Genomic DNA, 55,414 nt, shown 5'->3' with positions numbered 1-55,414 from the left:
CGGTGGGGTAGAACTTGGCAGAACCCACGATCTCAATCCAGCTGGCGGCGTCGGGGTCGGCAGCGGCCATAATCTCGCCGCCGGTCTTGGTGGCGGGCAGGAAGTCCTCCATGATGACCCAGTCGGAGTAGCGGGTATCCTCATAGAAGAAATCGAAGAACGCCTTGATAGCTTCGACCTTGCTGTCGGTGTCCTCATTCTCAAACACCATGAACCGGTCCATAACGCCCACGGAAGAGGTGCTCTTGCCCTCGTTGGCGGGGATGGAGGCGATGCCGAAGTTGATGGGATTCTCAGAGCCGGCAACATAGGAGGAGATCTGGTTGGGGCCGATCATCATAGCCAGCTTGCCGGCAGCGAACAGCTCCTGCAGGTCATAGCGCTTCTGGGTGGCGGGGTCGGAGTTGGTCAGGCCGTCCTTGACTAGACCGATAATGTACTCAACGGCTTCCACGTTCTCGGCGCTGTTCAGGGTCCAGTTGCCGGAGGCGTCGGTGAAGTCGCCGCCGTTAGTCCAGGAGTAGTAGGCGAAGCAGGCCTGGCCCTCATCAGTGGTCATATCCACGCCCCAGGGGTAGAGGCTGGCGTCGTAGGCCTTGATCTTCTCGCAGGCCGTCCGCAGCTCAGCCCAGGTGGTGGGGATGGTGTCCACGCCGGCGGCCTCAAGGATGTCCTTGTTGTAGTACATGGCGCGGGCGGAAGCCAGGTCGGGGATGGCCCAGATGGTGCCGTCGATGTTGGACTGCTCCAGGAAGGCGTCGTAGAACTTGGCGTAGGTCTCGTCGGAGACGCACTCTTGAATGGGCCGGAGCAGGTCGTCGGACACATAGTCGGCGAAGACGTCGATGTTCAGGATGTCGGGGGCGTCGTTGTTAGCGATACGGGTGTTGACCACGGTGTAGATGTCATCCCAGGAGACCACCTCCACGTTCAGGTCAATGTCCTCGTTGGCGGCGTTGAAGTCGCTCTGGAACTTGGCCCACCAGTCCTTGGTCTGCTTGCCGTACTGGGCGGCGATAACCTTGATGGCGACCTTGTCGCCGGAGGGGGCGGGATCGGGAGTGCCGGAGCCGCTGGAGGGGCTGCCGCTGGTCGCGGGAGTATTGGCCTTGCCGCCGCAGGCGGCAAGACTCAGCGCCATGGCGCTGAGAAGCAGGCTCGCAAGAAATTTTTTCATTTTTATTCTCCTTCTTTTGATAGTTTTTGCTCGAGAAAATAAGACGTATAGAGATATTTCACAAATACGCCCTATTAAAGATTATTATACTTGGCTATTGTGCAAATTATAGTATGAAAAGTACAGAATATAGAAAAATCGTACGAACCCATGAAAGGTCGTACGATTTTTTACCCCCGGACTTTTTTTCGATAGGCGCTGGGGGTGGTGCCGGTGATGGACCGAAATACCTTGGAGAAGTAATTGTAGTCGCTGATGCCCACTTCCTCCGCCACGGCGGAGATGGGCATGTTGCTCTGGAGCAGCAGCCGCTTGGCGGCCTCAATGCGCCGCCGGGCGATGAGCCAGGACAGGGTCTCGCCCTCGGACAGCTCTTTTGCGATGGCGCACAGCTTGGTGCGGCCAATGTGCATCTCCTTGGAGATGGAGGCCAGCGACAGCTTCTCCATATAGTGCTCGTCCAAATATCTCTCCAGCCGCTGGGTGTCGGTCTGCTCGGTGCTGAGGATCATCCCCTTCAGGCGGATATAGGCGGACAGGGCCTCCAGGGTCTCGGTGTAGGCCTGAATCTCCTCTGAAGAGCACTGGCGGAACCGGAAAAAGTCGTCCTTTAGGGCGTCCGGGCCGTCGGGCCACCAGTTCAGGAGGGAGCGGGTGCGCTCCCACTGCTCCTGGATGGGGGAGTCGTCCAGATAGCAGCCCACGGCCAGGTAGGCCAGGGGGTTTTTGCTGTCGTAGAGGGGCATGACCGCCTCGCAGATGCCAAGATGGCAGCGGTAGAACTGAAAGCCCTTCTCTGCGGTGTAGCTGCGGATTTTCCACATATCGCAGTTGACGCAGCGCTCATGTCCCTCGGGCAGGTCGTTGATGGCCCGGCAGAAGGGCGGGTGCCCCCGGAACAGGTTGATGTCCCGGCCCTCCGGGTCCAGAATGTTGGCGGGCAGCCCGGTGAGAATTTTCAGGTTGGCGATCAGTCTGCGCAGCTGTTTCTCATCAAAAAGAATGTTCATTTCAGATATTGCTTAACGATACGCTCCAGCTCGCTCCAGTGGGTCTCCATGTCCGCCACCAGCTTAAACTGGGTGCGGCAGCGGTCCAGATTGTGCCGCTCCCGGGCGATGTGGAAGTACTCATCCCCCACCAGGTAGTCGGTGAGGAAGCGAATCCCGCACTCCAGGGTCATCAGCTTGGCCCCCCAGGGCAGATAGGCAATCTCCTCGTTGGTAAGGGAGCCGTCCACCCCCTCCAGGAAGGCGGCGGTGTAGGTTGCGAAGAGCTCCACATCCAGATTGACCTTGCTCAGGTCGGTCTCGTCTTCGGCGCAGTGGTTGGCGCCGAAGCGGATGGAGTCACCGAAGTCGTAGAGCACCAGGCCGGGCATCACAGTGTCCAGGTCGATGATGCACATGCCCTCGCCGGTTTTGTCGTCCATAAGCACGTTGTTCAGCTTGGTGTCGTTGTGAGTGACCCGCAGGGGCAGCCTGCCTTCCCGCTGAGCGTTCAGGGCCACAGAGCAGTCGGCCTCCCGGGCCAGCACGAAGTCGATCTCAGGCTGGCAGTCCTTAACCCGGCCCAGCTTGTCCGCTTCCACAGCGGCCTTGAGCTTGACAAGCCGGTCCTCCGTGTTGTGGAAATTGGGAATGGTCTCATACAGGGTGTCAGCGGGGTAGTCCCGGAGCAGCTGCTGGAACCGCCCGAAGGCCCGGCCGGAGGCAGCGAAGAGCTCCGGGCTGTCCGCCGCCTGGTGGCAGACGGTGCCCTCCACAAAGGGGTACAGCCGCCAGGCCCCGCCCTGGCTGTCGGTGTAGTAGTCGGCGCCGTTTTTGGGCCGGATGACCTCCATGGCCTCCCGGCTCCGGTCGCCGTGGTGCTTCTCAATTTCCCGGCCCAGGAACTCGGTGACGCCGATGATGTTTTCCATCAGCTGGTCCGGGTGCTTGAAGGCGGCGGAGCTCATCCGCTGGAGGATGAATCGGCGGCAGCAGCGGTCCTCGGGCTGGGTGTGGACCACAAAGGTGTCGTTGATGTGGCCGCAGCCGTAGCGGATGGCCCCCACCACAGGGGCGCCGAAGTCGAATGCCTCCAGCACCTCCTGGAGGGTCTGTTCAGCCTGGACCATAGCTCACACCTCCCACAGCCGGTCGGGGTAGAGCCCGGCGGCCGTCTTTTCGGCGATGGCGGCGGTGACGGTGGGCTTGTCCTCCCGATAGGTGACGCCGTACCACTTGTCCTCGCTGCGCAGCACCTTCACCCGGGCCTTGCCCTCGTCGATGAGCTGGCTGACCACGGTGGGCAGGAAGTACTCCCCCTTCTCGGGATTCTCGGCCAGGGCCTTGTCCAAAAAGGCGGGGAACCGGGCCAGGGCCTCGTCCAAAAAGCTGCGGGTGAAGCCCCACATGTTCATGGACACGATGGTGTCGCCGGGCAGCTCGGTCCAGGTCTTGCCGTCGTCCTCGGTGTAGCGGGGGGGCTCGCCCTTCTCAATCTTGGTGCGCTCGGTCACCTGGGTCAGGTAGTGGTCGGCCGTCTCCTGGCACACACCCCGGGCCACGGTGCCGTTCTCGGTGACGGTGTTTTTCAGCAGGTAGCCCACCATGACGTACTCGTACACATCCCCGTCCTGGTGAGAGGACAGATAGCTGTAAATCTCCTGGAAGGCCTCGGGGCCGTAGTAGTCGTCGGCGTTGATGATGGCGAAGGGACCGTCTACCAGCTTCCGGACGGACAGGGCGGCGTGGGCGGTGCCCCAGGGCTTGGTGCGGCCGGCGGGGACGGAGTAGCCCTCGGGCAGGTCCTCCTTCAGCTGATAGGCGTATTTTACGTCCATCACCTTGGACACCCGGTTGCCGATGGCGGCCTTGAAGTCGGCCTCGATCTCCGGCTTGATGACGAAAACAACCGTCTCAAAGCCCGCCCGGCGGGCGTCGTAGATGGAGTAGTCGATGATGAGCTGGCCGTGGTTCCCCACCGGGTCCAGCTGCTTCAATCCGCCGTACCGGCTGCCCATGCCGGCGGCCATAATCACTAAAACAGGCTTGTTCACTGTTATCCTCCTCAACACATAAAAACGTTATGTAGGGGCGGGTATTACCCGCCCGTTAAAATTTTCCGGGGGAACGGGGGAAAGCATTGAGAACCGCGCGTAGGGCGGGACGACTCGGCCCGCCGTATTTGATATCAGCGGCGCGCCGGGGTCGTCGCGCCCTACAGATTACCCCTTATACCCGTTGGGATTCTGGGACTGCCACTTCCAGGAGGAGGCGCACATCTCCTCGATGCCCAGCTCAGCCACCCAGCCCAGCTCCTCTCTGGCCTTGGCGGGGTCGGCGTAGCAGGAGGCGATGTCGCCGGGGCGGCGGGGGTCGATGACGTAGGGCAGCGCGTGGCCGCAGGCCTTCTCATAGGCGTGGACAACGTCCAGCACGGAGTAGCCGTTGCCGGTGCCCAGGTTGCACACGAACAGGCCGCAGTTCTGGGCCAGCTTCTTCAGGGCGGCCACATGGCCGCGGGCCAGGTCCACCACATGGATATAGTCCCGCACGCCGGTGCCGTCGGGGGTGTCGTAGTCGTTGCCAAAGACGTGGACCTTCTCCAGCTGGCCCACCGCTACCTTGGCGATATAGGGCACCAGGTTGTTGGGGATGCCGTTGGGGTCCTCGCCGATCATGCCCGACTCGTGGGCGCCGATGGGGTTGAAGTACCGCAGCAGAGCCACGTTCAGCTCGGGATCGGCGGCGCAGATGTCCATAAGGATCTTCTCCTGGAACAGCTTGGAGGTGCCGTAGGGATTGGTAGTGCCGCCGGTGGGGAAGTCCTCCCGGATGGGCACGGTGGCCGGGTCGCCGTAGACCGTGGCGGAGGAGGAGAACACAAAGTTCTTCACCCCGTGGCGGCGCATGGCCTGGAGCAGGTACAGGGTGCTGATGAGGTTGTTGGAGTAGTACTCCAGGGGCTTGGCCACGCTCTCACCCACCGCCTTCAGCCCGGCGAAGTGGATGACCGAGTCGATGCCAGGATACTTGGCGAAGAGGGCCTCCACCTCGTCGTCATTGCACAGCTCCGCCTTGACGAAGGGGATGGACTTGCCCACGATCTTCTCCACCCGGCGCAGGGACTCCTCGCTGGAGTTGTACAGGTTGTCGGCCACAACAATGTCATAGCCCGCCTGGATGAGCTCCACACAGGTATGGCTGCCGATGTAGCCGGCGCCGCCGCAGACCAGAATAGACATAATAACCGCTCCTTTTATAAATAATATAGGTTGTTTCGTTTTTTCTATTGTATTCCTTTTGCAGGAAAAAGTGAAGAGACTATTTCACCAACAATCTGGAAAATCGTCCGCATTTTTGAAAATTTTTATAGTTACACCCTTCGACAGAATTTAGGCGCCGTTTGAAAAATGTCAATACGCCCCAGGCTCCGCTCTGATTTATCCGTTGTTTTTTATACATTGCCATGTTAAAATAAAATGCCATAAGCTGGCCGGCGGTATCCCGGTCCTGTAAGGTCATCCAATTTTTGGGAGGTATCATCATGGAGAAAACCCTGACCATTGGCAGTGTAGGCACCAGCGCCATTATGAAGCTGATGCAGCAGGCGATCGCCGCCGTGCCGGGTCTGACCAGCCAGGTGGTCTGTTCCCGGGACGAGGTCCGGGGGAGGGAATTTGCCCGGGCCGCCGGCGTTCCGGAGTCCTGCACCGACTACAAGGCCATGCTGGAGCGGGAGGACATCAGCATTGTCTACATCGCCTCCCCCAACCGCTTCCACCTGGAGCAGACAGTCCAGGCCCTGGAGCACAGAAAGCATGTGATCCTGGAGAAGCCTGCCGCCGTCCGGAGAGGGGACGCGGAGCGGCTCTTTCAGACTGCCCAGGACAATGGGGTGTTCCTGTTTGAGGCCATCTCCACCCTGTTTATGCCCAACTATCTGGCCTGTAAGGGGGCGCTGTCCCGGCTGGGCCCTGTCCGCCGGGCGGAGATCACCTACGGCCAGTACTCCTCCAAATACGACGCCTACCTCCGTGGGGAGAACCCCAACATCTTCAACCCGGAGATGGAGGCCGGCGCCCTGAACGACATGGGAATCTACTGTGTCCACACAGCGGTGGACCTGTTCGGCCCGCCGGAGACAGTGGACTGGCAGGGAGAATACGGTCCCAACGGTATTGATCTGGCCGGACAGCTGTCTCTGGGCTATCCAGGCTTCACCTGTCTGCTCCGGACGGCCAAGAACCGGGACCTGGACAGCGGCTGCTATGTGGAGGGGGAGCGGGGCTGGTTCCGGTCCCGGGGGCCGCTGAACGAGTTCCCCGCCGCCCAGCTGGCGCTGGACGGGGCTGTGGAGGACCTTCGGCTCCAGGAGGGCGTCCAAAACCGCCTGATTTTTGAGCTGACCCGATTCCGGGACGGGATTTTAGAGCGGGATCAGGCCCTTTTCCGGGCCATGGCCAGGCAGAGCACCACCGCCGCCGCCATCCTGGAGGCAGCCCACGCCGGCCGCCGCAGGCTGGAGCTTTCATGAGGGGTGGTACGCCCATACCGCCCCTCTGCGGACCTGTTTTTTGTGCGATTTTCCCCTTGCGCAGCCAGACATGTCATGCTATACTGCAACTCTAACCGGCTAGGGCTTGTTTGAAAATGTCAATTCGCCCAAGGGGCGGGTCTTTTCCGCCATACTATCCCAATTTTTCTTGAAATACATCGTTTCAAACGGCGCCTAATCAGTCTGCATGTTCGCGGAGGTGATCCAAAATGTACCTGGAAGAATACCGTAAGGCAAGGCAGCTGGGACTGAAGGAATCCAAGGTCTCTCAGGCCCGGGGCGGCTCGCCCTATCTGCCTGTGCTGGACAATATCCTGTCAGAGGAGGAGACCTGCGGCGAGTTCAACCTGGGGCTGGTGGATATCCCCCTGGAGCTCATCGTGGGCACACGGACAGCCGGACGCAGCCAGGCCTTTTCCCACAGCTTTCTGCCGCTGATGCCTGAGGACTCCGAGTTCGCCCACAAGTGGATGGCCCTGTGCAAGGCCCACATGGAGGAGGGCATCACCGACCCCATCAAGGTCTACGAGTATATGCACACCTTCTATGTGGCGGAGGGCAACAAGCGGGTAAGCGTGCTGCGCTACTTCGGCGCGGTGAACATTCCCGCCGAGGTCACCCGCATTCTGCCCGCCAGAAACGACTCCAAGGCCAGCCGTATTTACTATGAGTATGTGGATTTTTACCGGCTGTCCGGGGTAAACTACCTCTGGTTCAGCGCTCCGGGCCGCTTTCCCCGCCTCCAGGAGGCGGTGGGCAAGGCCCCGGATGAGAAGTGGTCTGAGGCGGAGCGCCGCAAATTTTTCTCTGTCTACACCAGCTTCTCCGCTCTGTACGGCGACAAAAGCGCCAAGGAATTGGCCGGCCGGATGACCACCGGCGACGCCCTTCTGCTCTATCTGGACATCTTTGGCTACGACACGGTGAAGCAGTACAGCCAGACCCAGCTGAAGGAGGGCTTCCTTCAGCTTCATCAAGCGTTCTCTCTTAAGAAGAAGGGACTGCAAGACCTGAATCCGCTGAAAGGACTGCTGGGCCGATGAAAATTTTGGCGTTGGCTGACCATGAGTGCCCCTTCCTGTGGGATTATCTGGACCGCCGCCGGCTGGAGGGGGTTGACCTGATCCTCTCCTGCGGCGACCTGGACCCCAGATATCTGTCCTTTATCGTCACCTTTGCCCACGCCCCGGTGCTCTATGTCCACGGCAACCACGACGACCGCTATCGGACTGTGCCGCCGGAGGGCTGCATCTGCGTAGAGGACCAAATCTACACCTACAACGGGGTCCGCGTGCTGGGACTGGGGGGCTCGGTGCGCTACAAGTCCCAGGGGGCACACCAGTATACCCAGCGGCAGATGGACCGCCGGGTCTGGCGGCGGAAGCTGCAGCTGATGCGCCAGGGGGGCTTCGACATTCTGCTTACCCACGCCCCCGCCCTGGGCCTCAACGACGGTGAGGACTTTGCGCACACCGGCTTCAACGCCTTCAACACCCTGATGGACCGCTATCAGCCCCGCTACTTTGTCCATGGACACATCCACATCAACTATGGCGCTGACATCCCCCGCCGCTGTGTCTACGGACAGACCCAGGTCATCAACGCCTACGAGAGCTACACCTTTGAGTATTGACCCGCCCGGACAAATTCTCTGTCCGGGTGCTTTTTTATCTTGCAGCCCGGCTTCGGCTGTGTTATGATGAGAGAAGAATCTGTCGAAATCACATGGGGGGATGTCTCTATGTCAGAGGAAAACGGTTGTCTGCCGGAGAGCGGCGGACTGAGTCCCGAACTGCTGGCGGAGGTCTACCGGGCGCTGAACTTCGACCCGGACGAGTTCGCCAAACGCCACGCCGAGGAGTTCACCCACCAATACCTCCGTTTGGACGGAATGCTCAGCTATGTGGGCGAGGAGATCGTGGGCTACTTGTCCAAACGGATCAACGAGTGCCTGTCAAAAGGGGAGTACGCCCTGCTGTCCTATATTGAATACGCCGGCCGCGGTCCTCTTCCCTCCCCAAACTTCAACGAGGCGGTGGCCGGTTATCTGAAGGTCCGCCGCCAGGCGGGGGGCGGCTGGGTCTATGCCTTCGAGCGGGAAAACGCCAAATCTGTATGTCTGGCTGCCTACCCCCAGATGCACGCCATCGCCAGAGCCATGTATGCCTTCGCCGGGGAGACGGGAATTTTCAAGGAGATCTCCAGGACTGACGGACCGGATGCCTGGCCCGACCCCAAAAAAGTACAGCGTTAGGGCTTTTGCGGCACGGATTTCTCCGTGCCGCCTTATTTTGGCAAAAAAATGCATCATTTCCTGCAAATTCGTCTTGTCTAACCCCGGTGCAATATGGTAGAATTGCAGGAAGTGAACTTTAGTTTATCCAACAGTCTATCTATTTTTAACAAGAAGAGAGAGGAGAGAACATCAGCCATGTCCAATGGAATATCCATGGAGCGGGTGGAGGAGATCATCGACAGCTACGACAGTCAGTTCCACCACATGATCGCCATCATGCAGGACATTCAGGCGGAGTACAAGTATCTCAGCCCGGCGGTGCTGGAGCGCATTGCCCAGAAGCTGGGGGTGGGGGTGGCCAAGGTATACAGCGTGGCCACCTTCTATGAAAATTTCTCCCTGGAGGCCAAGGGGAAATACATCATCAAGGTGTGCGACGGCACGGCCTGCCATGTCCGCAAGTCCCAGCCCATCTTTAACGCCATCAAGGAGTATCTGGAGCTGGAGGGCAAGCAGAAGACCTCCGCCGACGGGCTGTTCACCCTGGAGACGGTGGCCTGTCTGGGGGCCTGCGGCCTGGCCCCGGTGGTGACAGTAAACGATCAGGTCCACTCCAAGATGAGCCCGGAGCTGGCCATCGAGCTGCTGGAGACTCTGAGGAAGGAGGACGCCGCGAATGCCTGAGATGAATCGTGAACGTTTAGAGGTCCGCCGGGTGAAGGCCAAACGGGCTCTCTCCTATCAGAAGAAGCAGATTTTGCTGTGTGCCGGCACCGGCTGCATCGCCGGCGGCTCGCTGAAGCTGTATGACTATTTTAAAGAGGAATGCGCCCGCCGGGGGCTGGACGTCTACGTGGGCCTCACCCAGGAGGGGGAGACCGAGGACGTCACCGAGCCCAAGGGGGACGGCGTCTACCTGAAGAAGAGCGGCTGTCACGGCTTTTGCGAGATGGGCCCCCTGGTTCAGATCGAGCCGGAGGGTATCCTCTATACCCATGTCCAGTTGGAGGACTGTGACGAGATCATTGAGAAAACCATCCTCAAGGGAGAGGTGGTGGAGCGCCTGCTCTACGAGCTGGACGGCGTGAAATACTCCAAGCACAGTGATATCCCCTTCTACCACCGCCAGCACCGCATCGTGCTGGAGAACTGCGGCACCACCGACGCGGAGGACATCGACGAGTATCTGGCGAAGGACGGCTACGCGGCCTTCGAGAAGGCCCTCTTCGAGATGACCGACGAGGCCATCTGCCAGGAGATCATGGACTCCGGCCTCCGGGGCCGCGGGGGCGGCGGCTTCCCCGCCGGCCGGAAGTGGGACAGCGTGCGCAAGCAGCCCAAGGGCAAGAAGTATGTGGTCTGCAACGGCGACGAGGGCGACCCCGGCGCCTTTATGGACCGCTCCATCATGGAGGGCAACCCCCACTCCATCATTGAGGGAATGCTCATCGCCGCCGTCGCCGCCGGCAGCGACGAGGGCTATATTTACGTCCGGGCCGAGTACCCCCTGGCGGTGGCCCGGCTCAAGACCGCCATTGCCAGGGCGGAGGAGATGGGCCTGCTGGGAGACAACATCCTGGGCACCCAGTTCTCCTTCCGCCTCCACGTGAACCGGGGCGCGGGGGCCTTTGTCTGCGGCGAGGGCTCCGCCCTTACCGCCTCCATCGAGGGCAACCGGGGCATGCCCCGGGTAAAGCCCCCCCGGACGGTGGAGCACGGCCTGTGGGCCCAGCCCACCATACTGAACAATGTGGAGACCTTCTCCGCCGTCCCCCTCATCATCCGGAAGGGATCGGCCTGGTTTAAATCCATTGGCACCGAGAAGTCCCCCGGCACCAAGGCCTTCGCCCTGACGGGCAACGTGGTGAACACCGGCCTTATCGAGGTGCCCATGGGCACCACCCTGCGGGAGATTATCTTCGACATCGGCGGCGGCATCAAGGACGGCAAGCAGTTCAAGGCTGTCCAGATCGGCGGCCCCTCCGGCGGCTGCCTCACCGAGGAGCACCTGGACATGCCCGTGGACTTCGACTCCCTGAAAAAGCTGGGGGCCATGATCGGCTCGGGCGGTCTGGTGGTCATGGACGAGGACACCTGCATGGTGGAGGTGGCCCGGTTCTTCATGAACTTCACCCAGAATGAGTCCTGCGGCAAGTGCGTCCCCTGCCGGGAGGGCACCCGGAGGATGCTGGAAATTCTGACCCGCATCGTCAACAACGAGGGCTCTCTGGAGGACCTGGACCTGCTGGAGGAGCTGGCCGCCACCATCAGCGAGACCGCCCTGTGCGGCCTGGGCCAGTCCGCCTGCAAGCCGGTGCAGAGCACCCTGAAGTACTTCCGGGACGAGTACCTGGCCCACGTGGTGGACAAGCACTGCCCCCACTGCAACGGCCGAAAGAAGGTCCTTCAGATCGACGCTGAGCTGTGTAAGGGCTGCGGCAAGTGCATGAAGCAGTGCCCCATGGAGGCCATCACCGGCCAGATCCGGATGCCCCATGTCATCGACACAGACAAGTGTATCAAGTGCGGCGCATGCTGGGGCTGCTGTCCCTTCGGCGCCATTCGGGAGGAGTGAGCGGTATGGCAAAGGGAATTATGTACATCAACGGCGAGCGGGTCGCTTTCGACGGGGAGCCCAATGTGCTGGCCGTCATCCGGAAGGCCGGCATCGAGATGCCAACCTTCTGCTACTACTCCGACCTGTCGGTCTACGGCGCCTGCCGCATGTGCGTGGTGGAGGACGAGCGGGGGAAGATCGAGACCTCCTGCTCCATGCAGCCCCGGGACGGGCTGTCCATCAAGACCAACACCGCCCGGCTGCTCAAGCACCGGCGGATGATCCTGGAGCTGATGCTGGCCTCCCACAACTGCTCCTGCACCACCTGTCAGAAGAGCGGCAGCTGCCACCTCCAGGACCTGGCGGTACAGTTCGGCATCAATTCGGTCCGCTTCGGGGACAACCGGGAGTGCGGTGAGTTTGACGACTCCAGCCCCGCCATCGTCCGGGACCCCACCAAGTGCATCCTGTGCGGCGACTGCGTCCGGGTATGCGGCGAGAACATCGGCATGAACATCATCGACTTTGCCCACCGGGGGTACAACATGCAGGTGATGCCCGCCTTCGGCCGGAAGATGTCCGAGACCAAGTGCATCAGCTGCGGACAGTGCTCCTCCGTCTGCCCCACCGGCGCGATCACGGTATACAACCAGATCGGCCCCGCCTGGCGGGCCATCCACGACCCCAAGAAGCGCGTCGTGGTCCAGATCGCCCCCGCCGTCCGGGTGGCGGTGGGGGAGGCCTTCGGCCTGGCCCCCGGTCAGAACGCCCTGGACCAGCTGGTGTCCGCCCTGAAGCTGATGGGGGTGGACGAGGTCTACGACACCACCTTCGGCGCCGACTTCACCACCATCGAGGAGGGCACCGAGTTCCTCCAGCGGCTGGAGAGGGGCGGGCCCTTCCCCATGTTCACCTCCTGCTGCCCTGCCTGGGTGAAGTATCTGGAGAACGAGAATCCCAAATATTTGAAGCATATCTCCACCTGCAAGTCCCCCATGGAGATGTTCGCCGCCGTCCTGCGGGAGAAATACCAGAAGCAGGACCAGGAGGACGGCCGCACCACCTTCCACATCGCCATCATGCCCTGCACTGCCAAGAAGATGGAGGCCGCCCGGCCTGAGTTCCGCCTGCCTGACGGCTCCCCGGCGGTGGATCTGGTGCTGACCACCAAGGAGATTGTGAAGATGGTCCAGGAGTCGGGCATCCACCTCACCGAGCTGGAGTATGAGTCCCCCGACCTGCCCTTCGGCCTGGGCTCGGGCTCGGGCACCATCTACGGCACCACCGGCGGCGTGGCCGAGGCGGTGGTCCGGTTCTGCCTGCCCGACAAATCCAAGAACGTGCTCCGGGAGCTGAAGTTCTCCCCCCTCCGGGGCGACCGCTCGATCCGGGTGGCCGTCGTCCGGGTGGGCGACCGGGATGTGCATCTGGCCATCGTTCACGGCCTGGCCAATGCCCAGCGGCTGCTTAAGGAGATCGAGGCGGGCAACGCCTATTTCGACCTGGTGGAGGTCATGACCTGCCAGGGCGGCTGTGTGGGCGGCGCGGGCCAGCCCCGGGGCATGCGGCAGGACAAGGCCGACCGGGCCGAGGGCCTGTACAACATCGACCGCTCGGCCCCCTTCAAGCGGGCTGAGCGCAACCCGGTGGTGGCCTCTATCCTCCAGGACATGGAGGAGGAGCACCGACATGAGCTGTTCCATGTGAACTATGTGAAGGAATAAGGAGAAGGACCGGCCTGGGCCGGTCCTTTCCTTTTTCATTTCGATATATCTGGCAGGTTTACCGCTCCGGCATCTTGAACCCCGCAAGCGCCTTGTTCAAATAATCATTGAAGGGCTTCATCCGGCGGAATATGTCCGCGGCTTTGGACAGGAACAGCCCGCCGTCCGCAAGCTCCTCATCCTGAATGGGGTATTCCAGATACCAGCTCTTAAACTTCAAGTATTCCGCCTGGGGATGCTCCTTGTCGTATCCAGCCGGGACGTTTTTCAGTGCTGACCCGCCCACCGTAAAATGCTCCCGGAAGGACGGGGCGGCTATGACTGCCTCCCACTCGCCGCCGTGCTCCGAGATATAGTCCCGCACCATTCGGGTGGCGTCCTTGAACATGTCAGCGAACAGGCCGCCGCCCAGGAAGGATTGTCCGCCCGGCTTGAGCATCAAATAGTAGCCCACCGGGACAGGCAGCTTTCCCATGGACGAGATGTGCGCCCGAAATGCAGGGTTGTAGGGGGACTTGTCATGGCTGAATCTGGTGTCCCGCACCAGCTTGAAGGTCAGCTCCTTGGGGGCGTGGCCGAGAACGCTGCCGTCAAATTCTCCGATTTGGAGGATCAGCGCCTGGATCAGCTCCTCGAATTGCCCGTTAGCCGCCTGGTACTCGGCCTTGTGGGCGTGATACCACTCCCGATTGTTGTTGGCGCTCAGCTCGGTCAGATAGTCCAAAATCACCTGTGTATTCATCTCTCCACCCCCTTACGCTTCCGCAACTGTGGAAAAGGCCGGACCGTTTAAAAAGTCACGGATCATCTGCTTGAGCCGCTCCGGGGACTGGTACGTCCGGCAGAACGAGAACTGCTGGGAGTATCCGTCGATCTCCTCCATGGCCGCCGTCACCTCCACAGCGGTGTCGCTGGGCCTGGCGGCGGTAAAGTCCAGCCGGTTGGGGGCAATCCGATGATTCTGGATGGCATAGTTGACCCGATTCGCGCAGCGGCAGGTTCCCTTCCCGTACTCGCCGCAGTATTCCGAAAGGAAGTCTGCCATCTTTTTCCGCACCCGGGAGAGACGCTGGCGGTAGGTCTCCGGAGAGATGCCCAGAATGTCTCCGGCAATCCGGCTGTCTACCCGGAACATTGTGCCCAGAATGAAGATGCACCGGCTCTCCGGGTCCAAACATTGCAGCATGACGTTCGTGCAGGACAGCTTCAGCTCCTCGGCCAGGATGGTCTTCTCTACATTCTGGGTCAGGTCGGGCACGTCCTGAATTTTCCCGCTACGGATGTCGTCTCCGTAGAACTCAAAGCTCAACGGGAATTGGGCGAACATGTGCTTCTTGTAGTCCTTGAGGTGGTTCACCGCAATGCGGAACACCCAGGTGGTGAAGGCGCTGTCCCCCCTGAAGGAGGAGAGGTGAGTCATTACCTTGAGCAGAATGTCCTGGGACGCGTCCTCCGCGTCGTGGAAGGTGCCCAGCATCCGCAGAGACAGGTTGAATACCAGATCCTGCACACCGGCCAGCACCGTCTCCAGCGCGGCCTTATCCCCCGCGGTGGCCTGCTCAAGCAGAGCAGACAGTTCTTGATTTTCTTTTGTGTTCATAAAAACACCTCCTGTAGGATTAGACTGGTGTGAACCGAATCTGTGACAGAGTAGCTGAATTATTTGCTGATAGTTTTTCAAACTATACCAACCGGGCCAGACAGCGCGTTCCGCCCCTCGCTGTAGCATACGCTGAGATTTTGCAGCTCCGATATCCGATATACCTGCGTCATATCAGAAAACCGGGCTCTGTGCGGGAATGTCCGTAGACGGCAGGTTTTTGACCGCGAAAGGTCAGCTTAATTTCCAGCCTGTCTCCCGTGATCTGCGCGGACACCTGTCCGTCCATCTTCTCCATCAGCTCCCGCACAATGGACAGACCCAGACCGGCCCCGCCCTTTGCCCGGGCGGGGCTGCTCTGGTAAAAGCGGTCAAACAGGTGCTCCGGGTCGGGCCTGGGGCCGGGAGGCAGCTCGTTGGAGAAGCAGATCACCTCGTCCCCGCCGGAGACCGTCAGCCCCCCGCCGCCGTGGCGCAGGGCGTTGACAATCAGGTTCCGGTATACCCGGCCCAGAGCCTCCCGACTGGCCCAGACCGCCATATCCTCCCGGTCAAACCGCAGCTCCGGCTCCACCCCCGCCGCCTCCAGCTGGGGGTAAAGCTCCGCCAGGGCGTCCCACAGGGGCGGCAGAGCCGCCATGCTTTCACATTCCAGCGGCAGGGAGCCGCCTTGAAGGCGGGTATAGAGGAACAGCTCCTCCAACAGCTCCCCCAGCTCCTCCAGCCGCTTGCCCACGATGTCCAGATACTCCGCCTGACGCTCCGGCTCCCCCTCCAGCAGCTGCAAGTAGCCCATGGCCCCGGCCAGCGGGGTGCGGATGTCGTGGGAGATGCAGGCCATGGTGTATTTCAGCTCCTGCTCCCGCTTCTGGGTCTCCAGACGGAGCTGCCGCCCCTCCTCCAGCCGGGCATTCATCGCCTGACACAGCCGCCGGGGCGGGGCGCCGGACATCCCCACAGTCAGGCGCAGATTGCTCTCCGCCGGGGTCTCCTCCAGCACCCGGGCCATCTCCAGCATTTGAGTACGGTAGGCCCACAGGCGGGTTGCCGCGAGTCCAAGGGCGGCAAGGGCTAAAATCAGGGCAGGCAGCACGAAAATTCCTCCTTAAATATCCCGCTTCTCCATGGCCAGCAGGCTTCCGATTCCGTAAATGGCCGCCCATGCAAAGGTACAGGCCAGAACCACCCACACTTGGGTGATGCCGCTCTGAGGTGCGTAGCCGCCCTTTACCACAGAGGAGAGGAAAAATTGCTCCAGGGGAGGCCAGTGCAGCAGCTTGCCCAGCGCCCCCACAAAGGCGACCGTCAGCCCGCTCCCGGCTACCAGAGACAGAATGATTCCCAGGGTGGTGCTTCTGGTCAGCAGGACCAGGGCCAGGGCCATCAGGGCAAACGCCCAGTGGGGCAGCCACATCCAAAGGGTATACCGCCAAATCTGTGAGATGGAATCCGGCGCCGGGTACATGTGGATCAGCACTGGGGACAACAGCATCAGCAGGACGGATAAAACGGTAATGATCCCACTGTAAATGCCTGCCAAAGTAACTTTTGAAAGGACATAATCCCGGCGGCGAGGATTGACACAACAGGTATTTTTGATAAATCCGCTGGAAAAATCGCCGTTTACAAACAATGTCATTCCAATCCCGGTCATGACCAGCAAAAAGCCGCTGCCCAAGCTTTCATGCATAAAGTCCAGCTGTGACATATTTTGGATGTACTCGCTCATCATGCGGTCGGACTCGTCGATTTCTGCCCCCTGTTCCTCCATAGCGGCCAGGGTCTCCGGGTCGGAAAGGGAGCGGGCCATAACGGTCACCAGAATCAGCAGCAGCGCCGTAATGCCCAGTACAATGTAAAAGCTCCGGCTTTTGAACAGCCGCCGCAGGTCCATACGCAGCATATTAAACATGATCCGTTCCTCCCATCCGCTCCAGAAAATAGCCCTCCAGGTCCTGCCGGTGCAGGCCCATCTCCTCCACTGCGATGCCCGCTTGGGCGAGAATCTGCCCCACCGCCCTGGTGTCCGCGGCTTCGTAGATGCGAATCTCACCCTCCGGCCGCATCTCCCAGCGCTTCAGATGGAGCTCACGCTCCAGCAGAGCTGCCGCCATCTCGGGCTGGCTCGGGCGCAGGTGCAGATAGTCGGTGCACTTCTGCGCAAGCTCCCCGGCGGTGATCTGCTCCACCATCCGTCCCTGCTGGATGATTCCATACCGGGTGGCAATTTTGCTCAGCTCCCCCAGAATGTGAGAACTGACCAGAATGGTCAGGCCCCGCTCCCGGTTCAGCCCCAGGAGGAGCTCCCGCATCTCCCGGATGCCCTCCGGGTCCAGGCCGTTGATGGGCTCGTCCAGCAGGAGCAGGTCCGGTCCGCCCAGCAGGGCCAGAGCCACCCCCAGCCGCTGCTTCATGCCCATGGAGTAGTGGCGCACCGGCTTTTTTTCCTTCGGGGACAGGCCAACGGTCTTCAAGATTTCCCCCACCTGCCGCTCCGGATTGTCCAGCCCCAGCAGGGCGGCGTAGAGCCGCAGATTTTCCCGGCCGCTCAGGTCGGGGTAGAGCCCCGGCTGTTCAATGAGGGCCCCGACCCGGCGGCGGGCCACCGAGTCCCGGACCGGCTTGCCGAAGATCAGCGCCTCCCCCTGGGTGGGCCGGGCCAGGCCGCACAGGAGCTTTAGCGTGGTGGACTTGCCCGCGCCGTTCTGGCCGATGAAGCCGTAGATGTCCCCCTGCTCCACCACCAGCTCCAGGCGGTCCACCGCCCATCTGTCTTTGTAGCGCTTGGACAGGCCCCTTGTCTGTATCACTGACATGTAAAAACCTCCTTTTGCTTGAAAACTCTGTAGGGACGGCGGTCAGCCGCCTGCGGGCGCTGTGCGGCCCCACAGGATTTCTTGTTTGCAGGGACAGGATAACAGGCAAGTGCCCAAACATCGCAAAGAAAAGGTAAAGAAAGTATAAAGTTTACATGTTGTCACCCTTCTGCCAGTTTAAAGCCGATGCCCCACACGGTCTGGATGTAGCTGTCCGTACCGCTGGGCCGCAGCTTGGCCCGGATGTTGCTGATGTGGACGGTGATGGTCTTGTCCTCCACGGCGCAGTCCTCCTGCCAGACCGCCTCATAGATTTGCTGCTTGGTGAACACCCGCTTGGGCCGGCCCGCCAGCAGCTCCACAATCCTGAACTCGTGGGCGGTGAGGCTGACCGGCTGGCCGGCGGCGGTGAGGGTCATCTCCTCCGGGTTCAGCACCCAGTCCCGGTAACGCAGAAGGGTCTGGGCAGGAGCGGCGCTGGCGTGGCGGAGCTGCACCAGTATCCGGGCCCACAGCTCCTCCAGCTGGTAGGGCTTGGTCAGGTAGTCATCCGCCCCCAGGCCCAGCAGCTCCACCTTGTCGGACAGCTCCGTTTTGGCCGACAGCACGATGACCGGCGTCCGGCTGGTTTTGCGGATCTCCCCGATCAGCTCGCCGCCGGACAGCCCCGGGAGCATCAGGTCCACCAGCAGGAGGTCAACGCCGCCCGCCTGCCAGAGCGAGCGCCCCTCGGTGCCGGAAAACGCCTGGCTGCACTGGCAGCCCTTCCGCCGCAGGTACTCGGCGGTGGAGTTGTTGATGTCGGTATCGTCTTCAATCATCAGGATGTGGGGCATGGGACGGCCTCCTCAGTCAGTTTTAAAAATTATACCGCAGACGGAGAGAGAAAGAAATGCCTTTGCCCCAAAATATTTTGCTCAATATCCGTAACGCTTCCGGTATTTCAGCAGCAGTACCGCCGCCATAACCGTCCCCAGCAGCTCGGCCACCGGCGTTGCCAGCCACACGCCGGCCACGCCCCCCAGCAGGACGGGCATAATCTGGATACTGGCGACCGTGAACAGGAAGGACCGGGAGAAGGCCAGCACAGCGGACACCACCCCGTTGGACAGGGCGGTAAACATCCCGCTGGCAAAGACGTTCAGTCCCACAAACAGCAGGGCCAGGGAGCACAGGCGGTTTCCTGTAACAGCCAGCTCATAAACCGGACTGTCTGGCCGGGTGAAGATACCCACCAGGGGGACGGTTGCCAGGATGGAGACCACCGTGCACAGGACGGAGACTCCAACAATGAACCGGACGCTGAATCCCACCAGCTTTTTCAGCTTATCGTGGTTCTGCTCCCCATGATAGTAGGAGATCATGGGGGCCACGCCGTAGGAGTAGCCGATGAACAGGGCGCTGACAAACATAAGTACATACATAATAATGGTGATAGCCGCCACGCCGTCCTCACCCACGTATTTCAGCATCGCCATATTGAACAGCAGGGTGGTGATACCGGACACCAGCGAGGTCGCCAGCTCCGACATGCCGTTGGTGGAGGCGTGGAACAGCACGCTTCCCCGAAGGACCGGCTTTTCAAAGTGGAGCAGATTGTTTTTCTTCCGAAACACCAGAAAGCCCACCACGGCGGTGATGGAGTAGCCCAGGCCAGTGGCGATGGCCGCGCCCTGGATGCCCAGGTTGAACAGGGAGATCAGCGCGTAGTCCAGGATGATGTTGGTCACGCCTCCCGCCACGGTGCAGATCAGGGACAGGGTGGACTTGTCGGCGGCAATCAGGTACAGGGAGAAGTTATACATCAGCAAAATGGGGATGGTGAACAGGAGGTAATTGCTCAAATAGGTGTGGCAGTAGCTGAACACCGCCGGGGAGAGACCCATAGCCCCCAGCAAGGTGTCCATGAGGGTGTAGCCCAGCGCCATCATCACCGCGCCTACCACGGCGTTGGTGAGGATTAGTAGCGTAAAATCCTGCCGGGCCTCCTGTTCTTTGTGCTCCCCCATTTTCTTCATCACCACGGCGCTGCCGCCGGTAGCCAGCATCCCGGACACCGCCGTAATCAGGGCGATGGCCGGAGCGGTGAGGTTGATGGCGGACAGGGCCTCCATGCCGATGAGGTTGGAGACGAACAGCCCGTCCACCATGGTGTAGAAGGTGTTGAATACCGTCATGACAATGGTGGGGAAGGCGAAGCGCAGGATGTTTCTGCCTGTGACAGGCAGGTGGTAAGAGTCCAGTTTGGTTTCCATGGTTTCCTCCTTTTGGTCTTGCGGTTTTATTTGACAGGGGGTATCATAAACCGTGTGGCCGCCACGCAGTCAAGAGGTATTTTTCATTTTGGGAGGAAATTTTTATGGAACGTAAAAAAGGCTGGCTGACCTCCGGGGCCTTCGCCGCCCTGTGCGGCACAACCAAGGAGACCCTGCGGCACTACAAGGATGTGGGACTGCTCCTCCCGGCCCACCGGGGGGACAACGGCTACTTCTACTACGACGCGGAGCAGTTCTATGATTTTTACGCCATCTCCATCTTCCGCCAGACGGGCACACCCCTGGAAGAGATCCGCCGCTGTCTCCGGGGGCAGGACGCCGCCCAAACCATGGACCTGCTGCGGGAGCAGCGGTCCCGGCTGGAGGCGGAACGGCAGAAGCTGGAGCACATGGACTTTGTGCTGTCCAGTGCTCTGCGCAATCTGGAGTTTGGGCCGGACATGGTTCCGCAGACCGCCTGGTTTGACGCGGAGCACCTGCTGGCAATTCCCGCCAGGGAATTGGAGGGGCTGATGTCTCCGGCGGCCAGCGAGGAAGAGATGCTGATATCCGTACTGGAGCGCTGCCGGGCGCTGTGCGGCCAGTATGGGGTGCGGACGGATTTTCAGCTGGGTGCCATCCACCGGCCGGGGGAACAGGGCGGACCGAGGGCCATCAGCCACCTCTACACCCGGCTCAAAGAAAAAGCGGACTTCCCCTATTACATGGAGAAGCCCGCCGGGAACTATTTATATGTCTGCTGCCGGGGCCGATGGGATATTTCAGAGGGCTACGCAGCCCTGGAGGCGCATATCTGCCGGCAGGGGCTGAGAACCGAAGGGTTCTTCTATGCCTGCGATTTGGCCGGATTCATTCTCAACTCAGTGGAGAAAAACGCGGCGTCTATGATCTCCGCGCGGCTGTTAAATGATTAGGGCCTGTTTAGGTCGCTTCCACCGTGTTACAGCCTCGCCTCAGCCTCGTCAATGGTCTTATAGCCGTAGAGACGGACCATGGTCTCCTGGATCATGACGGCGAGCGACCTCCCCTGTGCCTTGAGCTCTTTGAGATAGGCGGCGTAAAGCTCCAAAAGCTCGGTCGGGTAGGTCGCCAGCTCGCCCCGCTCATAGGTTTCCTGTGAGGTACAGCCTGTGCTGTCGCCGGCCGCGGTAATCGGTCTCCCGGCGCCGGAGAGCTTTGGGTACTGCCTCGCAAAATCCTCTCCCCACCCGACCATAGCTTCTACGATTTCGTTAATCAGGCGGCAGTTTTTTTCCGGTACATAGGGCATATAGTCCGCGATGTGCTCCTGATAGTACTGCGGATCGGTATACTCCATCATACGGCCATATTTTTCCGTCATCAGATTTCTGCCGTTCTCCTCACAGGAGACAGCATATGTATAATAACAGAGCAGCATTTCGTCGGTCCAGTTTTCATACTGGCTGCGGCGCATGATGGTAAAGGTCTCTTGGTCGTCCTGACAGCCGGCCCTCCCGCCGATATTTTGAACCTTTTGGAACATATTCCACTCTAAATTGATAATGCTTTCAATCAGTTTGCTGTTTTTATCCATATTGCTCCCTCCGATTTACTCATTTTCATTTGGTGGTCAGTTATGACAGTCTGTCATGGGGTGCATTGCCCGAAGCTGCGGGTCTTTGATCCCCTCCATGATCTCACTAATGTGGCCCTGCAAAAAGCTGTCCGGTGTATAGGATAATGCCTGGGCGCGCAGCTCCTCCGCTGTGGCGGCACAAATTTCCTCAGTCAGCTGAAACGCCTCCTCGTGGACCACCGGGGCAGGCTTTTCCCCTATAAGGGCGGGAATCCGAACCAGCGAGGCGAGCAGGGGCGCAATCACCCCGCCCAGCTTGGGCAGGGTCCGCATATTGTAAAAGCCCCACTTGTAAAAGGGGGTGTATCGCCGGTTCAAAAGGTGTGCCATGGAGATTGACGCCTCCGCAAAGCGGGCAAACGCAAGGCTCGCGGCCACTTTGTCCTCCCGCCTGATGAGACGAAGCAGGTTGTACTGTCCGGCCTGCGCCATAATGGCGGCACGGGCGGCAATCTTTTTCCGGCGTACATCTTCAGGGTAAAAGGCGAGAAGCTTTTCTCTGGTCATGGAAAAGGCAGTGTTTTGGTTGTGGAACAGCCGGCCGTTTGTGGCGCTGGCCAGGTGCGCCTCCGGGGTCATAAGCCAATCCATATTGCTCTGGGGCCCCTCGGGGCTTCCTGTAAATCGCCGGTAGAAGCTCCCTCCGGTCATAACGCCCAGCCGGTTCCCCGCGATGATGCTTTCTTTGGAAAATCCGCAGAAGCGGTCAGGCAGACTGTCATACGCCCTCCGCAGTGCGTGGCCATAACGGGAGAAGTCCTCATCACTGAGCCAGACGCAAAAGCCCGGCGCAAAGTCGTGGTCCCGGGAAATTTCATCGTCAAAGTCAAAGCACTGGGAGCCTTCCCCGCAAAGCCCGACGGATACCCGCGCAAACAGAGAGGGGTCAACCCGCTCAATCATTTCCCGCCCATAGGCCTCATAATATTTTTGGGCGAGCTCCAGTCCCTTCATGCCCTGACCCTTTCGTAAATAGCCTTCGCCCTGTCCGCAAAGGTCTTGGCAAGCTCGGCATCGCCAAGCTGCGTGTAACAGCGGGCGGTGTTGTCACAAAGAACGGCATAGCTCAGATTTCCGTCGCCGAACTCCTGCTCAATCAGCTCCATCGCCTGTCTGAACTGGGCTATGGCCGCTGTGTAGTCCTTCTTGATATAGTTGATTTTTCCCAAAACATTGACCGCCGCGGCATAGTGAGTGTCCTGACCGCCGCCGGCCTTTTCAAAGGCGGCAAGGGCCAGCAGGGCTTTTTCCTCAGCGCCGTCAAGCCGGTTCGAGGCAAGGCAGAGCTGCGCCCAGTTCGTGTAGGTGATCGCGACCTCCAATTCGGTCCCCGTCAGCCCTTCCAGAATTGAAAGGGCCATCTGCAAGTGCTTCTCGGCGTTTGGGAGATCCGCGGCGTCCTGGTACAGAGAGCTGATATTATTATGTAACGTAGCCATGCGGTAATCCGCGGCCATCCCTTTTTCCGTGAAAATCCCGGCGGCTCTCTGGAAAAAAGCAAGGGCTTTTTCTCTTTCACCGGCCTGTGTGCAGGTTGTGGCGTAATTCATCAGGGTGGTGGCGTAGTGTTCGCTGCCGGAAAGGCCGAGCTGCTCTAAATAAGCAATGGCCTTTTCGTAAAGCGCTGCGCCCTCCTTGTACCGGGACAGTTTGCGGTAATATCCTCCAAGCTCGTTGCAGATCGCAATGGCGGAGCTGAGATCTCCGCTGTGTTCCGCGGCCTTTAAGCTTTCTTCCATGTAGGTTTCCGCTTCCGCCATTTCCTTGTTTGCAAAAAAAGTATCAAGCCTTGTGAAAAACTGGTTGATATCCATATAAGCCTCCGTTTAAGATGCTCCAGACAGAACAGAGGAAAAAGAAGGCCTCAAAATCTTGAAATCTCTCGTTTTTCCTGGAACATCATCTTCTTGACAGCATTATAAGTCAGAACAATCCTGATGTAAAGCGGAATGTGAAAGTTTGCAAAACCAGCAATCACTGGCAGGGCGTGGCGGCTGGGCTTGCCGCCCGATCAAATGACCGACAAGACCGATACAGAGAAAGCCCGGCACCTAGTGCCGGGCTCTCAAAAAATTCAGCTTAATACATGCCCATGTCAGGGGCGGGAGCAGCGGGAGGAGCGGGGGGCTGGGGCTTGTCGGCCACCAGGGACTCGGTGGTCAGCAGGACGGAGGCGATGGAGGCGGCGTTCTCCAGGGCGGAGCGTGTGACCTTGGTGGGGTCCACGATGCCGGCGGGGATCATGTCGCAGTACTCCTCCTTGTAGGCGTCGAAGCCGTAGCCGGTCTTGCCGGACTCCTGAATCTTGGCCAGCACCACAGCGCCGTCAATGCCGGCGTTGGCGGCAATCTGCTTCACGGGAGCGGTGAGGGCCCGGGCCACAATCTGGACGCCGGTTTTTTCGTCACCCTCGGTCTCGGCCAGCAGCTTCTCCACGGCGGGGATGGCGTTGAGGTAGGCGGTGCCGCCGCCGGCCACGATGCCCTCTTCCACTGCGGCGCGGGTGGCGTTCAGGGCGTCCTCAATGCGCAGCTTCTTCTCCTTCATCTCCACCTCGGTGGCGGCGCCCACCTTGATGACAGCCACGCCGCCGGCCAGCTTGGCCAGCCGCTCCTGGAGCTTCTCCTTGTCATAGTCGGAGGTAGTGACCTCAATCTGGCTCTTGATCTGGCCGATGCGGGCCTTGATCTCCTCGGAGGAGCCGGCGCCGTTGACGATGGTGGTGTTCTCCTTGGTGACCTTGATCTGACGGGCGGAGCCCAGCATGCTCATCTGGGCCTCCTTCAGCTCCAGGCCCACGTCGGCGGAGATGACCTGGCCACCGGTGAGGATGGCGATATCCTGGAGCATCTCCTTGCGGCGGTCGCCGAAGCCGGGGGCCTTGACACAGACCACGTTCAGGGTGCCGCGCAGGCGGTTGACAATCAGGGTGGACAGGGCGTCGCCCTCCACGTCCTCGGCGATAATCAGCAGCTTTTTGCCGGACTGGACCACCTGCTCCAGAATGGGCAGCAGCTCCTGGATGTTGGAGATCTTCTTGTCGGTGATGAGGACGAGGGCGTCGTCCAGCTCGGCCACCATCTTCTCGGTGTCAGTGACCATATAGGGGGTGATATAGCCCCGGTCGAACTCCATGCCCTCCACAACCTCAGAGGAGGTCTCGGCGGTCTTGGACTCCTCAATGGTGATGACGCCGTCGTGTCCCACCTTCTCCATGGCCTCGGCGATCAGCTTGCCGATGGTCTCGTCGCCGGAGGAGACGGTGCCTACCCGGGCGATGTCGTCGGAGCCGTTGACCTTCTGGCTGTTGGCCTTCATGGCCTCGATGGCGGCGGCAGAGGCCTTGGCGATGCCCTTCTTCATGACCATGGGGTTGGCGCCGGCGGCCAGGTTCTTCAGCCCCTCGTGGACAATGGCCTGAGCCAGCAGAGTGGCGGTGGTGGTGCCGTCGCCGGCCACGTCGTTGGTCTTGGTGGAGACCTCCTTCACCAGCTGGGCGCCCATGTTCTCAAAGGGGTCCTCCAGCTCGATCTCCTTGGCGATGGTCACGCCGTCGTTGGTGATGAGAGGAGCGCCGAACTTCTTGTCCAGCACCACGTTCCGGCCCTTGGGGCCCAGGGTGATCTTCACGGTGTCGGCCAGCTGGTTGACGCCCTTCTCCAGCGCCTTGCGGGCCTCCTCGCCGTAGCAAATAATTTTAGCCATAAAGCATTACCTCCAAAATTTCATTTCAGGTTTGGCGTAGGGCACGACGACCTCGGCGCGCCGTATGTGTACCGCCAATTTGTTTGTAACGGCGCGCCCAGTGGTCGCGCCCTACACAATCCTTCGGGAATTGCTGGGCCCCTAAGGGTCTTACTCCACAACTGCCAGGATATCGTTCTGGCGGACGATGGTGACCTCCTCGCCGTCCAGCTTGACCTGGGTGCCGGAGTACTTGCTGGTGATGACCTTGTCGCCCACCTGCACGGTCATGACGACCTCCTTGCCGTCCACCGTGCCGCCGGGGCCGACGGCAATCACTTCGGCCACCTCGGGCTTCTCCTTGGCGGCGCCGGTGAGAATGATGCCGCCCTTGGTGGTCTCCTCAGCCTCCACCAGTTTCACGATGACGCGGTCAGCCAGGGGTTTGAGTTTCATAACGGGTTCCTCCTTATATAGCTTAATTTTTTAGGATCAACAAATGCTTGACTTAGCACTTAATTCTTTTGAGTGCTAACTTCATCTAAGATAATAACCGCTTTCAGCAAAAAAATCAACCCCCAATTTCAAAAAATTTGGGGTTGATTTGAAAGGATTTACATTTCGTTCACAAACAGACAGTCGGAGTGCTAAAATCAGCGGTCAGGAATCAATGAAGCTCCGGACCCGCAGTTTCACCCCCAGGCGCTCGGCGATCTTCTGGCAGGTCTCAATCTCCTGGGGAGTCTTGTCCTTGTCCACAATGGTCATCACCACGTTGGGCACATAGGAGGCGGACTTTCTGGCAAAGTCCAGCATGGCCTGCCAGGCCGCCTCACCCTGCGCAGGGTGGCAAATGGCCGCATAGTCTGAGGCATTGGCGGCATTCAGCGAAATGGACAGGGTGTCGATACGGCCCCTCAGCTCAGGACAGACATCCCGGCCGTTGATGAGGTTGGCGTGGCCGTTGGTGTTGATCCGCACCGGGGGAAGCCTGTCCCCGAACTTCTCCTTCAGCCGGTCCACCAGCCACAGCAGGTCGTCAATGCGGTAGGTGGGCTCGCCGTAGCCGCAGAACACGATCTCCCGATAGGAGCACACGTCCCGGCTGAGGAAGCTGTCCAGGGCCTCCTCTCTGGTGGGCTCCCGCTCCAGCCACAGGGAGTCCTCGGTATAAATGGAGCCCTGGGCCTTGCCCTGACGCAGGCAGAACTCACAGGCGCAGTTGCACCTGTTGGTCAGGTTGACGTACAGCGCGCCCTCGTATTCATAGGTAATGGTCATTAATATTGCTCCTTTCCTGTGTGCAGGGCGAGACGACCTCGGCCCGCCGCCTCTCAAATAACGGCGTGCCGGAGTCGTCGCGACCTACGGCGCAATCCCGAAAAACCGCTTTCCGTTCTCCAGCGTGACCTCTGCCGCCTCGTCGGGCGTCATCCCCTTCACCTGGGCGATGGTCTCCGCCACCCGGTACACATAGCCCGAGTCGTTCCGCTTGCCCCGGAAGGGCTCGGGGGTCAGGTAGGGGGAGTCGGTCTCGATCATGATCCGGTCCATGGGCAGCCAGTCGATGACCTCCAGAGACCTCCGGGCGTTCTTATAGGTGACCACCCCGGTGAAGGACAGCATCCAGCCCAGCTTCACCAGGGTTTTGGCGTCCTCCAGGCTCCCGGAGTAGCAGTGGTACACCCCGGTGACATTGGGGTGGGCGCGGACCACCTCCAGACAGTCGCGGTGTGCCTCCCGGTCATGGACAATCACAGGCAGATGTAATTCCTCCGCCAATTCCAGCTGGGAATGGAACACCTTCTGCTGGAAGTCATGGGGTGGGTTTTCCTTCCAGTAGTAGTCCAGGCCGATTTCCCCGATGGCCCTTACCTTTGGACGGGCGGCCAGGGCCCGGAGGGCGTCTGGCCAGCTGTCCTCCCAGGGACCGCAGTCGGAGGGGTGGACCCCCACGGCGGCGTAGACGAAGGGAAACCGCTCCGAGAGCTCTGCCGCCGTCTGTGAGCTTTCCAGATCACAGCCGGGGTTCAGAATCAGCTCCACCCCTTTTTCAGGCATGGAGGCCAGAACCTCCAGCCGGTCGGCGTTGAAGGCCCCGGAGTCATAGTGGGCGTGGGTGTCGAACAAGCGCATGGTGTCTCCTCCTAAAACCGGCTTGACAGAGCGCCGGAGGGCTGTTATAATATAGGACAAGAGGGCGGTCAACCGGATTGGGGCCGGTTGGCGGTCAATCTTTCAACAAGTTTATAGCTTGAGAAAATGCCGCTTTCCTGCTTAGTCCGTGGGGGCGGCTACTTCTTTAGGTTGTGGCCTAATTGAATCGCCGCAATAATAAGCATAAGTAATGCTATGATTTCGCCTGCGCTCATCGGCCTCACCTCCTGGGTACTTGCTGAGGCTTGGCCCCGCCTCTCTTGCTTAACGGCAGTATACCCCGGTCAATCAAAAAAATCAAGAGGGACGGCGCCTGCCGTCCCTCTTTCTGTCTGTTTACGCGTTGCCAAACTCGCTGAAGAAGCGGTCGTGGATCGCCTGAACAGCCCGGTCGGCGTCCCGCTCGTCCACCAGGACGGAGACCTTGATCTCGCTGGTGGAGATCATGTTGATATTGATTCCGGCGGAGTACAGGGCCTCAAACATCTTGCAGGCCACGCCGGCGTTGTTCACCATACCGGCGCCCACGATGGATACCTTGGCCACCTGCTCGTTGACCTCCACCGTTTTGAAGCCAATGGAGTCCTTGTGCTCCTCCATCACCGCGCGGGCGGCCTGAGCGTCTCCCCGGGCCACGGTAAAGCTGATGTCCTTGCTGTTGTCGCGGCCGATAGACTGTAAAATAATGTCCACATTGATGCCCTTCTGGGCCAGCAGGGAGAAAATCTTAAATGCGATACCGGGCTGGTCGGCCAGCTCCACCAGAGCAACCCGGGCTACGTCCTTGTCCTTGGCCACGCCGCTGACATGTGTTTTTTCCATCTTCTTGACGACCTCCTTCACTTTTGTACCGGGCTTTCCGCTGAAGCTGGACAGTACCTCCAGATTGACGTTGTACCGCTTGGCCATCTCCACCGAGCGGTTGTGGAGCACCTGAGCGCCCAGGCTGGCCAGCTCCAGCATCTCGTCGAAGGTAATCTCCTCCAGCTTATAGGCCCCCTTCACCCGCCGGGGATCGGCTGTGTAGACGCCGTCCACATCGGTATAGATCTGACACAGGTCGGCGTGGAGGGCGGCGGCCAGGGCCACGGCGGAGGTATCGGAGCCTCCCCGGCCCAGGGTGGTGAAATCGTCATACTTATTGATGCCCTGGAAGCCGGCCACAATGACGATCTTGTGCTTATCCAGCTCCTTCTGAATGCGCTCGGTGCGGATTCGCTTGATCCGGGCGGCTGAGTAGGACGAGTCGGTGAGCATTCCAGCCTGCCAGCCGGTGAGCGAGATGACCTGATAGCCCATGCGCTCGATGGCCATGGCGCACAGGGCGATGGAAATCTGCTCGCCGGTGGCAAGCAGCATGTCCATCTCCCGCTTGGAGGCCTTGGGGTTGATTTCCCGGGCCTTTTCGATCAGGTCGTCGGTGGTGTCCCCCTGTGCGGACAGAACCACCACCACACTGTGTCCCTTGCGGTAGGTCTCGGTGACGATACGGGCCACATTGCGGACCTTGTCCGCGTCGGCCACCGAGCTGCCGCCGAATTTTTGTACGATCAGAGCCATGTATGGTATTCCCCCTAAAGGTTTAAATCGTTTTACCCCGCCTCCCCCCCTGTGGGGGAGGTGGCACGGCGAAGCCGTGACGGAGGGGGGACGATAGCCATAAAACGGTGGAAGGGCGTCCCCCTCAGTCAGCCTGCGGCTGACAGCTCCCCCACAAGGGGGGAGCCTTTTTCTATTCTATGCGCCCGCGTCCTCTCAGGCCAGCACCCGGAACACAGAGCCTGCATCCGCGCCGGACAGCTTCTCTCTCAGCTCCGGCTCAGTCATGGGGGCGGTGAGGAAGGCCGCCTCCCCGGCGGGGGCGCCGCTCCGGGCCAGCAGTTGGATGTCGCCGCAGCGCTTCTTCGCCTCGTCAACAGACATCCGAGCCCGGACATACCAGGGGGAGCTGAGGATGTCGGCGGATACCACCAGGTCGGGGGCACCCTCCTCCCAGCCGTTGTGCCGGTCCTTCTTCAGGTCCTTGGCGATGTCGATCACGTCGGCCACCACGGCGGAGGCGGTGGGCAGCTTGCCTGCGCCCCGGCCGTAGAACATCACGTCGCCGATGGCGTTGCCGGTGACGGCGATGGCGTTGAACACGTCCTCCACCCCGGCCAGCGGGTTGTCCCCGGGCACCAGGTGGGGGGCGACGAAGGCGCACACTCTGCCCTCAGGCTGGCGCAGGCAGCGGCCCAGCAGCTTGATCTTATAGCCCACCGAGTCGGCGTAGGCCACGTCCTCCAGAGTGACCTGCCGGATGCCCTGGGTGGGCACTTGGTCGGGGTAGACGTGCCGACCGAAGGACAGAGCCGCCAGGATGCAGATTTTCCGGCAGGCGTCGTGGCCGTCCACGTCGGCGGTGGGGTCCTTCTCCGCATAGCCGTTGGCCTGAGCCTCGGCCAAAGCTTGGTCGAAGGTGAGCCCCGCCTTGATCATCCGGGTGAGGATATAGTTGGTGGTGCCGTTGAGGATGCCGGTGACTTCCTCCAGCTCGTTGGCGGCCAGGCAGGAGGTGAGAGGCCGCAGAATGGGGATGCCCCCGCCCACGCTGGCCTCAAAGAGATAGCTGCACCCGTGTTCCTTCGCCAGCTGAAGCAGCTCATAGCCGTGGGCAGCCACCAACTCCTTGTTGGAGGTGACCACGCTCTTGCCCGCCTTTAAGGCCCGGGTAGTGAAATCCAGGGCGATCTTCGCCCCGCCGATGGTCTCCACCACAATGTCCAGCTCCGGGTCGTTCTCCAGAACGGCGAAATCCTTGACAAACAGGTCCGCATAGGGGCTGTCCGGGAAGTCCCGCACGTCCACAATATATTTCAGCCGCACCAGGTCGTTCACCCGGTGGTCAATGATGCCGCCGTTGGTGGTGAGCACCTCGGCCACGCCGGAGCCCACGGTGCCAAAGCCCAAAATCGCTACGTTTACCATTCTTTTTTCTCCTCCAGAATTTATTTTGTCGTCTGTAGGGGCGGCTATCATGCGCCCCTACAGACTGCCTTCAGCTTTTTACCCCGCCAGGATCTCGCACTTGATGACTCCTGCGCCGGCGGAGACGTGGGCCAGCACCTCCTCCAGGGAATCCCGCAGGGCGGAGGTCTCCGCCGTCATGGTGACCACCGCGCAGCCGTTGACCGGAATGCTCTGGTTGATGGTGAGGATATTCACCCCGGTGCCTGCCAGGACGTTGAGCACCCCGGACAGCACCCCCGGCTCATCCTTCAGCATCACCTGGAAGGTGACGATGCGCCCGTGGAGCATGTCGTTGAAGGGCCGCACCGCGTCCTTATACTTATAGAAGGCGCTGCGGCTGATGCTCACCGCCTGGGCCGCGCCGTTGACGGTCCGCTCCTCTCCTGTCTCCAGCAGACGCTTGGCCTCAGCCACCTTTCGGAAAATTTCCGGCATGGCGCCGGCCTCTACGATGAAGTATTTTGCCGCCCCGCTCATAGCTCTCCTCCAGTCTACGCAGAGATATTGTCCGTGTTGTGCGGCCATTTGTTTTTGGAACGTGGTCTATTGTAGCACAAGAGCCTCCGGCCCGCAACCCAAAAACCCGTCTAAAGGGCGAAACTTTTTCGCTAAAAATCCCGGTTTTTTTGTCATATCATACAGTAGGAGACAGAACAGCGCCGCAGGGGTGTCCTGCGGCGCTGAATGGTCTGTCCTAGCCCACCATATCGTCAGAGGGGAGCAGCGGGTCCGGCGGGAGCACCGGAACATCGGGAAGCACCGAGCCCGGGTTATTGGGGTCCACGGGCGGGTCCGGGTTGCTGGGGTCTGTGGGCTGATTCGGGTCGTTGGGGTCCGCAGGCTGATTGGGGTTGCTGGGGTCCACGGGCTGGTTCGGGTCGCTGGGGCCCCAGGGGTTATTGGGATCGAAGGGATTGTTGGGGTCCACGGGGTCCACAATAGGCTCTGTGGTGTGGACTGTGCAGGGGCCGTAGACGGAGACGTTCTCAAAGCGCCACATTTCGTCGTCCGCCGTGGCGGAGCCCACCAGCTCCCGGACAAAGTTGGGGTAGCAAATCTCCTGCCTGCGGTCCTCCGGGCAGAACTCTCCTGCCTGGTGGTACAGCCCTGTGGGGGTGCCGTCCTCCTTGAGCACCGGGCAGTCCAGGCATACAGTTACCGCGCTCTCCGCCTGGTGGAAGGTGCAGGCCTGTCCCTCGGGGTAGTCCCCCGGGAAGATGGAGCCGCTGGCCACCCGGCTGCCCCGGGGATCCAGGGCGCAGTAGGGGCCGGCAGGCATGCCGGAGTCCAGACAGTAGGTGATGGTCCGCCGCCCGCCGGGGTCTGGGAAGTTCTTGTCGGGCAGGCCCTCGTGGAGCCGGGTCATCACCTTGTTCCACAGCGTCAGGGCGGGGTTCTCATAGTTCCGGGTAATCATCTTCTGATTGCGCTCATAGCCCGTCCACACCACGGCGGTGTAGTAGGGGGTGTAGCCGGCGAACCAGCGGTCGAAGTCGTCGCTGGTGGTGCCCGTTTTGCCGGCGGAGTGCTGTCCCTTGATGTTGTTGCGGCCGCCGGTGCCGTTCCACACGCCCTGGAGCATCTCGTTCATATACCAGGCGGTGGTCTCCTTGATGACCTGCTCCTCCTCCGGGACAATCTCCAGCAGGGGAATTTCCTTGCCGTCCACCATCTGGGTGACCCGGGTGAAGGTGAGGGAGGAGTTGTAGTATCCCCCGTTGGGGAAGACGGAGTAGGCCTCAGCCATATCCCGGACATTGGTGCCGTTGGTCAGACCGCCCAGGGCCAGAGAGGCGATGCCAATGTCGGTTTTCCACTCATTGCCCACCATCCGGCCGGGCTCCAGGTCGATATGATACCTGTCCTGGACAAATTTGAAGCTCTCCTCCGGGGTGACCATGTCGCCCACCAGACGGACGGCGATGGTGTTCACCGAGCGGCGCAGGGCGTCATAGATGACGGTGCGGCCCCGGTAATGGGCGGTGCCCGAGTTCACCGGCCAGGCCCGGCCCCCCATCATCTGATAGGGGTAGTCGTCCACCACGCTGTAGGGGGTGATCTTGCCGAACTCGATGGCGGGGGAGTAGGCCGACAGGGGCTTGATGGAGGAGCCGGAGGGCCGGTGTCCATCGTTGGCGTAGTTGCCCAAAAGGTTTTTGGTCTTCTCCCCGAACTGACCGGCAATGGCCACCAGGTTGTGGCTCTCGTTGTCGATGACGGCGATGGCCGACTGCATCAGCTGGCCGTCCTTGGAGGTGTAGTTCAGGTTGTCCCGGTTGGTGTAGATCTCGTCCACAATGGCCTGGGCGTCCGGATCGAAGCAGGTGTAGATGCGCAGGCCGCCCCGGGCCAGGGCCTGGTTGGTCTGCTTTTCGGACCAGCCGTAGGCCTCTGACAGGGCCTCCTTCACGTCGGACCGGACCGTCTCCTCATACCAGGTGTAGATTTCGCCGCCGCCGTCCGTGCTCTGGTCCTTGACAAAGACCAGCTCCTGGGCCACCGCCGCGTCGTGCTCCTCCTGGCTGATCATCTCCTGCTCCAGCATGCACTGGAGCACCACCTCCTGGCGGTACTTGTTCCAGCGCCGGGCGTCCCAGATCTCCTCGGTGTTCTTGCCCTGGGATTTGGCGAAGGAGTAGGGGCCGTATTTGGAGGGGTTGTTGGTGATGGAGATCAGGCTGGCGCACTCGGCCAGGGTGAGCTCGGACACGGGCTTGCCGAAGTAGCCCAGGGCCGCCGCCCCAACCCCCTCATAGGAGCCGCCGCCCCCGTACTTGTTGCCCAGGGGAATGATGTTCAGATACCGCTCCAGGGTGGCGTCCTTGCTGTTGTTCTGGGTAAAGCGCAGGGCCCGGACAATCTCAATAATCTTCCGCTTTACCGTGACCTCATCATAATTGGTCATGTTTTTCAGCAGCTGCTGCGTAATGGTGGAGCCGCCCGACACGTCGCCGCCGGTGAACATGCTCAGCACCGCCTTGCCCGTCCCCCGCCAGTCCACGCCGGGGTGGGTCCAGAAGCGCTTGTCCTCAATGGCCACGGCGGCCTGCTTCAGATACTCGGGCATGTCCTCGTAGTCTACCCAGATCTGGCTGGTCATGTTCAGCAGGGTGGTCATCTCTCTGTACTCCCCGGTGGCCTTGTCCTTATAGTACATGATGCTGTTCTCCCCCAGGGGGAAGTCGTCCATGCTCAGGTCGGCGATGGGGACGATGACCTCGTTGATATACACCGCAGCAAAGCAGGCCATAATTGCCCCGGTGCACAGGCCGATGAGCAGCAGGGTGCCCAGCACCTTAAAAAGGATGCCCAGAACGTGCAGCACGGGGTTGCGCCTCTTCCAGCGCCTGTGCTTTTTGGACCCTCCGCTCCCGGCGGACTGCCGCTCCCGGCCGGGCGCCTGCCTGCGGGAGGGGTAGTCGCTGTTCTCATATATAGAGTTGTGATCGCTGTATTCTGACATGGTAAATACCTCCGACACAGGTATTATACCAGATTTTCCTTGTTTGTCCACCCATGGATTTTCCAAACCGCGAATTTTCAAAGATTCTTAAAATTTACCTGCATTCCCCCCTTGCATTTTTTCCGCAGGCGGGGTAAAATAGAGGCAACAAAGCACAGGAGGACACCTCACTATGGACGAGAGCTTCGGCCCCGACTTTATCACCGTCACAGACGAGGAAGGCAACGACTTTGAGCTGGAGCTGGTGGATACCCTGGAGCACCGGGGTGTCACCTACTACGCTATGTTCCCCGCCGTGGAGGAGGACGAGGCCACCGGCGAGCCCAAGGACGTGGACGCCGACGACGAAGAGTATGGCCTGGTCATTATGAAGGCCATCGAGGAGAACGGCGAGGAGCTGCTGTCCACCCTGGACTCCGACGAGGAGCTGGAAGAGGTGTATGAGCTGTTCATGGAGCGGTTTTTCGCGGAGGAGGACGAAGACGAGGAGTAACCAATTCCTGCTCGGTGCGTGATGGGCTCTTTTAAACCCACATTTTTAAAACGGGACGCCCACCTCACGGCGCGGCTTGCAGGCCTCCCGGCCCCCTTATGAGGTCAGCTGGACGTTGGAAGCAGAAAAACGCTGTGGAGGCGACCCACCTGCCATTCGTGCAGGTTTTAATTGGGTTCACACGGCCAGAGCGGGGTTAAAAAAAGCCATAGTTTTCCTGGCATTTTGGCCGCGGCGGTGCGCCGCGGTCTTTTTTAGAAGCTGTACCAATAGTCTCAGCGCCCAGCTTTGCGGTCAAAATTACCGCTGGCCGCGTTGGAAAATCTTGAAATACACAAAGTATTCCTGCGATTTTTCGCCTTGCCACCGGCAATTTTGCCTCGCGAATCTGAATGCTTCGGCTATTGGTACAGCTTCTTATTTATAAACAAAATGTAAAACTCCTCGCCGCCTCTTGCAATCAGAGGCGGTTTTTAGTATAATACCTCGGAAATACCCCAGGGTATTTCCCGTCTACTATTGAAAATGAGAGGACTGAATCAACTGTGAGTGCATCCCCTGAGAAAAAGGTCTCCCGCAGCGAGAAGCGCCGCCAGGAGGAGGAAAAGGAGCGCCGCTCTATCGCGCTGTACAGCGCCATCGGCATCATCGTGGCTGTGGCCGCAGTCGTCCTGCTGGTCTGGAACAGCGGCCTGCTCCAGCGCAATCTCACCGCTCTGAGCATCAACGGCGAAAAGTACACCGCCGCTGACGTGCAGTACTACTACAACAGCGTCTACAGCAGCTACGCCAGCCAGTATGCCTTCGACCCCAACGTCTCCGTCAAAAAGCAGAAGGTGGGCAGCGAGAGCGCCACCACCTGGTTTGACTTTCTGATGGACGAGGCTCGGGACCGCCTGATCGACAACAACGCCCTGGCCGCCAAGGCGAAGGAGGAGGGCCACACCCTCTCCTCCGAGGCTCAGCAGGCATTGGACAGCTTTGTCCGCCAGCTGGACTCCGCCTGGATGGGCTACGGCTACGCCAGCCGGGACGCCTTTGTCAAGGCCAACTACGGCCCCTATATGACCTACAGCCGGCTGGTTGAGCTGGCCGGCATGGAGTATCTGGCCGCCGACTACACCCAGACCAGGCTGGACGCCATTGACCACCCGGACGCCGACTATGAGGCCTATTATAAGGAGCACGCCGACGAGCTGGACACCATTGTCTACAGCCAGTTCGCTTTCCGGGCCTATGTCCCCACTGCCGACGAGCAGGGCAACCCCATTGAGATGACCGATGAGGAGAGGTCCGCCCAGCTGGAGGCCCAAAAGACCGAGCAGAAGGCCCTGGCTGAGGAGGTCAAGACCAAGCTGGAGAGGGGCGCCGACCCGGAGGACATCGCCAAGGAGTATGAGGACAAGGCCTACTCCTCTGCCCTTTCCCAGCGGGTCACCGGCTCCAACCTCAGCCTCTACTCCAGCTACGCCGGCTGGCTGCTGGACAGCGCCCGAAAGACGGGGGATGTCACCCTGACCGAGAGCGAGTCCGGCACCGCCTACTACTACTATGTGGCCGTCTTTGAGGACCGGCTGCGGGACGAAGAGCCCACCCACACCCTGCGGAGCATCCCTGTTCAGGCTGGAGACGGCATCGCCGACCCCACCTCCGCCCAGTTCAGCGAGGCGGAGGACAAGGCCCAGTCCCTGCTGGACGAGTGGAAGGCGGGGGACGCCACAGAGGACTCCTTCGCCGCCCTGGCCAACTCCAACAGCGCCTCCAACGGAGGACTGATCTCCAACCTCACCTCCAGCTCCTCCCAGGATGATGGGATCAAGGACTGGGCTCTGGACAGCGCCCGCAAGGCGGGGGATACGGAGCTGGTCAAGACCGATACCGGCTGGAGCGTGGTTTACTATGTGTCCGGCAACGACCCCGTCTGGCGGCAGGCCGCGACAACCGGCCTCCAGAATCAGGACTATGAGCAGCTCACCGCCGGCGCCCGGGAGGGCCGGGACGCCACCTGGGGCATGGGCCTGAATCTGGTCAGCCCCTAAAGCGTGTAAAAGAGGACCTCAATCCGGCAATATTTGAAGACAGCATGAAGGGAGGCTGCGTGCTTGTCCGGCTTGGGCAAGCACGCAGCCTCTTGCTGACGGCAGCAGTCAGATGTATATCCCAAAAAGGATACAAACGTAAAGCACCGCATTTTCATGCGGTGCTTTACGTTTGTATGGAGGCGCCACCCAGACTCGAACTGGGGGTGGAGCTTTTGCAGAGCTCTGCCTTACCACTTGGCTATGGCGCCGTCCGTATTCTAAGATATGCTGCTTTGCGGGGGATATGACATCGGAGCAAAGCGAAAAGGACTTTGCTCCGATGTTTTGGAGCGAGTGACGAGGCTCGAACTCGCTACCTCCACCTTGGCAAGGTGGCGCTCTACCAGATGAGCTACACTCGCGATTAGCTCCCCGCAGGGACAGCCTGCGGGGATGGTGCCTCCGGTCGGAATCGAACCAACGACACGAGGATTTTCAGTCCTCTGCTCTACCAACTGAGCTACAGAGGCGAGTGGCGACAGGGAAATGCCTTTGCTTCATCCGGCGGCGGGATAAACCCGCCGGGCGGAAGAAGAAGGAATGGCGACGCGGAAGGGACTTGAACCCTCGACCTCCGGCGTGACAGGCCGGCGTTCTAACCAACTGAACTACCGCGCCAGGTAGTTCCGGGGGAAAGGGGGTCTAATGGTGGGAACAACAGGGCTCGAACCTGTGACCCCATGCTTGTAAGGCATGTGCTCTACCAGCTGAGCTATGCTCCCCGGTTTGCTTTCGCTCTTGCGACAGCTCATTCATTATACAAGAACACACCACGCTTGTCAACAGGAAATTGAGATTTTTTGCCGCAAAATTTTCCGTCTGAAGGCGCGGAAAATTGGCAGGAGCTACAATGCTTCTGTCCGCCTGATTTCTTGACATTCTTTGGGAATAATGACATAATGAAAAAATAAAATGGCCGTCCGCGGAGCGGGGGCTGTAAAGAATTAAAGGAGGTTTACTCAATGGGCGACAAAATAAAGCGGATCGGCGTATTGACCAGCGGCGGCGACGCGCCGGGCATGAACGCGGCGGTCCGGGCCGTGGTCCGCACGGCCATCGGGCACGGCGTCGAGTGTATCGGCATCCGCCGGGGCTGGAGCGGGCTGATCACCAGCGACTTTGTCCGGCTGGACAGCAGCAGCGTCAGCCATATCATCAACCGGGGCGGCACCATCCTCTATACCGCCCGCAGCAAGGAATTTATGGACGCGGCCGGCCGGGAGAAGGCCATTGGGACCTGCAAGCTGCTGGGGCTGGACGGCATCGTAGCCATCGGCGGAGACGGGACCTTCCGGGGGGCGCTGGCTCTGTCCCGCCAGATCGCGGAGAGCGGCCACAAGCTGGATGTGGTCGGCATCCCCGCCACCATTGACAACGACATCGGCTGCTCCTACTACACCATCGGCTTCGACACCGCCTGCAACACCGCCATCGAGTGTATCGATAAGCTGCGGGACACCATGCAGTCCCACGAGCGCTGCTCCGTGGTGGAGGTCATGGGCCGCCACGCCGGCTATCTGGCCCTCTATGTGGGCACTGCCGTGGGCGCCACCGCCGTGCTGATTCCCGAGCGGCCGGTGGACTTTGAGCGGGACGTGGTGGAGAAGCTCCGCCGGGCCCGGCTGGCCGGCACCACCCACTACATGGTGGTGGTGGCCGAGGGGGCGGGCAGCGCCTTTGAGATTGCCGAGCGCATCCACGAGGAGATCGGGATTGACCCCCGGGTCACCGTCCCCGGACACATCCAGCGGGGCGGCTCGCCCAGCGCCCGGGACCGGGAGACCGCCAGCCGCATGGGCTATATGGCGGTGAACACCCTGCTGGAGGGCAAGGGCAACCGGATCATCGCGGTGCGGAAGGGCCACCTGAGCGACCTGGACATGGAGGAGGCCCTGACGATGACCAAGGATTTCGACATGAGCCTGTACGCAGTGCTGGAGGCCGTGACCAACGGCGGAGCCATGAATTTTTAATCAACGCGGCGCCCGGACGATTTGACCGTCCGGGCGCTTTTTCTAAGTTGGGACGGTTTGGCCGTCCCCTACATTTCGTCCAACAGCTGCTCCAGCTCCTCCCTGGAGAAACGGTACACCTGATCGCAGAACTGACAGGTCAGCTCCGCCTGTCCCTGCTCCTGAATGAGCTCGGACAGGTCCCTCCTTCCCATGCTGATGAGAGCACGGCTTACCCGCTCCCGGGAGCAGTAGCAGCGGTACTCCACCGGGTGCCGCTCCAGAATCTCCGGCTGGAAGTCCCTCAGCACCGTCCGCAGCAGGCCCTCAGCGTCCAGGCCGCCGGCCAGAGCGGCGCTCACCGGGCCCATGGCGTGGACCCCGGCCTCAATTTTGGAAATCATGTCCTCGCCGGCCCCAGGCAGCAGCTGAATGAGGTAGCCCCCGGCGGCGGTGACAGACTGGTCCAGCCCCACCAGCACCCCCAGGGCGCAGGCGGTGGGGATCTGCTCGCTCTCCACAAAGTACATAGCCAGATCGTCGGCAATCTCCCCGGAGAACAGGCCGATGGACCCCACGTAGGGCTTCTTCAGGCCGATGTCCTTGATGACGGTCAGGGTGCCCTCTGTTCCCACGGCAGCTCCCACGTCCAGCTTGCCAGGGCGCTGCTCCATCAGCTCCACCTGGGGGTTCTGGACATACCCCCGGACATTGCCCTCGTGGTCGGAGACGGCCAGAATGGTGCCCAGGGGCCCGCCCCCCTTGACTTGCAGGGTGACCGCCCCCTGCTCCTCCTTGAGCATATCCCCCATCATGGAGCAGCCCAGCAGAGTCCGGCCCAGGGCGGCGGTGCCCATAGGGAGGAGCTTGTGGATATTCCGGGCCCGCTCCACAAGGCTCCGGCCGGTGACGGCGGAGGCCTTTACCAGGCCGTCCCCTGTGATCGCTCTTACAATCTCATCGGTCATGCTCAGCTTTCCTTTCTTGCGGTAAAGAAGATACGCTGCTCCCCGGCCTTCGGGGGGCGCATTTTTAATGCCCCGTAGGTCTTGACGTCCACGAAGCCCGCCTGCGTCAGCATGGCGGACAGCTCCGGGACGGTGTAGGCCCGCTCCCGGTGGAGCTCCTCCCCACGGTCCCACTGTCCGGTGGAGGGGTCCAGGCGAAAGACGTCCATAAAGTAGGAGCACACCCGGCTGCGCCTGGAGAACTCTGTCCGCCACACGCAGTAGGTATCCTCGGTCTCATCCAGAAAGACTTGGCCATCCAGTCCCTCCAGCTTCTCGGGGGAGTTGACGTCGAAGAGGAACAGTCCCCCCGGCATGAGGAACAGATGGACCCGCTCAAAGGCTCTCTGGAGCTTTTTGGGGTCTGTGACGTAGTTTACGCTGTCCAGACAGCACACGCAGGCGTCGATGGTGCCGTACAGGTCCAGCTTTTCCATGCTCTGGCATAAAAACAGCGGCCGGATGGGGACTTGATCCCAGTCCTTCTCCGCCGCCTGGGCCAGCATATCGGGGGACTGGTCGGTGCCGATGAGTTCATAGCCCCGGAGGGCCAGCTGGCGGGTGAGGGAACCGGTGCCGCAGGCCAGGTCCAGCACCGTCCGGATGGGCAGGGCGCTTTTGGAGAAGTGCTTCTCAATATAGTCCGCCCAGGCGGCGTAGTCCACGTCATAGGTCAGCTGGTCGTAGCAGCCGGCCAAAAAGCTGTAGCTGCTCATGCCTTCTCCTCCCGCAGCCGGGCGACCACTGTCTGATAGCCCCCCGCGCCGTAGTGCAGGCAGCGGTTGACCCGGCTGATGGTGGCGCTGGAGGCCCCGGTCTTGTCCAGAATCTCGCTGTAGATCAGCCCCTCGTCAAGCAGCATGGCCACATCCATGCGCTGGGCCAGGGCCTTCAGCTCGGAGACGGTGCACAGGTCCTCCAGAAAACGGCGGCACTCCTCCTCGTCCCGGATGCTGACAATGGCCCGATAGAGGGCGTCGCTGTTCTGCTTGTCCAAAAATTTTGACATGATGCCCACCTGCTTCTCTTGTTTTTTGTATTTTAGCACAGTGGCGTAAAAAAGTAAACCCGGAAAAGCACAGATTTCCCCGCCGGGCATAGGATGAAAAAACCGAAAGGAGGGGCGGAAGATGGGCGAGGAGGTTCAAGTCAGCTGGCAGGAGGAGGAGCGCACCCTGACGCTGGAGGGGGAGCCGGTGATGAGGTATGTCCTGGCCTGGCCTCAGGTGGAGGGGGCCGGCCTGGGCGGAAGGTGGATCAGCCGGTATTACCTCCGGCTGGCCGGGAGCTGGCGGCGGCGGTGGGAGCGGGAGGTCTACTGGTCTGCCTGCCTGGAGCTGGCCGCCCGCCGGGAGGAGGCGAAGCCCTTCACCCCCTGGGCGGGGGAGCTGCGGGGGGAGACCGCTCTGATGAGGGACGGGGTGCTCAGCCTGCGGTTTTCCGGCTGTGAGGTCCGGGGGGACGGACGGCCCGCCCGGGCGCGGTGGGGGGACGTGTGGAACCTGCGGGAGGGGGCGCCCCAGCCCCTGCGCGCCCTGCTTCGGGAGAAGGGCTGGAAGGGCCGGCTGTGGCGGGCCCTGGTGCAGCAGGGGGAGGCGCGCCGTCAGGCGGGGGATTGCTTTCTGGACGGAGACTGGGTCCCGAAGGCGAAAAAGACCCACCCTCTCCGGGATTGGTGCCTCACGGAGGAGGGGGTAGAGATTTCCCTGCCCCAGTGCGCCGCCGCCCCGGCAGCGGAGGGCTGTCCGGTATTTACTCTCCCGCTGGAGAAAAAGACGTAGGGCACAACGGCCTGGGCGTGCCGTTTGTGCTCAAATAGGCAGCCGGGGCCGTCGCCCCTACAGAGAGATGTGACAGTAATTACCGCCCGCCGGCGGCGTATTGTCCTGTATGAATGTCCAGCACCGGGCGGCCCGGCTTGACAATCGCGTCCTCAAAGCGGCACTTCCACTGGATGCTCTGGTCCAGATTACCCTGGCCGTCCACGCCGTCTACTGTGTCGCCGTCCTTGATGGGCCGGCGGTTTTCCAAACAGTAGGAGGCGATGGAGTAGGCGTGGCGTACCACCCAGTTGGGGTCCATGCTGTGGAAGTGGTACTGCAGGTCCTCCAGACACAGCAGGGTCAGACCCAGGGTGTCCACGATGCTGTCGTTGGTATCCTGGATGTTAAAGAACCGGGCGTTGACGATGTAGTGGATGTATCGGTCCAGGCCGGTGTAGGTCCCGTTTCGGACGGTGTCCGCCAGAATCAGCTTGCCGGTGTTCAGAGAGTACACCGCCTCGCAGGTGGGGAAGAGCTCCAGCAGAGCCTCCAGGTAGTCCATGTCGAAATCGGCCCGCTCCAGGGGGTCCAGGGCGCCGGTAAGCATGTCGTTGGCAAAGATACAGTATTTGCACTCCGACAGGATGCGGTCCCGGTCCTGAAGGCAGTCCCACATCTGGCTGCGCTTCATCTCGTCGATGTTCTCTGGGTGGAAGGTGTCACAGGGCATGAAGGACACCTGCACCGGCCCCTGGCTGTCTCTGAATTTGGCAATGTGCTCCATGGCGGCGAAGAGGGCGATGTCCTTCATAGTATCGGCGGTCTCCTTCAGCGGCTTTGCCGCCTCCACCTTGCCAATGTGGCGCTCCAGCACCTGGGTCATCTGCTCAATGCCGGGCATCTCGCACTTTTCCTTCATCAGCAGCTGGACCATGAACACACCGCCGGGCCGGACGGTGGGGTCTATCTCGTCCAGGAGGGATTTTTTCTCTCCCGGCTCCGGAGTGCGCTCCGGCTGTTTTTTCTTTTTGAACAATCCCATAGGGATTCCTACCTCCTTTTATTTGTTCTTTTTCTCTAGTTTACAATAGCGCAAAATAAAATGCAAGAAAAACAGGACGCTGAAAGCGTCCTGTTTTTTCTTATATTTGAGAAATTACACCTTGGGGCCGGCGGCAACCAGGGCCTTGCCGGCGTCGTTGCCGGTGTACTTGACAAAGTTCTTCACGAAGCGGCCGGCCAGATCCTTGGCCTTGGTATCCCACTCAGCGGCGTCGCCGTAGGTGTCCCGGGGGTCCAGGATGGCGGGGTCAACGCCGGGCAGGGCGGTGGGGACCTCCAGGTTGAAGTAGGGGATGGTCTTGGTCTCAGCCTTGAGGATGGAGCCGTCCAGGATGGCGTCGATGATGCCGCGGGTGTCCTTGATGGAGATGCGCTTGCCGGTGCCGTTCCAGCCGGTGTTCACCAGGTAGGCCTTGGCGCCGCTCTTCTCCATGCGCTTGACCAGCTCCTCGCCGTACTTGGTGGGGTGCAGCTCCAGGAAGGCCTGGCCGAAGCAGGCGGAGAAGGTGGGGGTGGGCTCGGTGATGCCCCGCTCAGTGCCGGCCAGCTTGGAGGTGAAGCCGGACAGGAAGTAGTACTGGGTCTGCTCGGGGGTGAGGATGGACACGGGGGGCAGCACGCCGAAGGCGTCGGCGGACAGGAAGATCACGTTCTTGGCGGCGGGGCCGGAGGAGGTGGGGTGGACGTTCTTCACGATCTTCTCGATGTGCTCGATGGGGTAGGACACGCGGGTGTTCTCGGTGACGGACTTGTCGGCGAAGTCGATCTTGCCCTCGCCGTCCACGGTGACGTTCTCCAGCAGGGCGTTGCGGCGGATGGCGTTGTAGATGTCGGGCTCGGCGTCCTTGTCCAGGTTGATGACCTTGGCGTAGCAGCCGCCCTCAAAGTTGAACACGCCCTCGTCGTCCCAGCCGTGCTCGTCGTCGCCGATGAGCAGGCGCTTGGGGTCGGTGGACAGGGTGGTCTTGCCGGTTCCGGACAGGCCGAAGAAGATGGCGGTGTTCTCGCCGTTCATGTCGGTGTTGGCGGAGCAGTGCATGGAGGCGATGCCCTTCAGGGGCAGGTAGTAGTTCATCATGGAGAACATGCCCTTCTTCATCTCGCCGCCGTACCAGGTGTTGAGGATGACCTGCTCCCGGCTGGTGATGTTGAAGATGGCGGCGGTCTCAGAGTTCAGGCCCAGCTCCTTGTAGTTGGTCAGCTTGGCTTTGGAGGCGTTGTAGGAGATGAAATCGGGCTCAAAATTCTTCAGCTCCTCCTCGGTGGGCTGGATGAACATGTTCTTTACGAAGTGGGCCTGCCATGCCACCTCCATGATGAAGCGGATGGCCATGCGGGTGTCCTTGTTGGTGCCGCAGAACACGTCCATGACGTACAGCTTCTTGTTGGACAGCTCCTGAATGGCCAGGTCCTTACAGGCCTTCCACGCCTCCTGGGTGGCGGGCTTGTTGTCGTTCTTGAACTCGTCGGAGGTCCACCACACGGTGTCCTTGGAGTTCTCGTCCATGACGATGAACTTGTCCTTGGGGGAGCGGCCGGTGTAGATGCCGGTCATCACGTTGACGGCGCCCAGCTCGGTCATCTGGCCCTTTTCAAAGCCCTCCAGGGTGGGGTCCATCTCAGCCTCGAACAGCTGCTCGAAGGTGGGATTGTAGACGACCTCCTTGATGCCGGTAATGCCGTATTTTTCCAGTCCGTAGGTTTCCATAGATAATTGCCTCCTTTAAAATAGTAAAAGTGGTTATCCATTCCGATCGTGCCTTATTTTACCCCATTTTTCAGGGCTTTGCAAGAGAGAAGTGCGCGAAAATGACGGAATGGTCAAAAGCCTCAAACCAGGCCCCGCAGAGCCTTGGACAGTTGGGCAAATTGGGGAATGGACAGCCGCTCTCCCCGGATATCCGGGGGAAATCCGCAGCGGGCAATGGCCCGGGCCAGGTCCTCTTTTGTGTGCTGCCCGCCCAGGCCGGCGGACAGACTGTTGGACAGCGTCTTGCGCCGCAGGGCGAAGGCGGCCTTGACCACCTTGAAGAAGTGCTCCGGGTTGTCCACCTCCTCGGGGGCGGGGCGGGGGACCATACGCACCACCGCAGAGGTCACCTTGGGGGCGGGGAGGAAGCAGTCCGGCGGCACCTCGAAGAGCAGCTCCGGGGCGGTGTGGTACTGGCAGTAGACGGAGAAGGCCCCGTAGTCCGCCGTCCCCGGCTGGGCGCAGATCCGCCTTGCCACCTCCCGCTGGATCATCACCGTGATGGCAAAGAAGCAGTGGGCCTCAATCAGGGCGGTGATGGCGGGGGTGGTGATGTTGTAGGGCAGGTTGGCGCAGGCGGCAAACCCGGAAAACCAGGGCATTTCCAGCGTCAGCTGGCGGATGTCCAGCTTCAGGATGTCTCCAGGGACAATCTCCACATTGTCCCGCCCGGCCAGAGTCTCCTCCAGGATGGGCAGCAGGGCCCGGTCCAGCTCCACACTGACCACCTTGCCGGCCCGCCCGGCCAGCTCTTGGGTGAGGCAGCCGATACCTGGGCCCACCTCCAGCACCCCCACATCTCTGTGGGCCCCGGAGGCCTTGGCGATCTCCCTGGGCACCCAGTCCGCAACGAGGAAGTTCTGCCCCATGGACTTGGAGAAGCGGAAGCCGTGCCGGGCCAGCAGGGCCTTGATTTGATTGATGTCGCACAGATTCATAGGGGTGCCTCTCTTTCCGGACATTATCAAAAAAGCACCTCGGGAGAGGTGCTTTGAGGGTATAACAGTCAGAAAAGCTTTTTCAGCCCCTCCAGCTTGCCGCCGATGTCGGAGGCGGCCAGCTTGGCCTTGATTCCGGCAACCAGGGGCTTGAGCTGATCGTCGGGCAGATTCACGCCCGTCAGCTTCTCCAGCGCCTTTACTGGATCGTCCTGGAAGCTCTTCAAAAGGGCGGGGTCCTTCTGGAGTTTTTCGGCCAGCTCCTCAACCTTTTCCTTCACGTCAAATTTCAGGTCCATGACAATTCTCCTTTTCTTCTCTTTGTGACAGGGAAGCTCTGTACAAAACAAAGGAGCTCCAAATTCCCGAACGGGATATTTGGAGCTCTTTTGGCGCAGAAGGAGGGATTCGAACCCTCGCACGGGTTTAAGCCGTCTACTCCCTTAGCAGGGGAGCCCCTTATAGCCACTTGGGTACTTCTGCATGGCTGCAAGTAATCTGCAAATGTGAAGTTTTAGGAAGGCCGGCAAAGGCGGCCCCCAAATTGAGACCCAGCGGAGCGGCCTCAATTTGGAAAGGAGAAGCAGCGTAATGAGCGAGCTTTCGCCGTAAGGCGGAAGCGGAGAATATGGAGCTTGCTCCGACAACCTGGCGGAGAGAGTGGGATTCGAACCCACGGCTCTTGCGAGTCACTGGTTTTCAAGACCAGCTCCTTAAACCACTCGGACATCTCTCCGAACCTTCTCCATTCAGAGACGCCTGTTATCTTACCATCCGGACAGGGATTTGTCAAGGGGTTTTATAAAAAATGTCTGGCAAACAAAAAAGGCGGACCTGAAGCCGCCTGTATGTAACAGCTATCGCAGCACCCACTGAAGCATGAGCAGCAGGCCGAAGCCCGGGGGCCCCAGCAGTCCCAGCACCAGGGCGTTGACCAGATTGACCCCCAGACTGATTCCGATGAGGCGGCCCGCCTGCGCGAAGAGGGCCAGCGCCGCCAGCCCCACAGAGGAGCGCAGGGCCAGCCGGATGAGCCAGGCCGCCGGCCTGCGCAGGAGGAGCAGGGCGGCGCACAGCAGCAGTCCGGCCAGACACCAGGCCACGTACCCCGGCATAGGGCTCATGCGGTTCCCTCCAGCTCCTTAACCTGGCGCAGCAGGTAGTTGTACCGGGCCTGGAGGGCGTTGATCTCAAAGACGTAGGATTCGATGAGGTCGCTGTCGCTGGCGGTGTTGAAGCCGCCGTAGGCCTGGTTGATGAGGGTTTTGGTGTGGTTGAGGGAGTCCATCAGCTCCCGGCGGGCCTCCAGACGGGGGTCAGTCTGGCGGGAGGCGCGTTTTTTGTCGGTCTGAGTCATGGGGGTCGCTCCTTTCTCGGTGGGCTTGTCAATACATCTTATGGATAGTTTGGACAAATATTCCACCCCCTAAACCGCCGGGCGCAAAAATCCCCGGCGGTCTTTTGACCGCCGGGGAGGGAGTCACTGCTTTTCTCAGCGCAGGCCCAGATTCTGAACGCAGGCGTAGATGACGGAGGCCAGCTCGCCCCGGGTCACCAGCTCCTGGGGGGCAAGGGTCCCGCCGCCGGCGTTGGGAAGCAGGTTATGGGATACAGCCCACCGCATCTCTTCCTGCGCCCAGGAGGACACCTTGTCGGCGTCGGAGAAGCGGGACAGATCGCCGCTGGCGGTGAGAGAGGCGCCGTTGGTCTTGGCGTAGCGGTAGAGGATGACCACCATCTGTTCCCGGGACAGGAAGTCCATAGGGCCGAAATCCCCCGATGCGTAACCAAGAATCAGCTCCTTCTGCTGGCACCAGGAGACGGGGCTGTAGAACCACTCGCTGTCCGGGACGTCGGGGAAGCGGCTGGCCGCTCCTGTGGGAGAGCCGGCCATGGTCCAGAGCACCTGGGCCAGGTGAGCTCGGGCCAGCTGGCCCTCAGGGGAGAACAGCCCGTTGCCCACGCCGGAGAAGTAGCCCTTGGACAGAACGTAGTTCACCGCATCGTAGTATGGGTCGGCGGGGGAGACGTCGAAGGGGACGAGGACGCTGTCATAAATCTGAAGGTAAAAGACCAGGGCCTCATCCTCCCCGGTGGCGGGGTCGGTGTGGTGCAGCTTGAGCATGCACAGGGGGAACTCCTGTCCGGCGGCTGTGCCCTGAGCGGCGTCCAGCGCGTGGGAGCCGCCGGCGCCGCGCTCCTGAACAGCCTGCTGGCTGCGGGCGAGCAGGGTGTCGGGGGTGAGCAGACAGGGCTGACCGGGGGTCAGGGTGGGGGCGGCATCGCCGGCCTTAGGCCGGAACAGGCGGCCCTGGCTGTCCATCACGTCCCAGACCGGGGCGTCGGGGTCGTCCAGCAGCTCATAGGTGCCGTCGCCGTTTAAATCGGTGAGGTAGTCCACCGAGACCCACACGCCCTCTGTGTTGGCCTGAATAAAGAAGCTGGCGTCGCCAGTGGCCCGATTAAAGGTGCAGGTGTATTGGCTGGCGCCCGACACCTGGAACTTGCCGGCCTCATCCCGCTGGTAGATGTCCACCGAAATTTCCCGGCTGGGCTTGTCAATTCCGGAGGCGTCCAGGCGAAACTCGCCGAAGGGCGTCTGGGCGGCGGCGGAGAAGAGGGAGAGGACGGTTGTCAGGACAGCGCAGGCCAGTATGCCGGCTGTCCGCCGTTTGCATCGCTTCATAGGGGGAGCTCCTTTCGGGACCCGTTGAGCCGGGCCGAGGTTAAGCACATTATACCCAAATTTTTCTGTCTTGACAAGCCCTGTAACAAAACAGTAAGAATTTGGCAATCCTAGGGCTTGTTTGAAAAATGTCAATACGCCCAGGGGCGGGTCTTTTTCCGCTATACTGCCCCGATTTTTCTTGAAATCATCCAGTATTCCTGCGAAAAATTGTGTTTTCCTGGCAGAAAAATCCCTCACCACTATGCATATTTCCATTTTTCAAACAGTGCCTAAACGCAGAAGGGAAGGGAGGCGTCGTTCCAGCTGTAGCCCAGCTCCTGGAGCTGAAGGTCGGTGTACAGGGGGCCGTCCTCCCACGCCTCCAGGGTCAGGTCCAGATGCCGCCAGCCCTCCTCGGTCTGGACCACGGTCCAGAACCGGGGCTCCTCCTGAAAGGTGCCCTGGGCCACCTGGCAGGGCAGATTAAGGCGCTGGCACAGGGCGGCGAAGGCCAGGGAGAGGCCCTCGCTGCCGGCGGAGCCGCCCAGCAGGAAGTCCCAGGCGGTAGCGCCCCCCTGGGGGACATACTCCCCCTGTTCCAGCAGGGTCCGGGCCGCCGCCAGAATCAGGGGCGTGCCGGCATTGTGCGGCAGCGCCAGGGCCAGCTCCTCCAGACGGCTGTTCAGGGCCTCCTGCTTCTCCTCCAGCTGGCTGCGGTCCAGGGGGTAGTTGAGCAGAATCTCCACAATCCGCTGCCGGCCGCTGTTGGGATAGATGACCACGCTCACCTCGGGCATTCCCAGGGCAAAGGCGGGGACGTCATAGTAGGCCTGGCGGACCAGGTCCTGGATAAAGGCCTCGTCCTCCTCAAAGTAGCGGATGCGCAGGGTGCGCTCGGCGGCGAACTCGGTGAGGGCGGCGCTGAGCTCGCTGCGGATGGCGGTGACGCCGGTGACCTGGACAATGGAGGCCACCTGTTCCCGGGTGCGGCGGTAAGCGATGTCCACCTGGGCCTGGGAGTAGGTTACCACCGGGTCCACACTGTACTTGATGAACTCCACACAGTAGGCCCCCAGGGGGTCCTCCTGGACCACCTCCAGGCAGGCGTCGGCCAGATAGGTCTCAACCTTCTCCGAGTCGGTGTACAGCCGGACCGTCCCCTCCTCCGCGCCGATGCTCACCAGATAGACCAGGGCGTTGACCAGCTCCTGGTAGCTCTCCGCCCGCAGGATGGAGGGGTCCCCCTCGGTGGTGGGGGCGGTGTTGTGGGGGGTAACATGGGTGTAGTCCCGCTCCAGAAGGGCGGAACAGCCGGTGAGGAGGAGGCAGACGGCTAAAGCAGCGGCCAGCAGGCGTCTTTTCAAAGCACACACCTTCCAATTTCAGAGCTCAAAGCGTAGGGGCCGACGACTCGGCGGCCCGTGTTCCAACGCCCTGAGCGTAAACGCCGGCGCGCCGGGGTCGTTGCGCCCTACATGCAGCGGAAAAATCAATACCCCAGTTCCTCGTCAATGAGGACAATCTCCATTTTCTCCGCATCCCGAAGCTTCTCCCACAGAACCACCAGGGCCCGGCAGGAGCGCTCGGGGCTTGTGCAGTTGTAGCACTTATCCGCCTTGACGGCGCAGGGGGTCTTGAGCCCCAGCCGCTGGCAGTTCTTGGGGGCGGCGATGTTCCGGGCCCGCCACAGGGCCTGGTCGTAGTCGGGGGCGATCTTGTTTCTGCCCACCACAAAGTAGACCCGCCTGTGTCCGTAGATGGTGGAGGCCACCCGGTTGCCCACGCCGTCGATGTTGATGACTTCGCCCGTCTCGGCCAGGCCGTTGACGGAGCAGATGTACACGTCGGTGTGGGCGGCCTCCAACATGGTATCCTTGTTCCAGTGCCACAGGGCGTTGTTGTGGGCGGCCAGCCGGGGGTACAGCCCCATCTCCTGTACGGACATGGAGCCGCCGAAGGCCACGCTCACCCCGTCGATCTCCTGATCCAGGTAGTCAGCGGCCTCCTCTTTGGTGGCGAAGCGTTGGACGGAAAAGCCCCGCTTCTCCAGGTTCTCTGTCAGCTTTGTCCAGTTAGTCATGGTAAGCACTCCTTTATATTTTTGGAAATTATTTCTTCGGAGCCCGCCGACGGGGCGGGCCGTTCCCATTACAGCAGGGTCAGCTGCTTCTCGCCCCGGTCCTCCTCCTTCAGGAGCGCCCCGGCGACGGGCAGGGAACGGGCCCGGTAGCGGGCGGCGTTGACAATATGGGTCTGGTCCAAGGGAAGCACCTGGTCCACCTTGTATTTGGGCTTTAGGGTCATCACGTTGACCCCCTGGGTGTTCCGGGTGGACTTGGGGTTTAAGCTGGCGGTGTGGAACACCACGCAGCGGCCCTCGGTGGAGATGACCGCCGCCTCGAAGTCCTCCCGCAGCAGGAAGGCGGCGGCCAGAGGGGACTTGTCCGAGTAGGCCCCGGTGAGCTTTTTCCGCCGGGTCTGGGTCTGATAGGCGGACAGCTCCACCCGGGCGGCCTTGCCGTTCTCAAAAAAGAACAGCACATTCCCCGTGTAGTCCCCGGGAATGCAGGCCCACAGAGCCCGCTCCTCCGGGTCCATGCCCAGCTTGGAGGGCAGATAGTCCCCCAAAACGCTGGCCTTGGTGTCGTCGAAGTCGGAAAGCCGGGTTTTGTAGCATTGCTGCTTGTCGGTGAACACCAGCAGCTCGTCCCGGTTACCGGCCTCCCACTGGAGATAGGGCCCGTCCCCCTCCTTGTACTTCTGCTCGCTGGCCATCCGCAGGGACTGGGGGGTAATCTTCTTGAGATAGCCCTCTTTGGAGAAGAACAGGTGGACGGGGTAGTCGGGGGTCTCATCCTCCACCGTCATGATGGGCTCGTCCATGTGGTCATAGACGATTTCCGTCCGCCGGGGTACGGCATATTTCTTCTTCACCTCGGCCAGCTCGTCTACGATGATCTTCCGGATACGCTTGGGTGAGCTGACAATATCCTCCAGGTCGGCGATCTCATCGGCGAGGGCGTCCACCTCCTGGGTGCGCTTGAGGATGTACTCCTTGTTGATGTTCCGCAGGCGGATGTCGGCCACGTACTCCGCCTGGACCTGGTCGATGCCGAAGCCAATCATCAGGTTGGGGATGACCTCCGCGTCCTCCTCGGTGTCCCGGATGATCTGGATGGCCCGGTCGATATCCAGAAGGATGCGCCGCAGGCCCTTGAGCAGATGCAGCTTCTCCTTCTTCTTGTTCATGGAGAAGTATACCCGCCGGCGCACCGAGTCCATCCGCCAGGCGGTCCACTCCTCCAGAATCTCCCGCACCCCCAGCACCTTGGGGAAGCCGGCAATGAGAATGTTGAAGTTGCAGGACTGGCTGTCCATCAGGGGGGTCATTTTGAAGAGCTTTGCCATCAGCTTCTCCGGATCGGCCCCCCGCTTCAGGTCGATGGTCAGCTTCAGGCCGGACAGGTCGGTCTCGTCCCGCATGTCGGCGATTTCCTTCAGCTTGCCCGCCTTGAGCAGCTCGGTCACCTTGTCGATGATGGCCTCGCTGGTGGTGGAGTAGGGGATCTCATAGACCTCAATGAGATTCTCCTCCTTCACGTAGCGCCACCGGGAGCGCACCTTGAAGGAGCCCTTCCCCGTGCGGTAGATTTCCGCCAGGGCTGCCCCGTCGTAGAGCAGCTCACCGCCGGTGGGCAGGTCGGGGGCCTTGAGGGTGGTCATGATGTCGTGGTCCGGGTTTTTCAGAAAGGCGATGGTGGTGTCGCACACCTCCCCCAGGTTGAAGCCGCACAGATCGCTGGCCATGCCCACGGCGATGCCCTTGTTGGCGGAGACCAGCACGTTGGGAAAGGTGGTGGGCAGGAGGGTGGGCTCCTTCAGCTTGCCGTCGTAGTTGTCCACAAAGTCCACCGTGTCCTGGTCGATGTCCCGGAAGAGCTCGGCGCAGATGGGGTCCAGCCTCGCCTCGGTGTACCGGCTGGCGGCGTAGGCCATGTCCCGGGAGTACACCTTGCCGAAGTTGCCCTTGCTGTCCACCAGGGGGTGGAGCAGGGCCCCGTAGCCCCGGCTGAGGCGGACCATCGTGTCATAAATGGGACCGTCTCCATGGGGGTTAAGCTTCATGGTCTGGCCCACAATGTTGGCCGACTTGGTCCGCCCGCCCCCCAGCAGCTTCATCTGATACATGGTGTACAGCAGCTTGCGGTGGGAGGGCTTGAAGCCGTCAATCTCCGGGATGGCCCGGGAGATGATCACCGACATGGCGTAGGGCATGTAGTTGATCTCCAGGGTCTGGGTGATGGGCTGCTCCAGCACCTCCGCCCGCAGCCCCATTACGTTGGGGTCCGCCTTCCGGGCTTTATTCTCATTTGGCGTTTTCTTCTTGGCCATTTGGTTCAGTCCTATCTAATATCCATTTTAAGGGGTTGTTTTGGATGTATTCGCGGGTCGCGTTGAGATCGGCGTCGTTGCGGATGATGTGCTCATAGTAGCCCTCCTGCCAAAAATATGGGCCAAAAGGAGAACCATTTTTTCGATAATAATGGTCCGTATAGGATTTAAATCGACCGATGATGTTGGGTAGGGGGCGGCCTCCGTGCCGCCCCGTCAGGTTTAGGACCATGTGGATATGATCTGGCATGATCGTATAAATGTCCACAACAACTCCGGGGTTTATGACGGGAATTTGGTTGATAGAAGCATTAACGAATTGGCCCAAATTCGTTGGTATGACAGATGGTACAGGCTGGGAGAACGGGGCGGTACATGCGGGTTGGGAGAACGGGGCGGCACAGAGGCCGCCCCCTACAGAAGGATGGAAAGCGTCCCTGTAGGGCCGGCCCTCCGCGGCCGGCCGTTCGGAAATGGGTGGCACAATTTCACACAGGATATTTTCATACCGTACCTGGGTACATATCGTTACAAAATAATACCCTGGCTGGCTGTAATCATAGTTTTTCAGCCGCACATTTTTTCTGGTCCGCAGTTCCCTATTCATGACCTGCACTCCAAAGTGTTGCGCAGTTCACTGATCCGCAGGGGCCAGTTTGGACCGTCCAGACCCTCCTGGGAAGCGGTCTGAAAAACCAGGAGCAGATCGTCCGTCACCTCAGGGAACCGCTCTGGGTACAGGGACAGAATGCCGTAGACGGCGTTCAGGTCGATGCAATCCGACCCGGCGCTCTTTGACAGGTGGCAGGCGTCCCCCATAACCCGAAGTTCTGAGATGACCTGACAGGGCGGAGGTTCTTCGCCATTCTGCCGGTACTCCGTGATGACAGTTTCACCAGACGTAGCCGCAGCCAGCCATAGCCGGTTCAAATTGTCTGCGTTTCGGGCCGCCTCCTGTCGCCAGAGTATGGCAAGGGCAGCGGTGGAGATCAGCAGCAGGGCACAGAGGACTGGTAACATCTTCTTTTTCATTGCAACCTCCTACGAGATATCCGCCAGCTCCAAAAACTCGTGGCCGTGGTCGGCGATGTGAGTTTTCCGGCCGGTGAGGTCGTCTCCCAGGAGGAGGTCAAACATCCGGGCGGTCTGCTCCACGTCCTCAGGCATTACCCGGATGAGCCTTCTCGTGTCGGGGGACATGGTGGTCAGCCACATCATCTCGGGTTCGTTCTCGCCCAAGCCCTTGGAGCGCTGAACGTCGTACTTCTTGCCCTGGAGGGTGGCGACGATGTCGTCCTTCTCCTTGTTGGAATAGGCGAACCAGGTCTTTTCCTTGCAGGTGATCTCAAACAGGGGGGACTCGGCGATGTAGACGTACCCCTCCTGAATGAGGGTGGGGGTGAGGCGGTAGAGCATGGTGAGCACCAAAGTCCTGATCTGAAAGCCGTCCACGTCGGCGTCGGTGCAGATGACCACCTTGTTCCACCGCAGGGCGCCCAGGTCGAAGGCGGCCATGTCCTTGGCCCGCTTGTCGTGGACCTCCACCCCGCAGCCCAGCACCTTCAGCAGGTCGGTGATGATCTCGCTCTTGAAGATTTTGCCGTAATCGGCCTTGAGGCAGTTGAGAATCTTACCCCGGATGGGCATGATGGCCTGGAACTCTCCGTCCCGGGCCTGCTTCACGCTGCCCAGCGCCGAGTCGCCCTCCACGATATACAGCTCGCTGCGCTCCACGTCCCGGGTGCGGCAGGGGACAAACTTGGCCACCCGGTTGGAGATGTCCATGGAGCCGGTGAGCTTCTTCTTGATGTTCAGCCGGGTTTTTTCCGCGTTCTCCCGGGCTCGCTTGTTGATTAAGACCTGCTCGGCGATCCGCTGGGCGTCGGCGGGGTTCTCGATGAAGTAAACCTCCATCTGAGCCCGGAGGAATTCCGTCATGGCCTCCTGGACAAACTTGTTGTTGATGGCCTTCTTGGTCTGGTTTTCATAGGAGGTCTGGGTGGAGAAGTTGTTGCTCACCAGCACCAGAGCGTCCTGGATATCGGGGAAGGTGATTTTGCTCTCCCCCTTGGTGTACTTGTTCTGGCCCTTGAGCCAGCCGTCGATGGCGGAGACGAAGGCGGAGCGCATGGCCTTCTCCGGGGAGCCGCCGTGCTCCAGCCAGGAGGAGTTGTGGTAGTGCTCCACCACCTGGACCTTATTGGAGAAGCAGAAGGAGACCGACAGCTTCACCTTGTACTCGGGCTTGTCCGCCCGATCCCGGCCCTTCCGCTCGGTCTGCCAGAACACCGGGGCAGTGAGGGCGTCCTCCCCGGACAGCTCGGCCACGTAGTCCACAATGCCGTTTTCATACTGGAAGTCGGTGGTCTCAAATTTGCCCCCCACCTGGTTTTTGAACCGGAAGGTCACCCCGGCGTTGACCACCGCCTGGCGCTTCATCACGTCCAGATAGTACTCCACCGGGATATTGATGTCGGTAAACACCTCCAGGTCGGGCTTCCAGCGGATGGTGGTGCCGGTTTTTTTGCCCCGGTCGGTGGGCTCGGACTGCAGCCCGCCGATGTTCTCCCCCTTCTCAAAGTGGAGGGAGTACTTTTTCCCCTCCCGCCAGACGGTGACGTCCATAAACTGGCTGGCGTACTGGGTGGCGCAGGAGCCCAGGCCGTTGAGACCTAAGGAGTACTCATAGTTGTCTCCGCCCTCGTTGTTATACTTGCCGCCGGCGTACAGCTCGCAGAATACCAGCTCCCAGTTGAACTTCTGCTCCTTCTCGTTCCAGTCCACAGGACAGCCCCGGCCCTGGTCCTCCACCTGGATGGAGCCGTCCTCAAACCGGGTGACGGTGATGAGGGAGCCGTGGCCCTCCCGGGCCTCGTCGATGGCGTTGGACATAATCTCGAACACGGCGTGCTCGCAGCCCTCCAGCCCGTCGGAGCCGAAAATGACCCCCGGGCGCTTCCGGACCCGGTCGGCCCCCTTCAGGGCGGAGATGGAGTCGTTGCCGTAGCTTTTCTTCTGTGCCATTGCGATACCTCGTTTTCCTCTGGGCACATAAACCCAATTTATCAGCTTAATCTTACCAGAAAACCGGGGGAGAAGTCAAGTAGGGGCGGGCTCTGTCCCGCCCCGTTCGGGCGGAGGCATTTTTGCGGGGCGGCGCGGAGGCATTTTTGCGTAGGGGGCGGCGCGGAGGCATTTTTGCGGGGCGGCGCGGAGGCATTTTTGCGGGGCGGCGCGGAGGCCGCCCCCTACGCAAAGCATACCGCATAAAACCCGCGAAACGGCGCAGACTGAGGGGAAAGGAGTGGAGAAGGATGGAATGTTTTCAGGTGCTGGAGGCCGGAGAGGGCATTGAGGCGGCCATTCTGCGGGGACTGGCCGCCCGGGGCGGCCTGCGGGGCCGGTGCGCCAGCGAGGGCCATCCGGCGCTGCTGGTGGTGTCTCCCCAGGCGGCAGCCCGGGGGGTTC

General features: G+C 60.8%; 51 protein-coding genes, 7 tRNA genes and 1 other RNA gene (1 of these 59 cut by a window edge). 13 read left to right on the top strand and 46 right to left on the bottom strand.

The window, feature by feature from the left end:
* From D1641_RS06270 to galE, 5 genes are all read right to left on the bottom strand, one after another.
* Positions 1–1,177: the 5' portion of an extracellular solute-binding protein gene (locus D1641_RS06270; protein ID WP_160663779.1), read on the bottom strand. Its footprint begins 116 nt before the window's first position; only the first 1,177 of its 1,293 coding nucleotides appear in the window; it begins with the start codon at positions 1,175–1,177; its stop codon lies beyond the left edge, outside the window.
* Between the two features lie 170 nt (positions 1,178–1,347).
* Positions 1,348–2,187: a PocR ligand-binding domain-containing protein gene (locus D1641_RS06265; RefSeq protein WP_160663777.1), complete on the bottom strand. Its 840-nt coding sequence runs from the start codon at positions 2,185–2,187 to the stop codon at positions 1,348–1,350.
* Positions 2,184–3,296: an aminoglycoside phosphotransferase family protein gene (locus D1641_RS06260; RefSeq protein ID WP_160663775.1), complete on the bottom strand. Its 1,113-nt coding sequence runs from the start codon at positions 3,294–3,296 to the stop codon at positions 2,184–2,186. The genes D1641_RS06265 and D1641_RS06260 overlap by 4 nt, the downstream gene beginning before the upstream one ends.
* Positions 3,297–3,299: 3 nt before the next feature.
* Positions 3,300–4,220, bottom strand: a complete 921-nt coding sequence (locus tag D1641_RS06255; RefSeq protein WP_160663773.1) for a sugar phosphate nucleotidyltransferase — start codon at positions 4,218–4,220, stop codon at positions 3,300–3,302.
* Between the two features lie 168 nt (positions 4,221–4,388).
* On the bottom strand, positions 4,389–5,408 hold the full coding sequence (galE, locus tag D1641_RS06250) for a UDP-glucose 4-epimerase GalE (protein ID WP_160663771.1): 1,020 nt from the start codon (positions 5,406–5,408) through the stop codon (positions 4,389–4,391).
* A 302-nt stretch (positions 5,409–5,710) separates the two neighbouring features.
* Here galE and D1641_RS06245 point away from each other — a divergent pair, with 302 nt between their 5' ends.
* The 7 genes from D1641_RS06245 (at position 5,711) to D1641_RS06215 (ending at position 13,238) form a co-directional block, all read left to right on the top strand.
* Positions 5,711–6,700, top strand: coding sequence for a Gfo/Idh/MocA family oxidoreductase (locus tag D1641_RS06245; RefSeq protein ID WP_160663769.1), 990 nt, complete (start codon positions 5,711–5,713; stop codon positions 6,698–6,700).
* A 230-nt stretch (positions 6,701–6,930) separates the two neighbouring features.
* Positions 6,931–7,764: a hypothetical protein gene (locus D1641_RS06240; protein WP_160663766.1), complete on the top strand. Its 834-nt coding sequence runs from the start codon at positions 6,931–6,933 to the stop codon at positions 7,762–7,764.
* Positions 7,761–8,354, top strand: a complete 594-nt coding sequence (locus D1641_RS06235; protein ID WP_160663764.1) for a metallophosphoesterase — start codon at positions 7,761–7,763, stop codon at positions 8,352–8,354. Before D1641_RS06240 ends, D1641_RS06235 begins: the two co-directional genes overlap by 4 nt.
* Positions 8,355–8,462: 108 nt before the next feature.
* Complete coding sequence (locus D1641_RS06230) at positions 8,463–8,975, top strand: hypothetical protein (RefSeq protein ID WP_160663762.1); 513 nt, start codon at positions 8,463–8,465, stop codon at positions 8,973–8,975.
* 177 nt (positions 8,976–9,152) lie between these two features.
* A complete protein-coding gene (locus D1641_RS06225) occupies positions 9,153–9,641 on the top strand; it encodes an NAD(P)H-dependent oxidoreductase subunit E (protein WP_160663760.1) in 489 nt (162 codons plus the stop codon).
* Position 9,642: 1 nt separating this feature from the next.
* Positions 9,643–11,532 (top strand): NADH-ubiquinone oxidoreductase-F iron-sulfur binding region domain-containing protein, encoded by a 1,890-nt coding sequence (locus D1641_RS06220; protein ID WP_160663818.1) that lies wholly within the window; start codon positions 9,643–9,645, stop codon positions 11,530–11,532.
* A gap of 5 nt (positions 11,533–11,537) precedes the next feature.
* A complete protein-coding gene (locus D1641_RS06215; protein ID WP_160663758.1) occupies positions 11,538–13,238 on the top strand; it encodes a [FeFe] hydrogenase, group A in 1,701 nt (566 codons plus the stop codon).
* Positions 13,239–13,296: 58 nt separating this feature from the next.
* On the opposite strand, the gene D1641_RS06210 is transcribed toward D1641_RS06215, so the two are convergent.
* The 7 genes from D1641_RS06210 to D1641_RS06180 all read right to left on the bottom strand — a co-directional run bounded on the left by D1641_RS06210 (position 13,297) and on the right by D1641_RS06180 (position 19,909).
* A complete protein-coding gene (locus D1641_RS06210; RefSeq protein ID WP_160663756.1) occupies positions 13,297–13,980 on the bottom strand; it encodes a DUF2461 domain-containing protein in 684 nt (227 codons plus the stop codon).
* Positions 13,981–13,992: 12 nt separating this feature from the next.
* On the bottom strand, positions 13,993–14,838 hold the full coding sequence (locus D1641_RS06205; protein WP_160663754.1) for an RNA polymerase sigma factor: 846 nt from the start codon (positions 14,836–14,838) through the stop codon (positions 13,993–13,995).
* A gap of 169 nt (positions 14,839–15,007) precedes the next feature.
* Complete coding sequence (locus D1641_RS06200; RefSeq protein WP_160663752.1) at positions 15,008–15,931, bottom strand: HAMP domain-containing sensor histidine kinase; 924 nt, start codon at positions 15,929–15,931, stop codon at positions 15,008–15,010.
* Positions 15,932–15,943: 12 nt separating this feature from the next.
* Positions 15,944–16,750: a hypothetical protein gene (locus tag D1641_RS06195; protein ID WP_160663749.1), complete on the bottom strand. Its 807-nt coding sequence runs from the start codon at positions 16,748–16,750 to the stop codon at positions 15,944–15,946.
* Entirely contained in the window at positions 16,743–17,654 is a 912-nt protein-coding gene (locus tag D1641_RS06190) for an ATP-binding cassette domain-containing protein (protein WP_160663747.1), read from the bottom strand. Before D1641_RS06190 ends, D1641_RS06195 begins: the two co-directional genes overlap by 8 nt.
* Positions 17,655–17,815: 161 nt before the next feature.
* A complete protein-coding gene (locus D1641_RS06185) occupies positions 17,816–18,490 on the bottom strand; it encodes a response regulator transcription factor (protein ID WP_160663745.1) in 675 nt (224 codons plus the stop codon).
* An 81-nt stretch (positions 18,491–18,571) separates the two neighbouring features.
* Positions 18,572–19,909 carry an MATE family efflux transporter gene (locus D1641_RS06180; RefSeq protein WP_160663743.1) on the bottom strand — a complete coding sequence of 446 codons (1,338 nt, stop codon included), beginning with the start codon at positions 19,907–19,909 and terminating at the stop codon, positions 18,572–18,574.
* 104 nt (positions 19,910–20,013) lie between these two features.
* Here D1641_RS06180 and D1641_RS06175 point away from each other — a divergent pair, with 104 nt between their 5' ends.
* On the top strand, positions 20,014–20,844 hold the full coding sequence (locus tag D1641_RS06175) for a MerR family transcriptional regulator (RefSeq protein WP_160663741.1): 831 nt from the start codon (positions 20,014–20,016) through the stop codon (positions 20,842–20,844).
* 26 nt (positions 20,845–20,870) lie between these two features.
* On the opposite strand, the gene D1641_RS06170 is transcribed toward D1641_RS06175, so the two are convergent.
* From D1641_RS06170 to D1641_RS06120, 11 genes are all read right to left on the bottom strand, one after another.
* On the bottom strand, positions 20,871–21,485 hold the full coding sequence (locus tag D1641_RS06170) for a DUF4125 family protein (protein WP_160663739.1): 615 nt from the start codon (positions 21,483–21,485) through the stop codon (positions 20,871–20,873).
* A 36-nt stretch (positions 21,486–21,521) separates the two neighbouring features.
* Positions 21,522–22,481 carry a DUF4037 domain-containing protein gene (locus D1641_RS06165; RefSeq protein ID WP_160663737.1) on the bottom strand — a complete coding sequence of 320 codons (960 nt, stop codon included), beginning with the start codon at positions 22,479–22,481 and terminating at the stop codon, positions 21,522–21,524.
* Positions 22,478–23,341, bottom strand: a complete 864-nt coding sequence (locus D1641_RS06160; protein WP_160663735.1) for a tetratricopeptide repeat protein — start codon at positions 23,339–23,341, stop codon at positions 22,478–22,480. Before D1641_RS06160 ends, D1641_RS06165 begins: the two co-directional genes overlap by 4 nt.
* 265 nt (positions 23,342–23,606) lie before the next feature.
* Positions 23,607–25,232: a chaperonin GroEL gene (gene groL, locus D1641_RS06155; RefSeq protein ID WP_160663733.1), complete on the bottom strand. Its 1,626-nt coding sequence runs from the start codon at positions 25,230–25,232 to the stop codon at positions 23,607–23,609.
* A gap of 150 nt (positions 25,233–25,382) precedes the next feature.
* Positions 25,383–25,667, bottom strand: a complete 285-nt coding sequence (locus tag D1641_RS06150; protein WP_160663731.1) for a co-chaperone GroES — start codon at positions 25,665–25,667, stop codon at positions 25,383–25,385.
* 204 nt (positions 25,668–25,871) lie between these two features.
* Positions 25,872–26,492 (bottom strand): TatD family nuclease-associated radical SAM protein, encoded by a 621-nt coding sequence (locus D1641_RS06145; protein WP_160663729.1) that lies wholly within the window; start codon positions 26,490–26,492, stop codon positions 25,872–25,874.
* An 84-nt stretch (positions 26,493–26,576) separates the two neighbouring features.
* A complete protein-coding gene (locus tag D1641_RS06140) occupies positions 26,577–27,347 on the bottom strand; it encodes a TatD family hydrolase (protein ID WP_160663727.1) in 771 nt (256 codons plus the stop codon).
* A 357-nt stretch (positions 27,348–27,704) separates the two neighbouring features.
* Positions 27,705–28,928 carry an aspartate kinase gene (locus tag D1641_RS06135; protein ID WP_160663725.1) on the bottom strand — a complete coding sequence of 408 codons (1,224 nt, stop codon included), beginning with the start codon at positions 28,926–28,928 and terminating at the stop codon, positions 27,705–27,707.
* A 195-nt stretch (positions 28,929–29,123) separates the two neighbouring features.
* Positions 29,124–30,335 (bottom strand): homoserine dehydrogenase, encoded by a 1,212-nt coding sequence (locus D1641_RS06130; protein WP_160663723.1) that lies wholly within the window; start codon positions 30,333–30,335, stop codon positions 29,124–29,126.
* Positions 30,336–30,413: 78 nt separating this feature from the next.
* Positions 30,414–30,854, bottom strand: a complete 441-nt coding sequence (locus D1641_RS06125; protein WP_160663721.1) for an ACT domain-containing protein — start codon at positions 30,852–30,854, stop codon at positions 30,414–30,416.
* A 217-nt stretch (positions 30,855–31,071) separates the two neighbouring features.
* Positions 31,072–33,840: a transglycosylase domain-containing protein gene (locus tag D1641_RS06120; RefSeq protein WP_160663719.1), complete on the bottom strand. Its 2,769-nt coding sequence runs from the start codon at positions 33,838–33,840 to the stop codon at positions 31,072–31,074.
* A gap of 172 nt (positions 33,841–34,012) precedes the next feature.
* Here D1641_RS06120 and D1641_RS06115 point away from each other — a divergent pair, with 172 nt between their 5' ends.
* The 3 genes from D1641_RS06115 to D1641_RS19850 all read left to right on the top strand — a co-directional run bounded on the left by D1641_RS06115 (position 34,013) and on the right by D1641_RS19850 (position 36,372).
* A complete protein-coding gene (locus tag D1641_RS06115; protein WP_160663717.1) occupies positions 34,013–34,333 on the top strand; it encodes a DUF1292 domain-containing protein in 321 nt (106 codons plus the stop codon).
* A 1-nt stretch (position 34,334) separates the two neighbouring features.
* Positions 34,335–34,534, top strand: a non-coding RNA gene (gene ssrS / locus D1641_RS06110) — 6S RNA.
* A 344-nt stretch (positions 34,535–34,878) separates the two neighbouring features.
* Positions 34,879–36,372: a peptidylprolyl isomerase gene (locus D1641_RS19850; RefSeq protein ID WP_160663715.1), complete on the top strand. Its 1,494-nt coding sequence runs from the start codon at positions 34,879–34,881 to the stop codon at positions 36,370–36,372.
* A 177-nt stretch (positions 36,373–36,549) separates the two neighbouring features.
* On the opposite strand, the gene D1641_RS06100 is transcribed toward D1641_RS19850, so the two are convergent.
* The 5 genes from D1641_RS06100 to D1641_RS06080 form a co-directional block, all read right to left on the bottom strand.
* Positions 36,550–36,623: transfer RNA gene (locus D1641_RS06100), tRNA-Cys, on the bottom strand.
* Positions 36,624–36,700: 77 nt separating this feature from the next.
* Positions 36,701–36,776 (bottom strand) — tRNA-Gly (locus tag D1641_RS06095).
* Positions 36,777–36,808: 32 nt separating this feature from the next.
* Positions 36,809–36,884 (bottom strand) — tRNA-Phe (locus D1641_RS06090).
* Positions 36,885–36,955: 71 nt separating this feature from the next.
* Positions 36,956–37,032: transfer RNA gene (locus tag D1641_RS06085), tRNA-Asp, on the bottom strand.
* 28 nt (positions 37,033–37,060) lie between these two features.
* Positions 37,061–37,136, bottom strand: a tRNA-Val gene (locus tag D1641_RS06080).
* A gap of 240 nt (positions 37,137–37,376) precedes the next feature.
* Between D1641_RS06080 and D1641_RS06075 the strand changes: the two genes are divergently transcribed.
* Positions 37,377–38,387, top strand: coding sequence for an ATP-dependent 6-phosphofructokinase (locus D1641_RS06075; protein WP_160663713.1), 1,011 nt, complete (start codon positions 37,377–37,379; stop codon positions 38,385–38,387).
* 68 nt (positions 38,388–38,455) lie between these two features.
* On the opposite strand, the gene hslO is transcribed toward D1641_RS06075, so the two are convergent.
* From hslO to D1641_RS06060, 3 genes are read right to left on the bottom strand one after another with little or no spacing between them, the layout of a single operon-like run.
* Positions 38,456–39,334, bottom strand: coding sequence for an Hsp33 family molecular chaperone HslO (gene hslO / locus D1641_RS06070; RefSeq protein ID WP_160663711.1), 879 nt, complete (start codon positions 39,332–39,334; stop codon positions 38,456–38,458).
* 2 nt (positions 39,335–39,336) lie between these two features.
* Positions 39,337–40,089 (bottom strand): class I SAM-dependent methyltransferase, encoded by a 753-nt coding sequence (locus D1641_RS06065; RefSeq protein ID WP_160663709.1) that lies wholly within the window; start codon positions 40,087–40,089, stop codon positions 39,337–39,339.
* Positions 40,086–40,382 carry a YerC/YecD family TrpR-related protein gene (locus tag D1641_RS06060; RefSeq protein WP_160663707.1) on the bottom strand — a complete coding sequence of 99 codons (297 nt, stop codon included), beginning with the start codon at positions 40,380–40,382 and terminating at the stop codon, positions 40,086–40,088. Before D1641_RS06060 ends, D1641_RS06065 begins: the two co-directional genes overlap by 4 nt.
* A 121-nt stretch (positions 40,383–40,503) precedes the next feature.
* Here D1641_RS06060 and D1641_RS06055 point away from each other — a divergent pair, with 121 nt between their 5' ends.
* Positions 40,504–41,154, top strand: coding sequence for an RsiV family protein (locus D1641_RS06055; protein WP_160663705.1), 651 nt, complete (start codon positions 40,504–40,506; stop codon positions 41,152–41,154).
* Between the two features lie 79 nt (positions 41,155–41,233).
* Here the strand turns inward: D1641_RS06055 and D1641_RS06050 are convergent, their stop codons facing one another.
* From D1641_RS06050 to D1641_RS05980, 15 genes are all read right to left on the bottom strand, one after another.
* A complete protein-coding gene (locus D1641_RS06050; RefSeq protein WP_160663703.1) occupies positions 41,234–42,178 on the bottom strand; it encodes a DUF4261 domain-containing protein in 945 nt (314 codons plus the stop codon).
* A gap of 114 nt (positions 42,179–42,292) precedes the next feature.
* On the bottom strand, positions 42,293–43,906 hold the full coding sequence (gene pckA / locus D1641_RS06045; protein WP_160663701.1) for a phosphoenolpyruvate carboxykinase (ATP): 1,614 nt from the start codon (positions 43,904–43,906) through the stop codon (positions 42,293–42,295).
* A gap of 122 nt (positions 43,907–44,028) precedes the next feature.
* On the bottom strand, positions 44,029–44,886 hold the full coding sequence (rsmA, locus tag D1641_RS06040; RefSeq protein WP_160663699.1) for a 16S rRNA (adenine(1518)-N(6)/adenine(1519)-N(6))-dimethyltransferase RsmA: 858 nt from the start codon (positions 44,884–44,886) through the stop codon (positions 44,029–44,031).
* 68 nt (positions 44,887–44,954) lie between these two features.
* Positions 44,955–45,185: a hypothetical protein gene (locus tag D1641_RS06035; protein ID WP_160663697.1), complete on the bottom strand. Its 231-nt coding sequence runs from the start codon at positions 45,183–45,185 to the stop codon at positions 44,955–44,957.
* A 91-nt stretch (positions 45,186–45,276) separates the two neighbouring features.
* Positions 45,277–45,369, bottom strand: a tRNA-Ser gene (locus D1641_RS06030).
* A gap of 166 nt (positions 45,370–45,535) precedes the next feature.
* Positions 45,536–45,622 (bottom strand) — tRNA-Ser (locus D1641_RS06025).
* Positions 45,623–45,743: 121 nt separating this feature from the next.
* On the bottom strand, positions 45,744–46,010 hold the full coding sequence (locus D1641_RS06020) for a pro-sigmaK processing inhibitor BofA family protein (RefSeq protein ID WP_243149288.1): 267 nt from the start codon (positions 46,008–46,010) through the stop codon (positions 45,744–45,746).
* Positions 46,007–46,243 carry a DUF2508 family protein gene (locus D1641_RS06015; protein ID WP_160663695.1) on the bottom strand — a complete coding sequence of 79 codons (237 nt, stop codon included), beginning with the start codon at positions 46,241–46,243 and terminating at the stop codon, positions 46,007–46,009. The genes D1641_RS06020 and D1641_RS06015 overlap by 4 nt, the downstream gene beginning before the upstream one ends.
* 135 nt (positions 46,244–46,378) lie before the next feature.
* Complete coding sequence (locus tag D1641_RS06010; protein WP_160663693.1) at positions 46,379–47,572, bottom strand: S-layer homology domain-containing protein; 1,194 nt, start codon at positions 47,570–47,572, stop codon at positions 46,379–46,381.
* A gap of 272 nt (positions 47,573–47,844) precedes the next feature.
* The gene (locus tag D1641_RS06005) at positions 47,845–48,918 is read right to left on the bottom strand and encodes a hypothetical protein (protein WP_160663691.1); all 1,074 of its coding nucleotides are present in this window, start codon (positions 48,916–48,918) and stop codon (positions 47,845–47,847) included.
* A gap of 125 nt (positions 48,919–49,043) precedes the next feature.
* Positions 49,044–49,634 (bottom strand): lactate utilization protein, encoded by a 591-nt coding sequence (locus tag D1641_RS06000; RefSeq protein WP_160663689.1) that lies wholly within the window; start codon positions 49,632–49,634, stop codon positions 49,044–49,046.
* 68 nt (positions 49,635–49,702) lie between these two features.
* A complete protein-coding gene (locus D1641_RS05995) occupies positions 49,703–51,946 on the bottom strand; it encodes a DNA topoisomerase (ATP-hydrolyzing) subunit A (RefSeq protein ID WP_160663687.1) in 2,244 nt (747 codons plus the stop codon).
* A complete protein-coding gene (locus D1641_RS05990; protein ID WP_160663685.1) occupies positions 51,921–52,553 on the bottom strand; it encodes a transposase in 633 nt (210 codons plus the stop codon). Before D1641_RS05990 ends, D1641_RS05995 begins: the two co-directional genes overlap by 26 nt.
* Entirely contained in the window at positions 52,550–52,978 is a 429-nt protein-coding gene (locus D1641_RS05985) for a hypothetical protein (protein ID WP_160663683.1), read from the bottom strand. Before D1641_RS05985 ends, D1641_RS05990 begins: the two co-directional genes overlap by 4 nt.
* 9 nt (positions 52,979–52,987) lie before the next feature.
* On the bottom strand, positions 52,988–54,970 hold the full coding sequence (locus D1641_RS05980) for a toprim domain-containing protein (RefSeq protein WP_160663681.1): 1,983 nt from the start codon (positions 54,968–54,970) through the stop codon (positions 52,988–52,990).
* Positions 54,971–55,414: the final 444 nt, after the last annotated feature.

Source organism: Colidextribacter sp. OB.20, from assembly GCF_009911595.1.
Classification (GTDB): domain Bacteria; phylum Bacillota; class Clostridia; order Oscillospirales; family Oscillospiraceae; genus Lawsonibacter.
This window is presented reverse-complemented; position numbering and strand designations above follow the sequence as displayed.

What these genes read in the sequence shown, in the direction of transcription:
- D1641_RS06265 (WP_160663777.1), bottom strand. Translation starts at nt 2,187, where the DNA reads ATGAACATTCTTTTTGATGAGAAACAGCTGCGCAGACTGATCGCCAAC.
- D1641_RS06260 (WP_160663775.1), bottom strand. Translation starts at nt 3,296, where the DNA reads ATGGTCCAGGCTGAACAGACCCTCCAGGAGGTGCTGGAGGCATTCGAC.
- galE (WP_160663771.1), bottom strand. Translation starts at nt 5,408, where the DNA reads ATGTCTATTCTGGTCTGCGGCGGCGCCGGCTACATCGGCAGCCATACC.
- D1641_RS06245 (WP_160663769.1), top strand. Translation starts at nt 5,711, where the DNA reads ATGGAGAAAACCCTGACCATTGGCAGTGTAGGCACCAGCGCCATTATG.
- D1641_RS06240 (WP_160663766.1), top strand. Translation starts at nt 6,931, where the DNA reads ATGTACCTGGAAGAATACCGTAAGGCAAGGCAGCTGGGACTGAAGGAA.
- D1641_RS06235 (WP_160663764.1), top strand. Translation starts at nt 7,761, where the DNA reads ATGAAAATTTTGGCGTTGGCTGACCATGAGTGCCCCTTCCTGTGGGAT.
- D1641_RS06230 (WP_160663762.1), top strand. Translation starts at nt 8,463, where the DNA reads ATGTCAGAGGAAAACGGTTGTCTGCCGGAGAGCGGCGGACTGAGTCCC.
- D1641_RS06225 (WP_160663760.1), top strand. Translation starts at nt 9,153, where the DNA reads ATGTCCAATGGAATATCCATGGAGCGGGTGGAGGAGATCATCGACAGC.
- D1641_RS06220 (WP_160663818.1), top strand. Translation starts at nt 9,643, where the DNA reads ATGAATCGTGAACGTTTAGAGGTCCGCCGGGTGAAGGCCAAACGGGCT.
- D1641_RS06215 (WP_160663758.1), top strand. Translation starts at nt 11,538, where the DNA reads ATGGCAAAGGGAATTATGTACATCAACGGCGAGCGGGTCGCTTTCGAC.
- D1641_RS06210 (WP_160663756.1), bottom strand. Translation starts at nt 13,980, where the DNA reads ATGAATACACAGGTGATTTTGGACTATCTGACCGAGCTGAGCGCCAAC.
- D1641_RS06205 (WP_160663754.1), bottom strand. Translation starts at nt 14,838, where the DNA reads ATGAACACAAAAGAAAATCAAGAACTGTCTGCTCTGCTTGAGCAGGCC.
- D1641_RS06195 (WP_160663749.1), bottom strand. Translation starts at nt 16,750, where the DNA reads ATGTTTAATATGCTGCGTATGGACCTGCGGCGGCTGTTCAAAAGCCGG.
- D1641_RS06190 (WP_160663747.1), bottom strand. Translation starts at nt 17,654, where the DNA reads ATGTCAGTGATACAGACAAGGGGCCTGTCCAAGCGCTACAAAGACAGA.
- D1641_RS06185 (WP_160663745.1), bottom strand. Translation starts at nt 18,490, where the DNA reads ATGCCCCACATCCTGATGATTGAAGACGATACCGACATCAACAACTCC.
- D1641_RS06180 (WP_160663743.1), bottom strand. Translation starts at nt 19,909, where the DNA reads ATGGAAACCAAACTGGACTCTTACCACCTGCCTGTCACAGGCAGAAAC.
- D1641_RS06175 (WP_160663741.1), top strand. Translation starts at nt 20,014, where the DNA reads ATGGAACGTAAAAAAGGCTGGCTGACCTCCGGGGCCTTCGCCGCCCTG.
- D1641_RS06170 (WP_160663739.1), bottom strand. Translation starts at nt 21,485, where the DNA reads ATGGATAAAAACAGCAAACTGATTGAAAGCATTATCAATTTAGAGTGG.
- D1641_RS06165 (WP_160663737.1), bottom strand. Translation starts at nt 22,481, where the DNA reads ATGAAGGGACTGGAGCTCGCCCAAAAATATTATGAGGCCTATGGGCGG.
- D1641_RS06160 (WP_160663735.1), bottom strand. Translation starts at nt 23,341, where the DNA reads ATGGATATCAACCAGTTTTTCACAAGGCTTGATACTTTTTTTGCAAAC.
- groL (WP_160663733.1), bottom strand. Translation starts at nt 25,232, where the DNA reads ATGGCTAAAATTATTTGCTACGGCGAGGAGGCCCGCAAGGCGCTGGAG.
- D1641_RS06150 (WP_160663731.1), bottom strand. Translation starts at nt 25,667, where the DNA reads ATGAAACTCAAACCCCTGGCTGACCGCGTCATCGTGAAACTGGTGGAG.
- D1641_RS06145 (WP_160663729.1), bottom strand. Translation starts at nt 26,492, where the DNA reads ATGACCATTACCTATGAATACGAGGGCGCGCTGTACGTCAACCTGACC.
- D1641_RS06140 (WP_160663727.1), bottom strand. Translation starts at nt 27,347, where the DNA reads ATGCGCTTGTTCGACACCCACGCCCACTATGACTCCGGGGCCTTCAAC.
- D1641_RS06135 (WP_160663725.1), bottom strand. Translation starts at nt 28,928, where the DNA reads ATGGCTCTGATCGTACAAAAATTCGGCGGCAGCTCGGTGGCCGACGCG.
- D1641_RS06130 (WP_160663723.1), bottom strand. Translation starts at nt 30,335, where the DNA reads ATGGTAAACGTAGCGATTTTGGGCTTTGGCACCGTGGGCTCCGGCGTG.
- D1641_RS06125 (WP_160663721.1), bottom strand. Translation starts at nt 30,854, where the DNA reads ATGAGCGGGGCGGCAAAATACTTCATCGTAGAGGCCGGCGCCATGCCG.
- D1641_RS06120 (WP_160663719.1), bottom strand. Translation starts at nt 33,840, where the DNA reads ATGTCAGAATACAGCGATCACAACTCTATATATGAGAACAGCGACTAC.
- D1641_RS06115 (WP_160663717.1), top strand. Translation starts at nt 34,013, where the DNA reads ATGGACGAGAGCTTCGGCCCCGACTTTATCACCGTCACAGACGAGGAA.
- D1641_RS06075 (WP_160663713.1), top strand. Translation starts at nt 37,377, where the DNA reads ATGGGCGACAAAATAAAGCGGATCGGCGTATTGACCAGCGGCGGCGAC.
- hslO (WP_160663711.1), bottom strand. Translation starts at nt 39,334, where the DNA reads ATGACCGATGAGATTGTAAGAGCGATCACAGGGGACGGCCTGGTAAAG.
- D1641_RS06065 (WP_160663709.1), bottom strand. Translation starts at nt 40,089, where the DNA reads ATGAGCAGCTACAGCTTTTTGGCCGGCTGCTACGACCAGCTGACCTAT.
- D1641_RS06060 (WP_160663707.1), bottom strand. Translation starts at nt 40,382, where the DNA reads ATGTCAAAATTTTTGGACAAGCAGAACAGCGACGCCCTCTATCGGGCC.
- D1641_RS06055 (WP_160663705.1), top strand. Translation starts at nt 40,504, where the DNA reads ATGGGCGAGGAGGTTCAAGTCAGCTGGCAGGAGGAGGAGCGCACCCTG.
- D1641_RS06050 (WP_160663703.1), bottom strand. Translation starts at nt 42,178, where the DNA reads ATGGGATTGTTCAAAAAGAAAAAACAGCCGGAGCGCACTCCGGAGCCG.
- pckA (WP_160663701.1), bottom strand. Translation starts at nt 43,906, where the DNA reads ATGGAAACCTACGGACTGGAAAAATACGGCATTACCGGCATCAAGGAG.
- rsmA (WP_160663699.1), bottom strand. Translation starts at nt 44,886, where the DNA reads ATGAATCTGTGCGACATCAATCAAATCAAGGCCCTGCTGGCCCGGCAC.
- D1641_RS06035 (WP_160663697.1), bottom strand. Translation starts at nt 45,185, where the DNA reads ATGGACCTGAAATTTGACGTGAAGGAAAAGGTTGAGGAGCTGGCCGAA.
- D1641_RS06020 (WP_243149288.1), bottom strand. Translation starts at nt 46,010, where the DNA reads ATGAGCCCTATGCCGGGGTACGTGGCCTGGTGTCTGGCCGGACTGCTG.
- D1641_RS06015 (WP_160663695.1), bottom strand. Translation starts at nt 46,243, where the DNA reads ATGACTCAGACCGACAAAAAACGCGCCTCCCGCCAGACTGACCCCCGT.
- D1641_RS06010 (WP_160663693.1), bottom strand. Translation starts at nt 47,572, where the DNA reads ATGAAGCGATGCAAACGGCGGACAGCCGGCATACTGGCCTGCGCTGTC.
- D1641_RS06000 (WP_160663689.1), bottom strand. Translation starts at nt 49,634, where the DNA reads ATGACTAACTGGACAAAGCTGACAGAGAACCTGGAGAAGCGGGGCTTT.
- D1641_RS05995 (WP_160663687.1), bottom strand. Translation starts at nt 51,946, where the DNA reads ATGGCCAAGAAGAAAACGCCAAATGAGAATAAAGCCCGGAAGGCGGAC.
- D1641_RS05990 (WP_160663685.1), bottom strand. Translation starts at nt 52,553, where the DNA reads ATGAATAGGGAACTGCGGACCAGAAAAAATGTGCGGCTGAAAAACTAT.
- D1641_RS05985 (WP_160663683.1), bottom strand. Translation starts at nt 52,978, where the DNA reads ATGAAAAAGAAGATGTTACCAGTCCTCTGTGCCCTGCTGCTGATCTCC.
- D1641_RS05980 (WP_160663681.1), bottom strand. Translation starts at nt 54,970, where the DNA reads ATGGCACAGAAGAAAAGCTACGGCAACGACTCCATCTCCGCCCTGAAG.